Source organism: Saccharothrix luteola, assembly GCF_020859565.1.
GTDB lineage: Bacteria > Actinomycetota > Actinomycetes > Mycobacteriales > Pseudonocardiaceae > Actinosynnema > Actinosynnema luteola.
Genome location: NZ_JAJHUO010000049.1, coordinates 1 through 55664, shown reverse-complemented (window position 1 = coordinate 55664; position 55664 = coordinate 1). Strand labels below are relative to the sequence as shown.

Genomic DNA, 55664 nt, shown 5'->3' with positions numbered 1-55664 from the left:
CCGATGTGGGGATCACCGAGGACGACCAGCCGAAACGGGTCGTCTGGAACAACGTGCAGCCCGGTGACCCGAATGTGCCTCCAAGGCCACACCTGCTGCTGCGGGCGGTCGCGGAGCGGCGTCGATGGAAGGCCGAGTACACGGCGGCGTTGCTCGCCTCGGCCAGTCCGCCAAACCGTTCGGCAACTTCTCAAGCTGCGTAAACGGGGGTTCGGGGATGAGTGGCAAGGTGCGTGAGCTGGCTCAGTTGATGTCTGTTCCGGAGATGCTGGAAGCACTCGGCGGGGAGGTCTCGCGGGACACGTTCTACAAGTGGCGGCAGACGGGGAAGGGGCCTCGTTGCTTCGCGCTGCCCAACGGTGAGCTGCGGTGCAAGCGGTCCGACTTCTTGGACTGGCTGGACGGTCTCTACCGGGTGGCGGCATGACGACCACGTTCAAGGTTCGGTTCTGGGAGATCGCGGACTGGTCGAAGCGGAAGGGCAAGGGCGGTCGGAAGAAGACCCGGCCGTATGGCGTGCGGTGGGTGACCGACACCAAGTCGCACTCGGAGTGGTTCGGGACCAAAGCCCTGGCCAACAGCCGGCGGTCGGAGCTGATGCAGGCCGCTCGGAGGGGTGAGGAGTTCGACGTCGAGACGGGCCTTCCGGTCTCGGAGTTGAAGCGGCGCAACTCGATGTCCTTTGTGGAGTTTGCGCAGTCCTATATGGACATGAAATGGCCGGATTCTGCGGCCACCACACGGGGAAGCACGGTGGAGGCGTTGGCTACGGCTGGGGCGGTGTTCGTTCGGGATAGAGCTGGACGGCCGGAGGTGAACGACCTGCGGGGCGTGCTCACGCGCAACCTGCTGCCTCCGACTACCCGAGACGATGAGCTGTCGCGTGAGAGTCGGGAGGTCGTTGACTGGCTGGTTCGGAATTCGCGACCGCTCTTCGACCTGACGAACGCTGTGGCGGTTCGTGAGGTGCTGGACGCACTGGCGGCCAAGCTTGACGGCAAGGCGGCGGCTGCAACGGTCTACCAGCGGAAACGGGCGGTGTTGTTCAACCTGCTGTCCTACGCCGTGGAGCGGGGACTCATCCCGGATAACCCCCTGACCAGGGTGAAGCGCAAGGTTGCGAAGGTGGTGGAGCAGGTCGACCCGCGTGTCGTCGCCAACCCCGGCCAGGTGGAGCGGCTGTTGACCTCGGTGACGTACGTCGGTCGGCGGGACCAGGACCGGGGCGCGCACCTGGAGGCGTTCTTCGCGACCTGCTACTACGCCGCTGCTCGGCCTGCTGAGGGCCTGGGGCTCCGTGAGGATGACTGCACCCTGCCCGAGGAGGGGTGGGGACTGCTGATGCTCGGAGAGTCACGTCCGGCGGCTGGGAAGCGGTGGACGGACTCAGGGGAGGTCCACGACCGGCGGGGGCTGAAGCACCGTGGGGCGAAGGACGTGCGGCCGGTGCCGATCCCGCCGGTACACGTTCGAATTCTGCGGTCCCACCTCGACCGGTTCGGGACCGGGCCGGACGGGCGGCTGTTCCGCTCACCTGGTGGAGGGGTCGTCTCGTCGTCCACCTACTACCGAGTGTGGGAGGAGGCTCGCCGGTACGCCCTGACGCCTGCTCAGGCGGCCTCTCCGCTGGCTGGGCGGCCGTACGACCTTCGGCACGCCGCAGTCTCGCTCATGCTCAACGGCGGCGTCCCGGCCACCGAGGTGGCGGAGCGAGCGGGGCACTCGGTGGACGTGCTGCTCAAGGTGTACGCGAAGTGCATCGACGGGCAGCGCGAGAAGGTCAACAAGCTGGTTGAAGCGCTGTTCGGTGACGAGTAGCGCAGGTCTCACCGCGACCCCCTGGGAACCCGACCCAGGGGGTCGGGCCGTTTCGCAGTGGTTTCGCGAACCCCGGCAGACGGGGGCAGATTCCGGCTGACGGCGACTGACTTAAAAGATCAGGCCCCGAGCGCGTTGCCGCTGCTCAGGGCCTGATTCACCCGGCGAAAGGTGAGTGCCCCCGGCAGGATTCGAACCTGCGACACACGGTTTAGGAAACCGATGCTCTATCCCCTGAGCTACGAGGGCGCGGTGGTGAGCGTACCCGGTCGGGGATCCGGCTTCCGGTGGTGGGGTTGTCACTCGGTGGGCCTAGGAACGTGCACCTTGGGTTAGGGGGTGGGGCTCGCGGGGTCGGCTGTCCGGGGGATGTGGGCGACCGCACCTGTTCCGCATCGGTCCAGTGAGGTACAGAGGGGCCATATCCCCCTCCGACGAAAGCCATCCCATGAGCAGCCGACCCTGGCCTGACTTCCGTCCCGGCCCCCTGGGCTCCGTCGGCGCGTGGTGGCGCCGCCTCCGCGCCCGCCCCAACGCCGAGCAGTACACCTTCGTCCCGGCCTCGACCTCCCACCAACACCCGTTCGAGTCGCCGCTCCCCAGCGCCGTCTACGGGCTCGACTTCCACGCCAAGATGACGATCCACTGGCGCGTGGACCTGACGACGGGCGCGCGGCACAACGCGCCGCGCAGCGCCGCGGTCAACGACGTCATCCACCGGGCCAAGGCCCTCACCGAGCGTGCGATGCTCGTCCACCACGCCCCGCTCCAGCACCAGCTCGGCGCGGAACTGGCGGCTGAACGGCAGGTCGAGGGCACGCACGTGTGGGCCCGCGCGGACGCGGTCGAGCTGACCGTGGACGAGCACGACCTGGCGATGGCGCGCAAGCACATCGAGCTGCTCCAGACCACCACGATGCGCCAGGCCGAACGGGACGCCGAACGCGCCGAGATCAAGTACCTGCGCGACGAGGTGCTGACCGACCTGTCCAGCGCGACCATCTGGTGGCTCGTCCGCAACGGCTACGAGGTCGAGCAGGCGGTGGCGCTGAGCCGGCACCTGGCCGAACTCGTCGGCATCGCCACGCAGCGCCGCGACCAGCACTGGGCCGACACGCTCGTCACGTCCTTCGAGAGCGCCCTGCCCCGCCTGGACGACGGGCACCGCGCCGACGTCCGCCTCCACCTGGCCAAAGCGCTCGGCATCTACGGCGGCTCGACGGTCGCCGCGGAGTTCGCCGAGCAGGTCGGCCTGCCGGCCCAGCTGCAGCAGAACCAGAACGGCGCCAAGCCCCTAACTTGATTCCCTAATCTGGTGAGCGTGACCCACAACCTGACCGAGGTGCGCGGCGCGGCCGTGGCTGGCGCGTTGCGCGTCCTCGCCCGGCTCACGCCGTACGTCGAACCCGAGTTGATCGGCCTGCGCGAGGTGGTGCGGCCCGGAGACGTGTGCGTCGACATCGGCGCCGCGCTCGGCCTCTACACCGTCTCGCTGTCCCGCCTCGTCGGTCCACAAGGGACAGTCCACAGCATCGAGCCGCTGGTGTTCGCGCACCCCGCGCTGTCCTACCTGCTGCGCCCGCGCGAGGGTCGCAACATCGTCCGGCACTCCGTCGCGTTGGGAGTGACCGAGGGCCGTCAGGTCATGAGCGTCCCGGTCCGCCACGGCACGCCGGTCACCGGCCGCTCGTTCCTCACCGCGGGCGCGGACGGCCTCGGTTCCAACGCCGAGTTCGCCGAGCACCTCGAAGTGCTGGTCCGCACGGACACGCTGGACCGCTTCCGCGCGGCCAACGCCATCGACCGGGTGGACTTCGTCAAGGCCGACGTGGAAGGCGCGGAACTGCGCGTGCTGCAAGGCGGCGAGGAGACCATCGAGAGGTTTCGACCGAAACTTCTCCTGGAGATCGAGGAACGGCACGTGTCGCGATTCGGTTACCGCGCGCGCGACGTGCAGGACTGGCTGGCCGAACGCGGTTACCGCATGCACGCGTGGCACCGCGACACGTGGCGGCAGGTCGACCGGATCGACGATCGCGTGCGCAACTACCTGTTCGTCGCGCGCTAGGCGCCGGCCAGGCCCGGAACAGCGGAAGACCCCGGTCCCTGGGGGTGGACCGGGGTCTTCCTGTGGGCCGGTCTACGAGCCGTAGACCTCAAGTTCGTAAATCGAGTATCCGTATCCGGTGGCCCGTTGGATACCCGTCATTCGTACGAATCGTGCCGCATCAGGGGCGAACGACGCAAGATCCCGGCCACCATCTCCTGCGGAAGTCGTGTAAACGGTCCGCCACGTGCTGCCGTCGGTGGACAGTTCTATGCGATATGCCTTGGCATAAGCCGCTTCCCACGACAGCACGACCCGGCCGACGGTGCGCGTCGCGCCGAGGTCGACCCGCACCCACTGCTGGTCCGACCAGTCGCTGGCCCAGCGGGTGTCCGGCTTGCCGTCCACGACGTGCGACGGCGGCGAGTCGTACCAGCCGCGTTCGTGGCTGCTGGCGGTGGCCGCGGCGCCCGCGGCGAGGTTCGCCAGGTTCGTGCCGCGACGGGACGGGAACTGCACGACCTGCTGGTAGGTGGGCCGGTTCTGCCAGTGCACCTTGTCGTGCGTGATGCCGCCCATGGCGCGGTGGATGATGGTGTCGGCGCACCACTGGTCGCCTGCGGCGCACGAGTCGTCGCCGGGGTAGACGGTGGACGGTGGGGTCGCTGCGGCGGCGTTCAGCGTGTCGAGCAGCGTCTGGCGGCAGGCCGCCACGTTCCCGTTGCCGCAGTAGCGGGCGCCGAGAGCGCCGTCCACGCGATCGCCGAGCACGGCGCGCAGGTCCTTGTCCACGTAGCTCCACCAGCCGTTCTGGAACGACGAGCCCTTGTGCGGGGCCGAGCCGTGGGTGTCCGACGGCGGTTCGTCGATCTGGAGGGCACTGGTGAGCCGGCCGTAGAGCGCGTCGCCCAGGCCCGGCTTGAACTGCGCCTCGACGAGGCGGGGCCACCACGCGTCGAGCAACCGGATGGCGTCGGCGTGCGCGTAGGTCTTGCTGCCGCGTGAAGTCTCCTTGCGGAGCGAGCCGGACCGGTGCCAGTCGCGGAGCTTGGTCACGGCGGCGGCGAGGCCGGGATCGGTGATCGGGGTCGTGTCGATCACGCGGAGGAGGTCGGGCAGGACCTGTTCGGCGCGGAGGTCGGCGACGCCGGCTTCGGCCATGGCCTGGGTGAGGGAGGTCCGGGTGACCTTGCCGCGGGCGATGAGGGCGCGCACCCGGTCGTCGAGCAGGTCGCCGCGGTGCACCGAGCCCATGCCGTAGCCGGACGCGGAGTAGTCGAGCGCCTGCTTGTTGTTCCAGCTGGTGTAGTAGTCCTGGTTGACGGAGTTCGGGTGCTGCGCGAACGGCGTGTACGCGGCCGTGTTGCGGTCGGCGTTCCAGCCCTCCCACTCGTACGCGGGCTCGGCCTTCACCGGGAGGTGCGGGTCTACGGTCGCCTTGCGCACGGGGTTCGCGCCGGAGTTGAAGTACGCGGTGTCGCGGGAGTCCACGTAGAACCAGTTGAACGCGTAGCCGACGTGCTCGGCGGCGCGCTGGAAGTCCGCGGCCGACTTGATGGCGTCGGGGTCGTTGAACTCCTGGAAGCCGATGATCGAGTCGACCTCGTGCAGGTAGGTGGAGCGCAGCGACGTGTACGCGACGAACTTCCCGTCGACTTCGGCGCGACTCTGCACGAGGCCGTACTTGGTGCGGTACATGACGAGCGTGTACGAGCCGGCGGGCGTGGGGTCGGCGACGGTCGGCTTCCACGCGTTCTTGCGCTCCAGGCGTTCCATCGGCAGGCACTGGCCGTGGTAGCGGTAGTGCAGCGAGTTCGCGGTGGGCGTGCCGTTGGCGGGCTCGCACAGCTCGACGGCGTAGGTGTCGGTGATGTCCTGGCCGGCCGAGGTCGCGCTCCACGAGTAGTCGGTGCCGCGTCCGAGCTGCACGTACATCGACACGCCGGCGAACGACACGCCGCGTGCGCGCAGGCCGGGGCCGTGGAGTTCTTGCAGCATCAGGAGTTGCGGTGCGAAGTAGCCGGTCTGCGGGCCCCACACGGCGATCGGGTTGCCGGTGTCGGTGTGCCGGCCGGACACCGCCAGGGCGTTGGACATGCCGTGCTTCTTGGTGAGGAGGTCGGGCGGTAGGACGCCGTCGGAGAAGAGGCCTTGGAGGGGCGCGAGGCCGGCTGGGGTGTCCACTGTGGAGTGTGGTGAGGAGGTTTGGTCGACCACCATCGGCTCGGGGGTCACGGCGCCGTTGTCGGGGAGGGCGACGCCTTGGGGTGAGGCGGGTGTGGTGGCGTAGGGGAAGCGTTGGTCGTCGTGCAGGGTGAGCACGGCCTCGGGGTCGTTCTGCTCGCGGAACGACCGCCACACCCGGTCGTCGACGGTGGCGCCGTACTTGTTCTGGGCGGCCAGCTTGACCAGGGCGTTCTGCACCTCGCCGCCACCGCCCGCGCCGAACAGCCCGCCCACGACGGCGGCGATCGCGACCAGGTCGGTCGGCTGGAACGGCTTGATGTCGTTCCAGTTGGTGATCGCGTCGGCGTGCCCGGTCAGGACGTACTCGCCCGGGAACGTCCGGTTGGAGACGGACTTGGCGATGTACGCGTTGATGCCCGCGATGTAGTCCTTGACGTCCTGCAACGCCTGCGCGCCGCGCGGGCCTTGGGTGGCCACCTGGTCGATCTGCGCCTGGAGGTCGGCCTCGGTGTAGGGGATCTGGTTGTAGAAGCTCTGCTCCAACGCCCGGTTGCCCTCGGCGCCGCCCGCGAACCCGGACAACTGGCCGCGACCGAGGTGGCGGAACAGGTCCATCAGCCAGAGCCGGTCCTGTGCGGCGGCGTAGCCGGCGCCGAACTCCGTGCCGGAGCGGGTCGTCCCGTAGATGTGCGGCATGCCGAGGGTCTTGTCGCGGACGATCGTGACGTCCGCGCGCGGCTTGATCGTGCTCTCGACCTGGTCGGCCGCGACGCCGAAGGAGGCGTCGTTGAAGAACGCGCCCAGCTGCTCGTTGGTCAGGCCGCCGTAGCCGGAGACGAGGGAGTCGTAGCGGCCCAGCTGGTCGGCGGAGTGCGCCGGACGGGTGCCGAGCGCGCGGTGGGCCAGGATCTCGGCGAGGGTGGCGTTGCCGTTCTGGCCGGGCGGCAGCACGTCGTGGCACTGGCCCAGGCAGTGGTCGTCCGGGGTGAAGGCGCTGGTCCTGACCTCGGCGGCGGCGACGGCGGGAGTGGTGGGGACGGTGATGGCCGCGGCGGCGAGGAGTGCGACCACGGCTAGCGATCGGGCGGCTCTCCGCATGACGCGAAGCTCCTTCCAGGCAGGGATCGTGTGACGCACGTTACTGGCTGGTCGCTCATTCGCGAAAGACCTTCGCGTTTGGGTGGGTTGCCGGTGGTCTTCGCCCGTCCGGGTGTGGAGTCTTGACCTATTGGCTTGATATTGGGAAAAAGGTCAACATGATGCGACGTCGATCGCTGCTCGCCGGTCTCACCGGTCTCGCCGGCGCGGGGGTGCTCGTTGGTCTGGGGTCCTCGCCGGCCCTCGGTTCGCCCGTCCTGCCCATCCGCAGTTGCGCCGACTGGGGCGCGAGGCCGCCGGCGCAGCCGACGAGCGTTGTGAACGAGCGGCCGGTGCGGATCCTCGTCCACCACACCGCGTCGGCGAACGTGACCGACTACTCGCAGGCGGCGGCGTACGCCAACGCCAGGTGGATCCAGGACCTCCACATGGACACCAACGGCTGGATCGACTCCGGCCAGCACTTCACCAACAGCCGCGGCGGGTTCCTCATGGAGGGCAGGCACGGCAGCCTGGCGGCGTTGCGGGCCGGTGATCGGGTCGTGGTGGGCGCGCACTGCCCCGGCCAGAACACGGCGGCCATCGGGATCGAGAACGAAGGCCTCTACATGGACGTGGAGCCGCCGAAGTCGCAATGGGACTCGCTGGTGTCGTTCTGCGTGTACACGTGCGAGCAGTACGGCATCCCGCCGTCGTCGATCCAGGGCCACCGGGACTACCGCGACACCCTCTGCCCGGGCGACAAGCTCTACGCCCTGCTGCCGCGCCTGCGCCAGGAAGTTGCGCAGGTCCTGAGCTGACCTCGGTTATTTCCTGGCAACTGTGAACAGGCTGAACCCGCGTCTTTCCGTGGTGAGATAACGGGGACTTAACGTCAGCTTGCGTGTTCGTGCACGAGGCTGGACGGGCACGAACACGAAACGCCAACGCGGGGAGGCGTCGTGATCAAGGTGATGCTGGCCGATGACGAAGACCTCGTCCGGTCCGGCCTTCGCATGATCCTCAGCAGCGCAGGCGACATGGAGGTCGTGGCCGAGTGTGACGACGGGCACCTGGTGGCCGACCTGGCACGCCGGCACCGCCCGCACGTCGTGCTGCTGGACATCCGGATGCGGTCGTCCGACGGGTTGATGGCGCTGCGCAGGCTGCGCGCCATTCCCGACCCGCCGAAGATCGCCATGCTGACCACGTTCGACGTGGACGAGTACGTCTCGGAGGCGCTGCGGTTGGGCGCTTCGGGGTTCCTGCTCAAGGACACCGAGCCGGAGCAGCTGGTGCGGGCCGTGCGCGACCTCGCGCTGGGTGGCGCGGTGCTCGACCCCGGTGTGGCGGCGCGGGTGCTCGCGGCGGTGGCCGACGGTGAGCGGGCGGCCGAGCCCGCTCGGCGGTTGCTGGCCTCGTTGTCCGAACGGGAGCGCGAGGTGTTGGTCCTGATCGGACAGGGGATGTCCAACGCCGAGATCGGTGGGACGTTGCACCTGTCGGAGGCGACGGTCAAGGGGTACGTGTCGTCGGTGCTGGGCAAGATCGGTGCGGTGAACCGGGTGCAGGCGGCGTTGGTGGCGTTCCGGGGCGGTCTGATCGCCTGATCGTCCCGCGTGTCGAACGCTCAGGTCCCGCGTGTCGAACGTTCAGGTCCGGCGTGTCGAACGTTCAGGTCCGGGCACCCCAGGCAGGCCAAAGCCGGGCAGGCCTGGCGGGAAAGCGTCCGCCGGGCCTGCCCGGCTTGGACCAGCCTATGGCACCCGAACCCATGTCAAATCGGGCATAGGTGGGTTGGTCAGCGGTGGCCGTTGAGGGTTCGGCTGCCGGCGTATTCGGCTTGTGCGCCCAGTTCCTGTTCGATGCGGATCAGTTGGTTGTACTTGGCGGTGCGGTCGGAGCGGGACAGGGAGCCGGTTTTGATCTGGCCGCAGTTCAGCGCGACGGCGAGGTCGGCGATGGTGGAGTCCTCGGTTTCGCCGGAGCGGTGGGACATGACGACCGAGTAGCCGGCGCGGTAGGCCGTGTCGACGGTCAGCAGCGTTTCCGTCAGGGTGCCGATCTGGTTCACCTTGACCAGGATCGAGTTGGTGATGCCGAGGTCGATGCCCTTGCGCAGCAGGTTCACGTTGGTGCAGAAGACGTCGTCGCCGACCAGCTGGCAGCGGTCGCCGATGGTGTCCGTGATCTGCTTCCAGCCGTCGAAGTCGTCCTGTGCCATGGCGTCCTCGATCGAGACGATCGGGAACTTGTCGACCAGTTCGGCCAGGTAGGCGACGTGCTCCTCGACCGAACGCTTGCGACCCTCGCCCCGGTAGTCGTAGACGCCGTCGGTGTAGAACTCCGAGGCGGCGGGGTCGAGCAGGAGCGCGACGTCCTCGCCGGGGGTGTAGCCGGACTTCTCGATCGCGTCGACCACGAAGGTCAGCGCCTCGTCCGCCGAGCTCAGGTTCGGCGCGAAACCGCCTTCGTCGCCGACGTTGGTGTTGTGGCCGGCCTCGTGCAGGCTCTTGCGCAGGGTGTGGAAGACCTCCGAGCCGACCCGCACGGCCTCCTCGAAGTTCTCCGCGCCGATCGGCGCGATCATGAACTCCTGGAAGTCGATGGCGTTGTCGGCGTGCGCGCCACCGTTGATGATGTTCATCATCGGCATCGGCAGCACGTGCGCGAACACGCCGCCGACGTAGCGGTAGAGCGGCTGGCGGTGCGCCGCGGCGGCGGCCTTGGCCACGGCGAGCGAGACGCCGAGGGTGGCGTTGGCGCCGAGCCTCGCCTTGTTCGGGGTGCCGTCCAGCTCGATCATCGTCTGGTCGATGACGGCCTGCTCCTCGGCGGCCAGGCCCTTGACCGCGTCGGCGATCTCGCCGTTCACCGCGGCGACGGCCTTGCGCACGCCCTTGCCGTGGTACCTGGACGGGTCGCCGTCGCGCAGTTCGACCGCCTCGTTCGTGCCGGTCGACGCGCCCGAGGGCACCGCGGCGCGGCCGAGCGAGCCGTCCGCCAGTTCCACGTCGACCTCGACGGTCGGGTTGCCGCGGCTGTCCAGGACCTGTCGTCCGACGACGCGCACGATCGCGGTCATTTCGCTCCTCAAGCCAGGTGAATCGGTCAAGACACATAGTGCCTCGACCCGGCCCGGCGGGGCCACCCCGGGCTAGTTGCCGGAGACGGCTTCCGGGACGACCAGGCGGGGTTCGACCTCGACGCGGTTGCGGCCTTGGCGCTTGGCGCGGTACAGGGCCATGTCGGCGGCGGCGAAGAGCTGGTCCAGCTTGGCCGGGCCCGCGGCGACGCCGATGCTCACGGTGGGGTGGCAGGCGGAGCCGAGCACGACGGTCCAGTCGTGGCCGTCCACGGCCGCGCGGATCCGTTCGGCGACGGTGGGGCCCACTTCGAGGGTGTTGCCGTCGGCGTCGCCGAGCAGGACCACGAACTCGTCGCCCGCCCACCGGGCCACGAGGTCGGCGGCACGGCACTCGCGGCGCAGCAGTTGGGCGATCTCGCGCAGGGTGGCGTCGCCCGCGGCGTGGCCGGCGTCGTCGTTGACGCCTTTGAAGCGGTCGACGTCGACGAGGACGAGCCACGGCACCCGGCCGCGCGCCGCGGTGCTCTCCAACAGGCCGGCGGCGGCGCGCTCCAAGCCGAGGCGGTTGGCCAGGCCGGTGAGGGGGTCGCGGGCGGCGGCTTCCTGGGCGGCGACGGCCAGGCGTTGGGCCTGGACGGCGACGCGGCGTTGCTCCAGCGCTTGGCCGAGTCCTTCCTGGAGGGTCTCGGTGGCGGTGCGGCTCGCCGCCACGGAGCAGCGCAGCGCGGTGGCCTCGCCGACGTGGTCGCCCATCTCGGCGCAGATGTCGGCCAGGTCGAGGGAGAACCGCAGGAGCAGGGACGGGTCGTTGATGGACTCCGAGGCGGCGACCGCGCGGCTGGCGAGGGTGCGGGCGCTGACCAGGTCGCCCTGTTCGCGGCGGACCACCGCGAGGACCCAGCCGGCCACGGCCGACGCCCACTTGTCGCCGGCGTCCTGGGCCTGGCGCAGCGCCTCTTGCGCGTTCTCCTCGGCCTGGTCCAGCTCGCCGACGCCGGCCAACGAGCGGCTGTACGCGGCGAGCAGGGCGCGGCGCATCTGCTCCTCCTCAGCCAGGTCGAGGCCTTCTTTGAGGTAGCCGCGGGCCTCTTCGAAGATCGCGCGGGCGCGTTCGGGGGGTGAGGAGATCGCGCGGAAGTTCAACGTGCCGCCCAGCCCTTGCAGGCAGTGACCCAGGACCTCGACGGCGGACGGCGAGTGCTCGGCGGCGCGGCGGGCCACCTGGACGGACAGGCGCAGCATGTCCACCGCGGCACGGCGGTTGCCGATGCCCTCCAGCAGGTAGGCCAGGGCGTGCATCGCCTGGGCGGCGGCCGGGTTGTCGCTGTGCTCGCCGTCGAGGTCGGTCCAGCCCTCGGCGGCCAGTTCCAGCGCGAGCGGGATGCGGCCCAGGCGCCAGGCGAGCTTGGCTCGGTTGACCAGCACGGCGGAGCGCTGCCAGCGGTCGGCGCCCGGCGGGACGCGGCTCACCACCTGGTCGAACAGGGTGTTGGCCTCCGGCAGGCGGCCAGCGTTCAGCAACGCCTTGACCTCGAGGTCGAGTTGCGGAACCTGTCCGGCTACCGGCCGATCTCGCTGCTCCACTCGTGCTGACACTCCATTCCGACTCGGCGATGCGGTACGCGAGGACCGCTCGCCGCCGGCACGGCTACCACAGGCTACCGGCCCGAACGCCGGGTGTACCGCTCCTCGTGGAGCACTGCCTCCAGGGGCAGCCGGTTGCGCCAGCCGTGCCGCTCCAGGTCGGGGGTGTCCGGCAGGCACTCGACGGGCCCGACGCACAGCCAGGCCACCGGGCGCAGGGGCTGCGGGATGTCCAGCATCCGGCGGAGCACGTCCTCGCGGTAGAAGCTGACCCAGCCGACGCCGAGGCCCTCGGCGGTGGCGGCCAGCCACAGGTTCTGGATGGCCAGGCACACCGAGTACAGGCCGGCGTCGGCGATGGCGTGCCTGCCGAGCACGGCGGGCGAGCCGCGGTCGGGGTCGTAGGTGACGACGACGCCGACCGTGGACTCCAGGATGCCCTCGACCTTGATCCGGGCGAACAGCTCGGCCTGCCCGGCGTCCAGTTCGGAGGCGAAGACGCTGCGCTCGGCGTGGACGTGGTCGCGGAACGCGCGGCGGGTGTGCTCGTCGCGCACGACGATGAAGTCCCACGGCTGGGACAGGCCGACGCTGGGCGCGGCGTGCGCCGCGGTGAGCACCCGGCGCAGCACGTCGGGCGGGATCGGGGCGCCGGTGAACTCGCCCCTGGTGTCCCTCCGGCGGTGCAGGACGTCGTAGAAGCTCATTCGGACGATCGTGCCTCACGCGTTCCGGTGAACCTGACCGGGAGAGGGTGGCGTCCGTCTCAGCTCGGCGTTGAATGGCCGGTCATGGTCGGAACGGTGCACGGGTCCGCGCTGGGTTTCGCGGGCGGAGTGGTGGTGACCGCGCTGGCGGGCAGTTGGCCGGTGTTCGCCCTGCTCCTGCTGGTGGTGGTCGTGGTGGTCGTCTCGTGGTGGACGACGGTGTTCGGCGCGGCGCTGACCGCGGTGCAGTGCTGGGGCCTGTACGGGAGCTTCGTCATCGGTGACGAGGGGCGCCTGGTGGCGGACTGGCCGGCGTTGGCGGTGCTGGCGGTGGCGGGCACGGTGTCGCTGAGCGGACTGGTGCGGGACCGCTCCTCCGTCGTGGACCCCGCGGTCGGTTGACCTTCACCCTGGGTGAAGCCGCACGGTGGTCTCGCCGGGCCGCGCGGGTCCGGTCGGGGGAGGGGTCGTGGAGCTGCTGACGATCGGCGCGTTCGCGCGGGCCGCCCGCCTGTCGCCGAAGGCGTTGCGCCTCTACGACGAGCTGGGGCTGCTGGCGCCGGCCCGGGTGGACCCGCTGTCGGGCTACCGGCTGTACTCGCCGGACCAGCTCGACCGGGCCCGGCTGGTGGCGTGGTTGCGCCGGCTCGGGATGCCGCTGGCCCGCATCCGAGGGGTGTGCGAGCTGGCGCCGGCGGACGCCGCGGCCGAGGTGCGCGCCTACTGGGCGCAGGTCGAGGCCGACACCGCGGCACGGCGGAGCCTCGCCTCCTTCCTCGTGGCACAACTGTCCGGGAAGGACTCCACCATGACCGTCACGCTCAGGTACGCGGTTCGGACCGACCAAGGGCTGGTGCGGGACTCGAACCAGGACGTCGGCTACGCGGGCGAACGGCTGCTGGCCGTGGCCGACGGGTTCGGCGCCCGCGGCGAGCCGCTCAGCACGATGGCCATCGACGCGCTCACCCGGCTGGACACCGTCATCCCGGCGGGGGAGCTGCTCAACGCGCTGGCGGACGCCGTGCACCGGGCCGGCGCGGCTGTCGGCGAGTACCTGTCGGCCAACCCCGGCGACGAGTGCAGCGGCACGACGTTGACCGCGATGGTGCTGTCCGGCTCACGGCTCGGCCTGGTGCACGTCGGCGACGCGCGGGTGTACCTGCTGCGCGGCGGCCGGCTGTTCCGCATCACGCACGACCACACGGTCGTGCAGTCGCTGATCGCCGAAGGCCGGCTGACGGAGGAGGAGGCGGTCAGCCACCCGGAGCGGTCGATGCTGGTGCGCGCCCTGCACGGCAAGGCGGTGGAGCCGGACCTGGCGCTGCACGACGCCCTGCCCGGTGACCGGTACCTGCTGTGCTCGGACGGCCTGCACACCGTCGTGCCCGAAGCCGACCTGCGGGAGGTGCTGGCGTCGGAGGGCGAGCCGGAGGAGGCGACGCGGCGGCTGGTCGAGCTGGCCAACGCCGGTGGCGGGCCGGACAACGTGGTGTGCGTGGTCGCGGACGTGGTGCCGGGCTAGCCGATCGGTCCCTGGGTCTCGCCGTCCGGTGACTCCCGCCACTGGTCGAACGGCCGGTCGAGGCGCCACGCCTCGCCGTCGTGGGTGAGGACCCGGTCCTCGCACGTCTCCAGGTTCGACAGGGACTCGAACAGCTCGATGCTCCACCCGAACAGGCGGCGGCACAGCAGCCGGATGGTGAGGCCGTGGGAGACGACCAGGACCGTGCCCGGGTGCGCCGGGTCCCGCATCCGGGTCTCCAGGTCGGTCAGGAACGCGGCCAGGCGGTCGTCCACGTCCGCGCCGGACTCGCCGTTGGGCAGCCGGAAGAAGAAGTGCCCGAACGCGTGCCGCTGGTGCTTGAGCACCTCCTGCTGCACCGGGTCCTGGAGGTTGCCCCAGTCCTGTTCGCGCAACCTCGGCTCGGCGACCGTGCGCTCCAGCTGGTCGCCGAGGTCGAGGTTGCGCAGGGTGGTCCTGGTCCGCACGTACGGGCTGACGTAGCCGGCCGCCGGGCCGCCGTCGAGGAGCTCCTTGATCCGCGTCCCGGCGGCCCGGGCCTGTTGTTCGCCCAGCTCGGTCAGCGGCAGGGCGTGGTCGGGGATGCGGCAGTACGCCAGCTCGTCGACGTTGCCCAGGCTCTGGCCGTGCCGCAGCAGGATGATCCGCACCGGTCCATGGTGCCGGTGTTACATTCGCAGGCGAAACGGGACGGAAGGTGTCACATGGTCAAGTACGTCGCCCTGTACCGGAAACCCGCCGACGTCGAGGCGTTCGACGAGGCCTACTTCACGTCCCACCTGCCGTTGGTCGAGCGGACGCCGGGCCTGCTGCGCGCCGAGGTGGCGAAGGTCTCGCGGGTCTTCGTGCCCGGTTTCCTCGGCGAGCACGAGCCGCACGTCGTGGCCGAGATGTACTTCGAGTCCGCCGAGGCCATGAAGCAGGCGTTCCGGTCGCCCGAGTGGCAGGCCGCGGGCGCGAACCTGGCCGAGATCGGCGGCGTCGAGCTGGTGGCGATGTTCGCGGCGGAGGTCGTGGACCGGTGATCACGGTGGTGATCGGCGGCGGCACGATGGGCGCCGGTGTCGCCCACCTGTTCCTGGCCGGCGGGCACGAGGTCGTGCTGGTGGAGGCGGGCGCCGACCGGGCGTCGGCCGCGCGGCGGGCGGTGGAGGCGTCGCTGGCCAAGGCCGCCGACCGGGGCAAGTTGGACGCCGTGCCGCACGAGCTGCTCCAGCGCCTGACCGTGGTCGAACGGCTCGACACGCGGGTCGGACGGGGTGCGGCGCTCGTGGTCGAGGCCGTGCCGGAGGACCTCGGGTTGAAGCGGCAGGTGCTCGGCGACGCGGCGCTGGCCTGCCCGGACGCGGTGCTGGCGTCGAACACGTCGTCGTTGTCGATCTCGGCGCTGGCCGAGGGCCTGCCGGGCGAGCGGGTGCTGGGGATGCACTTCTTCAACCCGGTGCCCGTGCAGCAGCTGGTCGAGCTCGTGCACCACCCCGGGGTCGCCGCCGACGTGGTGGCGCGGGTCCGCGGGTGGGCCGAGGAGCTGGGCAAGACCGTGATCGAGGTGCGGGACGCGCCGGGGTTCGCCACGTCGCGGCTCGGGGTGGCGGTCGGCATGGAGGCGATCCGGATGCTCGAGGAGGGCGTCGCCTCCGCCGAGGACATCGACACCGGCATGCGGCTCGGGTACGGGTGGCCGATGGGTCCGCTGCGGCTGACCGACCTGGTCGGGCTGGACGTCCGGCTGGCCATCGCCGAGCACCTGGCGGCCGAGTTGGGGCCGCGCTTCGAGCCGCCGCCGTTGCTGCGGGAGAAGGTCGCGGCGGGTCAGCTCGGCCGCAAGACCGGCCAGGGCTTCTTCACCTGGTAGGGAGGACGGGTGCGGATCCGTGAGCTGACCCCCGACGACGTCGGCGAGGCCGACCGGCTGCGCCGGGTGGCGTTCGGCGGCATCGGCGAGCCGTCGTTGCGGCCCGGTCGGCGGGGGCTGCTCGCCGAGGTGGACGGGCACGTGGCGGGCCTGCTCACGATCAAGGACTTCCACCAGTTCTGGGGTGGCACGACGGTGCCGATGGGCGGTGTCGGCGGCGTGGCCGTCGAGTCCTGGGCACGGGGCCGCGGAGTGGCCGGCGCGCTGCTCGAAGCGGCGTTGCGGGACATGCGTGAACGCGGGCAGGTGCTGTCGGTGCTGTACGCGACCGTGCCTGCGGTGTACCGGTCGCGCGGGTGGGAGCGGTCCGGCGTGTTCGAGTGGCTGGAGTTCCCGCTGGACCGGATGCCCGCCGGCGCGCGGGCGGCCACCCGGCCCCTGGTCGAGGGCGACCTCGCGGCGGTGCAGGCGTGCTACCTGGACGTCGCGTCCACCGTGGACGGGCTCGTGGACCGCAGCCCGCCGACCATCGCGGCGGACGACCTGCTCGAGGAGTCCGTGGTGTCGGTGGTGCCCGGCCACGACGGCGAGGTGCGCGGGTACCTGGCGGCCGAGCGCGACGCCGACGGGCTGCGGGTGCACGACCTCGTCGGCCGGGACGTGGCGACCCAGCTGGGGCTGTTGCGCGAGCTGGGCGGCTGGGCCGGTGTGCTGGACAAGGCCCGGCTGCTGGTCACCGACCCGGCCGTGACCGGCCTGCTGACGAACCAGGCGATCGAGCACACCGTGACCACGTCGACGTGGCTGCTGCGGGTGGTCGACCTGCCGGCGGCGGTGGCGGCGCGCGGCTGGCCGTCGGCGGCGTGGCTGAAGCCAGCCGCGGTGGACCTCGACGTGGTCGACGAGCACGCGCCGTGGCACGCGGGGCGGTGTCGCCTGGTGGTCGAGGACGGCTCGGTGCGCGTCGAGGCGGGCGGCAGCGGCGCCGTGCGGCTGCACGCGCGTGCGCTGGGGCCGTGGTTCAGCGGGATGCAGAACAGCCACGCGCTGCGCCGCGCCGGGCTGCTCGACGGCGACGGCGCACTGCTCGACCGGCTGGTGGGCGCACCCGGCGTCCCGCGCCTGGCCGACTACTTCTAACGTGACCAGCCGTGCTGCTCGCCGCGCTGGAACTGGTCGGCATCGCCGCGTTCGCCGCCTCCGGGGCGGTCGCGGCGGTGCGGGCTCGGCTGGACGTGTTCGGGGTCATCGTGCTGGCGCTGACCACGGCGTTGGGCGGCGGGATCATCCGGGACGTGCTGCTGGGCGTGCACCCGCCGGCGGCGTTGGTGAGCTGGCCGTACCTGGCGGTGGCCGGGGTCACCGGACTGGTGGTCTTCTGGTTTCACCCGACCGTGGCGAAGCTGTGGCGGGCGGTCCTGCTGCTGGACGCGATCGGGCTCGGCCTGTTCGTCACGGCGGGCACCACGACGGCGCTCGGGCTCGGCGCCCCGCCGTACGCGGCGTGCCTGGTCGGGATGACCACGGGCATCGGCGGCGGCGCGCTGCGCGACGTGCTGCTGCGGGAGATCCCGCTGGTCCTGCGCCGGGAGATCTACGCGGTGGCGGCGTTGTGCGGGGCGGTGGTGGTGGCGTTCGGCGACTACCTCGGGCTGCCCGCCGTGCCGGTGACGCTGGTCGGGTCGGCCGTGATCGTGGGCCTGCGGCTGCTGGCCCTGTGGCGTCGCTGGAACGCCCCGGTGGCCCGCGACGGGGTCGGGGCGTGACGGGCGCGAAAACTTGACGGGTAGCTCACACCGGCTTCTCAGGCGGCTCTCAGGACCAGGGGCAAGACTGACCGCATGCGCATCCTCGTTGTCGACGACGACCGGGCCGTGCGTGAGTCGCTTCGTCGCTCACTGCAGTTCAACGGCTACCAGGTCGACCTTGCCGGCGACGGCCAGCAGGCCCTCGAGTCCGTCGTCTCCCAGCGCCCCGACGCCATGGTGCTGGACGTGATGATGCCCCGGCTCGACGGGCTGGAGGTGTGCCGCCGGCTGCGCAGCACCGGCGACGACCTGCCGATCCTCGTGCTCACCGCCCGTGACGCGGTGTCCGACCGGGTGTCCGGGCTGGACGCGGGCGCCGACGACTACCTGCCCAAGCCGTTCGCGCTGGAGGAGCTGCTGGCCCGGCTGCGCGCGCTGCTGCGGCGGGCGGCGTCGGACGCGGAGGAGCCCGCGGGCGCGGTGCTGCGGTTCGCGGACCTGGAGCTCGACCCGAGCACCCGGGACGTGCGGCGCGGCGAGCGCCCGATCAGCCTCACCCGGACCGAGTTCGCCCTGCTGGAGCTGTTCCTGGCGCACCCGAAGCAGGTGCTGACCCGCGGCCGGATCCTCGAGGACGTCTGGGGCTACGACTTCCCCACCTCGGGCAACGCGCTGGAGGTCTACGTCGGCTACCTGCGCCGCAAGACCGAGGCGGAGGGCGAGACCAGGCTGCTGCACACCGTGCGCGGTGTCGGCTACGTGCTGCGGGAGACCCCTCCGTGATCGGTGCCGCCAACGGGCGGCTCCAGCGGGTGTCGCTGCGGGCCCGGGTGACCCTGCTGGCCGCGTTCTGCGTGGCCGGAGCCGTGGCCGTCGTGTCGCTCGGCGCGTACATGACGGTGAGCCAGAACCTGCACGACCAGATGGACTCCAACCTGCGGCAACGCGCCCAGGCCGCGGTGAACGCGCCGAAGGTCAACAACGATGTCACCGAGATCCCCGGCGCGTTCCTGGCCGCGGGCGACATCCGGATCGGCGTGCTGGACGTGACCGGGCAGATCCTGTACCCGAAGGGCACGATCGCGCCGCCGACCCAGCCCGCGGACCTGGACGTGGCGCGGGGGTCGCGGCTGGAGAACATCTGGACCGACCTGCGCACCGACTTCCGGGTGATCGCGGTGCCGTACGGCGACGGCCAGGCGATGCTGATCGCGCAGTCCACCAAGCCGTTGAACGTCACGTTGGGCAAGCTGTCCGTGGTGCTGTTCGTGATCAGCGGGCTCGGCGTGCTGGTCGCGGCGGCGGCGGGGACGGCGGTGGCGCGGACCGGGCTGCGGCCCGTGCAGCGGTTGACGGAGGCCACCGAACGGGTGGCGTTGACCGGTGACCTGCGGCCGATCCCGGTGTCGGGTGACGACGAGCTGGCGTTGTTGTCGCAGCGGTTCAACGCGATGCTGGGCGCGGTGGCGGACTCGCAGGAGCGGCAGCGGCGGCTGGTCGCGGACGCGGGGCACGAGCTGCGGACGCCGTTGACGTCCATGCGCACGAACCTGGAGCTGCTGCTGGCCTCGGAGCGGCCGGACGCGCCGACGTTGTCCGACGAGGACAAGGCGGAGATCAACGCCGACGTGCGGGCGCAGCTGGACGAGCTGACCACGTTGATCGGGGACTTGGTGGAGCTGGCGCGTGAGGACGCGCCGCAGGTCGTGCACGAGCCGGTGGACCTGGTCGAGGTGGTGGAACGGGCTTTGGACCGGGCGAAGCGGCGTGCCACCGGCGTGGACTTCGTGGTCGAGCTGCAGCCGTGGTTCCTCCTGGGTGACTCCAGCGCGCTGGAACGCGCCGTGCTCAACCTCCTGGACAACGCGGTCAAGTTCAGCCCGACTGGTGGCGTGGTGCGGCTGTCGTTGAAGCAGTTGGGTGACGGCAGCGCGGTGGTCGAGGTCGCGGACTCGGGTCCCGGCATCGCCGACGCCGACCTCCCGCACGTCTTCGAGCGCTTCTACCGCTCCTCCGAAGCCCGCACCCTCCCCGGCTCGGGCCTCGGCCTGGCCATCGTCAAGCAGGTGGCCGAACGCCACGGCGGCATGGCCTACGTGGGCCGTGCCCCCGAGGGCGGCGCCATGTTCACCCTCCGCCTCCCGGGCCGCCCCACCCTCCCCTGACCCGAGAGTCCTACCTCCAGCCCTCGAGAGTCCTACGTTCGCGACCCCCGAGTTCAACGCTCACGGCTGACGGTGTGCGGGCTGAGCGTTGAACTCGGGGGTTCTGAACGTAGGACTCTCGGGGGTCAGGAGAGGGTGCGGAAGGTCATCGGGCGGGTCGAGGCGGGCTTGTACTGGGTGCTCACGTTCTCGTTCGGGCCCCACCAGTGGCCGGTCGGCACGTCGTCGGAGCCGGTGCTGATGAAGATCCAGCCGCGGCCGACGCCGGTGTACTCGGTGGCGCCCGACCGGCGCGTGTCCGGGAACAGGTGGACCGGCGACCCGGCCCACGTGCTGGGTACGCCGTGCGGCTCCTCGGTGCTGTCGATCACCGGCACGGCGTACTCACGGGTCGACGCGTCGCCGTCACGGTTGTACAGCTGCGGCGTGCCGGCGACGACCATCATGTGCCCGGTCGCGTCACCCGTGCCGCCCGCGGAGTCCAGGTACTTCACCGCGATCACGTCGCCCTGCACCAGGCTGGGCACCGTCGTCTTGGCCGTGAAGTGGTCGGCGCCCGCCTGGAACCCGTCGTAGTACTGCGCCGACGTGGGGCTGGTGCTGCCGAACTCGGTGGTCAGGTAGCTGTCGGTCGCCCACGCGAACGTGTGCCGCAGGGCGAGGGTGAGCAGCGGCGCGCACTTGGCCTTGCTCTCGTACGTCGTGGGGCTGCCCGGCGTGCCCCACACGACGGTCGACGCCCCGTCCGGGTAGTAGTTGTAGGTGGCCTGCCCCGGCCACGCCAGGGAGTTCAGCTCATCGGCGAGTTCGGCCACTTCGGCATACAGGGTGGCCGAACTCGCCTGCGCGGGGGTGGTCGCCGCCAGCGCGGCGGTCACCGCCACCGTGCAGGCGACCAGGGTGCGACGGATGAGCATCGAGGACGTCCTCTCAGCGGTGCGACGGGTCTTCCGCTCTGATGGATCACGCCCGCGCGCCGCTGATACCGGACCCTCGTATGAACGCCGTCACCCCCGAACGGCCTAACCCTTGGTGGAGCCCAGGGTCAGGCCGCCGATGAACTGGCGTTGCAGGGTGAAGAAGACGACCAGGGTGGGGAGGGCGACGAGCAGGGAGCCGGCGGCGACCAGGTTGTTGTCCACGAAAAAGGTGCCCCTCAGGTTCTGCAACGCCGACGTGATCGGCATCTTGTCGCCGGTCTGGATCAGGACGAGGGCCCAGAGGAAGTCGTTGTAGATCCAGGTGAACTCGAGGGTCGCCAGAGCCGCGAGGGCCGGCCGGCACAGGGGCAGGATCACCTGCCAGTACTGCCGGAACACGCCCGCACCGTCCACCCGTGCCGCCTCACCCAGCTCCGCCGGGATCGTCTTCATGTAGTTGCTCAGCACGAACACGCAGAACCCCGACTGGAACGCCACGTGGATCAGCACCAGCCCGAGCTGCGAGTCCAGCAGCAACCCGCTGTCGCTCAACCACGACGGCAACGGCGTCAGCAGGTACAGCCGGTACAGCGGCGTCACGATCACCTGCTGCGGCAACAGGTTCCCCGCCGTGAACAGCACCAGCAGCGCCAGGTTGAACCGGAAGCCGTACCGCGACACCCCGTACGCCACCATCGAGCTGAGCAGCAGCACGAGCACCACCGCCGGCAACGTCACGACCAGCGTGTTCAGGTAGTAGTGCGGCAGGTCCGCCTGCGTCCACGCCGACGCGAAGTTGTCGAACGTCAGGCTCTCCGCGATCGAGAAGTACCCGTTGCGCGCCGTGTCGTCGTACGTCCGCAGCGACGCGTACAGGGCCCACAGCAGCGGCGCGAGCGTGGCCAGGCACGTCAGGACCAGGAACACGTGCAGGGCGATCCGCCCGGGTCGAAGGGTCACGTCCGGTCCTCCTCGCGGAACACCTGGATCAGGTAGGTGACGATGAACCCGAGCGAGATCAGCAGCAGGACCACGGCCAGCGCCGAACCCCACCCGATCCGGCTCGACTCGCCGATGATGTTGTCGGTCACCAGCACGGACAGCAGCTCCAGCCCGTTGCGCCCCTTGTTGATCACGTACACGATGTCGAACGCCCGCAGGCCCTCGATCACGGTGACCACGAGCACGACCACGTTCACCGGCCTGAGCACCGGGAACGTCACCCGGAAGAACGTCTGCCACGCGTTCGCGCCGTCCAGCGCCGCGGCCTCCTTCAACGCCGGGTCGACCGACTTCAACCCCGCCAGGTACAGCAGCATGATGTACCCGGTGTGCCGCCACCCGGCCGCCACCAGCACCGCGTACAGGTTGATGTCCGGATCACCCAGCCAGTTCACCGGGTCCGTCGAGGCGGTGCCGAGCACGTTGTTCAGCAACCCCTGCTCGGGCTGGTAGATCAGCTGCCAGATGAACCCGACCAACGCCAGCGACAGCACCATCGGCAGGTACAGCGCGCTCTGGTAGATCCGCCCGAACCGCAGCTGACGGTCCAGCAGCACGGCCAGCAGCAGCCCCGCCACGGTCGGCACCACGAGCAGGAACAGCAGCCAGATGAGGTTGTGCTGCAACGCGGGCCAGAACCGGGGGTACCGGGTGAAGATGTCCACGTAGTTCTGGAAGCCGACCCACTCGATGTCGGCGAACCCGCCGATCCCGTCCCACGAGCTGAACGACAGCCCGACCGAGCCGAGCGCGGGCGCCCACACCAATGCGATGTGCACCAACGACGGGATGCCGAGCATCAGCCCGAGCACCAGCTTGTCGCGCGGGGCCAGCGCGGTGGCGCGGCGACGCCTGCCGCGCCGGGACGTCGGGGAGGGGGCCGACGTTCCGGCGGGCTCCGGTGGGGACTGCAAGGCGGTCACGGCGTCACCCCGTGAAGATCGTCTCGGCCTGGTCGGCCATGCCCTTGAGGATCGAGTCGAGGTCGTCGGGGTTCTGGATGAACGCGTTGAGCCCGTTGGTCGCCGCGTCGCTGGCGAAGCGCGGGTCGGTGTCCCGGTCGAGGAACTGCGTGATGTGCGCGGCGTCCTTGATCACCTGCGCCGACTTCTTCTGCAACGCGTTGTAGCCGGTGGTCTCGGCCTTGTTCGACGCGGCGACCTGGCTCGGGTCGGCCTTGACGTAGGCCAACTGCGCGGCGGGCGTCGACAGGTGCTCCAGCAGCTTGCGCGCGCCCTCGGGGTTGGCGGGCTTGCGGGACATCATGAAGCCGTCGATCGGCGCCTCCACGGTGTCCTGGCCGTGCTCGGGGTTGATCTCCGGGTAGGGGAAGAAGTCCAGGTCGTCCACCTCGGCGCCCTTGAACTGCTGCGCCACGAACGAGCCGAGCAGGTACATGCCCGCCTTGCCCTGCTGCAACGCCTGCGCGGCCTCCTGCCACTCCCGGCCCAGCGCGTTCTCCTGGTGGAACGGCAGCAGCCGCTTCCAGGTGTCGAACACCTCCCGCACCTTCGGCCCCTGCCAGTCCTCCTTGCCCGCCATGAGGTCGACGTGGAACCGGTAGCCGTTGAGCCGGAAGTTCAGCTGGTCGAACGTGCCCATGGCGGGCCAGCCCTGCTTCTGCGCGAACGCGATCGGCACGAGCCCGTCGGCCTGCATCCTGGTGGACAGCGCGACGAGCTCGTCCAACGTCTTCGGCTGCTCGTACCCGCGCTGCTGCCAGACGCTCTTGCGGTAGAACACGCCCCAGGGGTACTGCACGAACGGGATCAGGTACTGCTTGCCGTCCGAGGCGGTGGACGCCTCCTTCAACGCGGGCTCGTAACCGGCGGAGACCTTCGACCACACCTCGCTCAGGTCGCCGGTCAGGCCCTTCTCGGCGAAGAACCGCATCCGGTAGCCCGCGAACCACGACAGCACGTCGTCCGGCTTGCCCTGGAGGTAGTTGTTGATCTGCTCCTGGTACTGCTCGTGCTGCTTGGTGTTGATCGCGACCTTGAGGCCCGACTCGCCCTCGAACGCCTTCAGCACGGCGGTGATCGCGTCCTTCGGCACCTGGTCGGACTGGTTGTTGCCGAACGACACCGTGTCGGTGGCGGCGGCTCCGCTGTCGGAGCCGCACGCGGCCAGGCCGGGCACGGCCGCGATGCCCGCGCCCGCGACGATCGCCCGCAACAGCGCGCGGCGGCCCAGCAGGGGGTGAGGGCTGGCGGAGAACCTCGTCATCGTCGCTCCTCCGGGTGACACTCAGCCGTAGCCAAGTGAACAAAGAGTCAACAAGAGGCCTCACAATGTGGGCTTCGCCACACGTAATGTCAAGCTATCCGACGGTTGTTGTTGGACTGTGTTGACGTTTTCGCGGCAAATCGACCACTCTTGTGCCATGACGATTTGGCCCACCCGTGTGCGCGGCCTGGCCTGGGGCGCCGACTACAACCCCGAGCAGTGGCCGGAGGACGTCTGGGACGACGACGTCGCGCTGATGCGCCGGGCCGGGGTGAACCTGGTGAGCGTGGCGATCTTCTCCTGGGCGTTGCTGGAAGTGGAAGAGGGCCGCTACGAGTTCGGCTGGTTGGACCGCGTGCTCGACCGTTTGCACGCGGGCGGCATCCGGGTCGACCTGGCCACCGCGACCGCCGCGCCGCCGCCGTGGCTGACCACCGCGCACCCCGAGATGCTGCCGGAGACCGCCGACGGCGTCCGGCTCGCGCACGGCTCGCGCCAGTCCTACTGCCCGAGCTCGCCGGTCTACCGGACCAAGGCCGTCGCGCTGGCCCGCGCGCTGGCCGAGCGGTACCGCGACCACCCGGCGCTGTCCGCGTGGCACGTCAACAACGAGTACGGCTGCCACGTCTCCCGCTGCTACTGCGACCGGTGCGCGGTGGCGTTCCGGGCCTGGCTGCGCGCCCGCCACGGGACGCTGGACGTGCTGAACGAGGCGTGGGGCACGGCGTTCTGGAGCCAGCGCTACACCTCGTGGGACCAGGTGCTGCCGCCGCGGGCCACGCCGGCGACGCACAACCCGGGCCAGCTGCTCGACTTCGACCGGTTCTCCTCCGACGCGCTGCTGGAGCTGTACAAGGCCGAGCGGGACGTGCTGCGCGAGGTCACCCCGGACGTGCCGGTGACCACGAACTTCATGGCCGCCGCGTTCTCCGGGCTCGACTACTGGAAGTGGGCCGCCGAGGTCGACTTCGTCTCCAACGACCACTACACGTTCGGCGAGGACCCCGACCGGCACGTGCACCTGGCGTACTCCGCAGACCTGGTGCGCGGCCTCGCGGGCGGGCGGCCGTGGCTGCTCATGGAGCACTCCACCTCCGCGGTGAACTGGCAGCCGCGCAACATCGCCAAGCTGCCCGGCGAGCTGCGCCGCAACTCCTACGCGCACATGGCCCGCGGCGCGGACGGCACGCTGTTCTTCCAGTGGCGGCAGTCGCGGGCGGGCGCGGAGCGCTACCACTCGGCGATGGTGCCCCACGCCGGGCCGGACACGAAGGTGTACCGCGAGGTCGAGCAGGTGGGGGCCGAGTACCAGCGGATCGCCGAGGTCGTCGGCTCCACCGTGGACGCGCCGGTCGCCGTCGTCTTCGACTGGGAGTCGTGGTGGGCGCTCGGCCAGTCCGGCCACCCCACCAGTGACTTCTCCTACTCCGAGCACGTGTTCGGGTACTACCGGGCGTTGTGGCGGGCGGGGGTGACGGTCGACTTCGTGCCGCCGGGCGCGGACCTGGCCCCCTACCGGCTGGTCGTGCTGCCGGCGTTGTACGCGGTGGACGACGCGACGCCGTACGAGGAGCACGTCGCGGCGGGCGGCCACGTGCTGGTCACGTACCTGTCCGGCGTCACGGACACGCGCGGCCACGTGCACCTCGGCGGCTACCCCGGCGCGTTCCGCGAGCTGCTCGGCGTGCGGACCGAGGAGTTCCACCCGCTGCGCGCGGGGCAGACGGCGGCCCTGGACGACGGCTCGTCCGCCGTGGTCTGGACCGAGCACCTGCACGTCGACGGCGCGGAGGTCGTCGCCTCCTACGCCGACGGCCCGCTGCCCGGCGTGCCCGCCGTGACCCGCAACGAGCACGGTGCCGGCGTCGCCTGGTACGCGGCGTGCGGCCTGGTCGGCGACGGGCTGGAGCGGCTGGTGCGGACCGCGCTCGACGGGGCGGGCGTCCCGGTCGGGCCGGGCGGTGGCGTCGAGGTGGTGCGTCGGCGCGGTGAGGTGGCCGGCTCCGCCGTATCGTGGCTGGTCGCGGTCAACCACTCGGACAGCGACGCCGAGCTGCCTGCGGTGGGCGTGGAGCTGCTGTCCGGCGCGCGTGCGTCGGGCAGCGTGGTCGTGCCCGCCGGCGGCGTGGTCGTGCTCAGGGAAGAAGAGGTGTGACGTGCTGGCACGCCAGCGACAAGCGGTGATCCTGGAAGAGGTCCGCCGCACCGGCGCGGTGCGGGTGAGCGACCTGGTCGTCCGGCTGGGCGTCTCGGACATGACCGTGCGCCGCGACCTGGACGTGCTGGCCGCCCGCGGCCTGGTGGAGAAGGTGTACGGCGGCGCCACGTCCGTGGTCGGCCGCAGCACCGACGAGCCCGGTTTCGAGGCGAAGTCGGTGCGCCAGCTGCCGGAGAAGGAGGCCATCGCCGCCTTCGCCGCCGGGCTGGTGCGGCCCGGCACCGCGATCGGCCTGTCGGCGGGCACCACCACGTGGACGCTGGCGCGGTTCCTGGACGACATCCCGGACCTGACCGTGGTGACGAACTCGATCCGGATCGCCGACGTGCTGCAGCAGAGCGGGCGCACGGACCGCACGGTGGTGCTCACCGGCGGCGTGCGCACGCCGTCGGACGCGCTGGTCGGGCCGGTGGCCGTGCAGGCGCTGCGGTCGCTGCACCTGGACGTGGTGTTCCTCGGCGTGCACGGCATGGCCGAGCGCTCCGGGTTCACCACGCCCAACCTGAACGAGAGCGAGACCGACCGCGCGCTGGTCGACGCGGCCGGGCGGGTCGTCGTGGTCGCCGACCACACCAAGTGGGGCACCGTCGGCATCTCCACCATCGCCGCGCTGGACGAGGCGGACGTGCTGGTGACCGACGAGGGATTGGCCGAACCCGCGCGGACGGTGCTCGGCGAGCAGGTCGGCGAACTGGTCCTGGCGCACGTGCCGGGCCGCGGAGAGGAACTGGCGTGAGGCGCACGGCGGGGAAGCTTGCCGATGGTCGCGAGATCATCTACTTCGACGACACCCCGGACGCGCCGCCGCGCGACGCGGTCGACACCCGCGACCTGCCGCGCGCGCAGCCGCTGTCGGAGGTGCGGCGCGACCCGTTGACCGGCGAGTGGGTGGCGATGGCCGCGCACCGGCAGACCCGCACGTACAAGCCGCCCGCCGACCTGTGCCCGCTGTGCCCGTCGACGCCCGGCAAGCCGACCGAGGTGCCCGAGTCGTCGTACGACGTCGTCGTGTTCGAGAACCGGTTCCCGTCGTTCGCGCAGGGCGTGCCGGAGCTGCCGTCCACTGTGGACGGTATGCCGATGGTGCCGCGGGCGGCGGGGCTGGGCCGGTGCGAGGTCATGTGCTTCACGTCCGACCACGACACGTCGTTCGGCTCGCTGCCCGCCTCGCGGGTGCGCACGGTCGTGGACGCGTGGGCGGACCGCACGGCGGCGTTGAACGCGACACCGGGCGTCGAGCAGGTCTTCCCGTTCGAGAACCGGGGCGAAGAGATCGGCGTGACGCTGTCCCACCCGCACGGCCAGATCTACGGCTACCCCTTCGTGACCCCGAAGACGGAACGGATGCTCGCCGTCGCGGCGGACTACCAGGCGTCACACGGGCGTCCACTGATGGGTGACATCCTGGCCGCTGAACGCGCGGCCGGCACCCGTGTCATCGCCGAGAGTGAGCACTGGACGGCCTTCGTGCCCGCCGCGGCCCGGTGGCCGGTCGAGGTGCACCTCGTCCCACACCGCCAAGTGCCGGACCTGCCCGCGCTCTCGGACGCCGAGCGGGACGACTTCGCGGACCTCTACCTGACCGTGCTGCACCGCCTCGACGCCCTCTACGACCGGCCGCTGCCCTACATCGCGGCGTGGCACCAGGCGCCCGTCCGCACCGGCCGTGACCTGGCCTGGCTGCACCTGGAGGTGTTCTCGGTGCTGCGCGCCGCGGACAAGCTCAAGTACCTGGCCGGCTCCGAGTCGGGCATGGGCGTGTGGGTGAACGACGCCACGCCGGAGCAGATCGCCGAGAGGCTGCGCGGCTGAACCACGGGCCGGAAACCCGCACCGACTCACAAGGGATGCCCAGTTTCGTTTAAGGCTGCTCTCAGGCGGGCACCGCAGAGTAGTGGACATGACCGAAGACGAGCAGCCGAAGCAGCCACCGCAGTCTCAGCCGGCTCAGCCGCGGAGCCCGTGGGCGCGCGGGGGCGCCGGGCTCGGTCATGAGGACGCCGGCTCCCAGCAGCAGGGTGCTGGTCGGCCGGACAGCGGCGACACCGGTGCCGTGCAGGGCGGCGCCGGTGCTTCGCCGGAGTCCACCGGTGCGGGAGGTGCCTGGCAGGGAGCCTCGGCGCGGCCGGAGGACGCGACCGACGGGCCGGCGGTAGGGGCCGACCCGTCGGAGGCGGGGTCGGCGGGTGTTCCGCGGGGGAACACCGGCCACCCGGCCGACCTGTACCCGGACAGCGTGACGACGACCGCTGCCACCTCGAACGCCGGCTCGCCGGCCGCTCCGCACGCGAGCGCCGCCGAGCCCGTGCCCGGGTCGCCGGACGCGTGGTCGCGTCCCGGCCGCCCGGACGACTTCGGCTCGCCGGCCGCCTCGCAGGGTGCCGCCGGCCAGTCGGGAACCGGTCAGGCGGGCGCTGTGCAGGGCGGCGTCGGCTCGACCGGAGCAGGTGTGGCCGGCGCTGTGCAGGGCGGCGCAGGCCATCCCGGAACCGGTGGTCCCGGCGCCGTGCAGGGCGGCGCCGGGCTGCCGGGATCCGGGCCGGAAGCCTGGCAGGGGGGCTTCCGCCGCCCGGAGCACACCGGTCCGCACGGCGCTCCGCAGACCGGCGCCCCGGATCACCAGGGCCCGCCGGCCCACTCCCCTTCGGGGCCGGCGCAGCCCGGTGTGCCGGGCCCCTACTACGCGCCGCCCGGCTCGGTCACCTCCGTGCCCCGCCCGCAGCGGGGCCGCGGCAAGGTCGTGGCGGGGATCGCCGCGCTCGTGCTCGCCGTCGGCGGCGTCGCGGGCGGTGTCGGCGGGTACGTCGGCTTCCAGGCCGCCGACGAGGCCAGGCCCGTGACCAACGCGCTCAACCAGGCCCCGCCCGCCCAGCAGAGCTCCGACGCCCCGGAGGGCTCGATCGAGCAGGTGGCGCAGAAGGTGCTGCCGACCGTGGTGCAGGTGCAGGTCAACGGCGGCGCCGGGTCCGGCTTCACGCTCAGCTCCGACGGCTTGGTGCTGACCAACAACCACGTGGTCGAGAGCGCCGCGAACGGCGGCCCGATCGCGGTCCAGCTGCAGGACGGCCGCTCGTTCGACGCGAAGATCGTCGGCCGCGACCCGACGTCCGACCTGGCCGTGCTGAAGATGGAGGACGTCTCCGGCCTGCCCACGGCCGAGCTCGGCAACTCCGGCGACCTGCGGATCGGCCAGGACGTCGTGGCCGTCGGCTCGCCGTTCGACCTCAACGGCACGGTCACCTCCGGCATCGTCAGCTCGCTGAACCGCCCGGTGCGCGCCGGCGGCCAGCAGGGCGGCGTGGACACCGTGCTCAACGCCATCCAGACCGACGCCGCGATCAACCCCGGCAACTCGGGCGGCCCGCTGGTGAACATGCGCGGCCAGGTCGTCGGCATCAACTCGGCCATCTACAGCCCCAACTCCAGCCAGTCCGCGCAGGGCGGCTCGGTCGGCATCGGCTTCGCCATCCCGATCGACCAGGCCCGCCGCACGGCCAAGGAGCTGTCGGAGACCGGCAAGGCGACCCAGACCGTGCTCGGCGTCCAGGTGGGCGACTCGCCGCAGGGCGGCGCGGTGGTCCGCGACGTGACCGCCGGCGGCGCGGCCGAGGCGGCGGGCATCAAGTCCGGCGACGTGATCACCAAGTTCGGCGACCGGCCCATCGAGGCCTCCGACTCCCTGGTCGCGGCCGTCCGGTCCCGCGCGCCGGGCGAGAAGGTGCAGCTCACCATCGGCGAGGACCGCACGGTCGAGGTGACGCTCGGCAGCCAGCCCGTCGAGGTCCGCTAGCACTCGCAAGCCACCGGCTCCCGTGCCCCGAGCCGGTCGTGGAGGCCGCATGCCGACCCGGGTGACCGCCCCTCACCTGTCGGCGTGCGGCCTCTTGTTCCGTCGCACGAGGGTGGCCGCCAGGACGCCCAGCCAGGTCACGCCGACCGCCACCAGCAACCCGACGGGGTAATCCCGGTCGACCAGGCCCGGGTTGGGCCCGCCCGCGAACGGGCGCCAGAGCAGCGGGACGGCCAGCAGCACCAGCACGCCGGTGAACGTGCCGCCGACCAGCACCGCCGCCCGCCACGGCTTCGGCACCCACCGGGCGATCAACAGGCCGAAGCCGGCGAAGAGGGGCGCGAGCAGGACGTCGTGCACGAGCGGGCCCGCGACGAACCACAGCGCCAGGTCCACCGAGACCAGCGGCAGCACGAGGACCGCGCCCCACAGGCCCATGGCGACACCCAGCGCGCCGATCACCCACCTCATCGGACGACCTCCAGCCGGGTGACCCACTTGGTCTGCGTCACGCCCGGTCGGCTCGGTGCGATCAGCCGGCACGGGTAGCCGTGGTCCAGGGGCAGGGTCTCGCCGTCGAGCCGCAGCGCGAGCAGCGTCAACGGGTCGCGGGCGTGGGCGGCGGGCAGCGTGCTCGCGCGGTAGAGGCCGTCGCGCTCCAGCGACTCCACCCGGACGTCACCGGGTTCGAGGCCCGCCAGCGCCAGCAGGTCGCGCACCGGCACGCCGGTCCACCGCGCCGACGCGCTCCAGCCCTCGACGCACGCGATCGGCAGCTCGGCCGTGGTCTGGGGCAGGGCTTCGAGCTCCCGGCGGGAGAACCGGCGCCCGCCGACGGTCAGCCGCCAGCCGTCGTCCACGGTGGCCACCCCGGCGGCGGTGGCCGTGCGGTTGACGGGCAGCGCCGCCGACCGCGTGCCCAGGACGGAGGCGGTCCGCAGCCACGGCACCGTGCCGCCCGCCGTGGCCAGCACCGCGACCGCCGCCGCACCGCCCGTGGTCAGCAGGAACCCGCGTCGGCTGAGCGTGCCTCGGCGGACCTCCTCGGCGGGCGTGCGCACCAGCGGCAGCTTGACCGCGACGTGCACGAGCAGCGCGCCGACCGCGATCCAGGCCACGGCGTGGTGCGCGGTCGGGAAGAAGAACTGCCACGGGTAGTTCTGCGCGGCGTTGAACAGGCCGGTGACCAGCTCGAAGAACGACGCGCCGAGCAGCACGAAGAGCGAAGCGCGTTCCAGCGCGTGCGGCAGGGACTTCACCACCGGCCGCTCGAACAGCTTCGGGTAGACCGTCCACAGCTTCGCCAGGAGCAACGGGATCGCGGCCACGCCCGAGGTGACGTGCACGCCCTGCGTGAACCGGTAGAGCCACACCGGGCGGGTGGGCCAGGCGAACCACCCCGGCGGGTGCTGGAGGTAGTGGCTGAGCAGCCCGGTGACGAAGCACAGGCCGAACGCGACGCCCAGCCCCAGGCCGATCCGGGTGGCGGTGTGCGGGCTGGACGTGCGCCTCACGGCCGCACCAACTCGGCGAACCAGCGCCCGTCGCGCTCGACCACCCACCGCGACACCAGACCGGCCCGTGCGGCGGTCGGCGCCACGGCCCGCGCGTCGACCCGCGCCCAGTCGAACCACGCGCCACCGGCGACCCGGGCGCGTTCGCGGCGCAGCCCGCAACCGGGCGGCTCGACCTCGACCAGCGCGCTGCCGTGCCGGCGCAGGAGCCGGCGGGCGCGGCGGAGGAGCGCGACGGGGTCGCCGCCGATGCCGATGTTGCCGTCGGCGAGCAGCACGTGCGCCCACCGGTTCGCGCCGGGCAGCCGGCCGAACAGGTCGCGGTGCAGCGCCGGCCCGCCTCTCGCCCTGGTGAGGGCGACGGCGAGCGGCGAGTGGTCCACGCCCAACGCCACCACCCCGCGCCGGACGAGCGCGGCCACCATCCGCCCTGGGCCGCAGCCGAGGTCGACGGTCGGGCCGTGGCAGGCGTCGAGGAGGACGTGGTCGGCCCCGTCGGCGTCCTCGTGCCACCGGTCGACGGGCAGCGGCAGGTGGTCGCCACCGGCCAGTTCGAGCCGGCACTCCGCGCCGCTGAGGCCGACGTCGAACGCGGTCATCGCAGCGCTCCCAGACGTGCGAGAGCGGCGGCGAAGCGGGTGTTCGGCACGGCGGCGGCCACCTCGCGCGCGGTGGCCATGTCGTCCACATCGGACAGCACGGGCAGCAGGCCGACGTCCCGGCCGCCCAACGCCCGCAGCGTCGACGCGCCGGTGTCCGATCGGGACATCGGCACGGCGCGCAGGTTCGCGGCCACCGCCGGGTCGTCCAGCCCGAGCGCCCACCAACCGCCGTCGGCCGCCGGGCCCAGCACGGCGTCGTGCCCGGCCAGCCGGTCGACCGACTCGGCCAGCAGCGCGGGCGTGAGCTGGGGAGTGTCCATGCCGATCTGGAACACCGGCAGGCCGTGCGCGCGGTGCGCGTCGGCGTGCGCGTTGGCCAGGCGGTCGGCGAACGACCCACCCCGCTGCGGCAGCACGGTGAAGTGCCGCAGCACCGCCCGGACCTCGGCCGACCGCCGCGCGTCGCCGAGCGACCCGGTCAACGCCACCACCGGCCGGACGCCCGGCGTGCCGAGCACGGCGTCGAGGGTGTCCAGCAGCGCGGCGGCGGCGATGTCGGCCGCCTCCTCCGGCGTCGCGGGAGGGCAGAGCCGGGTCTTCGCCAGGCCCGGCGCCGGCGCCTTGGCCACCACCAGCAGGCTCGCCGGGAACGCCCTCACCGCGCGCTCCCGCGGACGACCGCCGTCATGTCCCGCACCGCCCGCGCGGTCCCGCGCACCGAGCCGGACACCTTCGACCTCGTGCCCGCCGCGCGCGGCCCGTACCGCACGTCCCGCTCGACCACCCGCCACCCGGCCGCCGCCGCGCGCAGCAGCAGCTCCAACGGGTAGCCGAACGCCCGGTCCTCGACCCCCAGGCCCAGCAGGTCCCGCCGGCGGAACGCGCGCATCGGCGCGATGTCCCGCACCGGCAACCCCTTGCGCCGCAGCAACCCGGCCAGCACCGCGTTGCCCGCCCGCGCGTGCCACGGCCAACTGCCCGCCCCCGGCACCCGCCGCCCCACGGCCAGCTCCGCCCGCGCGAGCAACGCCACCAGCTCCGGCAGCTCGCCCGGGTCGAGCGAGCCGTCCGCGTCGAGCACGCACACCACTTCGGAGCGCGCGCGTTCGATGCCCGTGTGCACGGCCGCGCCGTACCCCGGCCGCGGCTCGTGCACCACCTCCGCGCCCAACGAGCGGGCGATCTCCGGTGAGCCGTCACGCGATCCGTTGTCCACCACCAGAGGCCGGTAGCCGGCGGGCATGGCCCGCAGCACGCCCGGCAACGCCGCCGCCTCGTCCAGGCAGGGGAGCACCACGTCGATTTCGTCCACGCACCACAGCATGGGCCGTCGCGGACGACCGGAAACCGTTGTGGCGCTTACCGAATCATGACGTGTGCGCCAGTTCTTACGGACCGCTGACGGATCCCGCCGCCGGCCCTCCACCGGCCTTACGGTGGGCGTGTGCTCCGTGTCCTGGCCGCCGCGGCCCTGGTCGCCTCGGCCGTCGTGGTCGGCGCGCTCCTGCCTGACGACCGCGTTCACGCGCCCGCACCGCCGCTGTTCGCCCACTGGCTGCCGCACGTCGGCATCGGCACGCCGCTGGCCGTGCTGGTGGCGTTGGCGGTCGTCGTGTGGGGTCCGACGCCGGCCAGCCGGCTGCCGTGGCGCCGCGCGCTCGGCGCGGGTTACGCGACCGCCGTGGCGTGGACGTTCTCCCTGGCCCTGGTGGACGGCTGGGAGCGCGGTTTCGCCGGTCGGCTGACCACGGAGCACGAGTACCTGCACGAAGTCCCGGGCGTGACGGACGTGGGCGCGATGCTGCGGGGGTTCTCCTCCCGCATCCTGGACTTCCAGCCCGACTCGTGGACCACGCACGTCTCCGGGCACCCGCCGGGTGCGTTCCTGGTGTTCATCGGGCTCGACCGGATCGGGCTGTCCGGCGGCGCGTGGGCCTCGGCGTTCGTGGTGCTGGTCGGCGCGCTGACGGCGGTCGCGGTGCCGGTGGCGGTGCGCGCGTTCGTCTCCGAGGAGCACGCGCGGGCCGTGCTGCCGTTCGTGGCGCTGTTCCCCGGCGCGGTGTGGATCGGCGTGTCGGCGGACGGGCTGTTCGCGGGCGTCACGGCGTGCGGCATCGCGTTGCTGGCCACCCGACGTGCGCTGGCCGGCGGTGTGGTGCTGGGCTTCGGCGTGTTCCTGTCGTACGGCCTGGTGCTGATGGGCGTGCTCGCGCTTGCCGTGCTGTTGTTCGACCCTCGCGGGCGGGACTGGCGGCGGGTGGGCGTGGCCGTGCTGGGCGCGTCCGCCGTGGTGGCGGTGTTCGCGGCGCTCGGGTTCTGGTGGCTGGACGGCTACCACCTGGTCGTCGAGCGGTACTACCAGGGCATCGCGACACCCCGCTCCTACGCGTACTGGGTGTGGGCGGACCTGGCCGCCGCCGTGTTCGCCTGCGGTTTCGCGCCGTTCGCCGCCAGGTGGCGCGGCACGTCCACAATTGCCGGGGGTGCGGTCACACTGGCCGCGGCGGCGGCGGCAGCCATCCTGGTCGCCACCGCGTCGGGCTTGAGCAAGGCCGAGGTGGAACGGATCTGGCTGCCGTTCACCGTCTGGCTGGTCGTGCTCGTGCCGGACCGGCGGCGGCTGTGGCTGACGGCCCAAGCGGTGACCGCGCTCGCGGTCAACCACCTCCTGCTGACCAACTGGTGAGGCGCGGACATGGGTGAGACGACCGGGCGGGTGCTCGTCGTGGACGACGACGTGACCGTGCGCGACGTGGTGCGCCGGTACCTGGAGCTGGCCGGCCACGAGGTCGAGCTGGTCGGTGACGGTGAGAGCGCGCTGCGCCGCTTCGCCGAACGCGAGCCGGACCTGGTGGTGCTCGACCTGATGCTGCCGGGCGTCGACGGGCTGGAGGTCTGCCGCCGGCTTCGGGTGCGCAGCGCCGTGCCGGTGGTGATGCTGACCGCGCTGGGCGAGGAGGAGGACCGGATCGCCGGGCTCCAGCTCGGCGCGGACGACTACGTGACCAAGCCGTTCAGCCCGCGTGAGCTGGCGTTGCGGGTGACGTCGGTGCTGCGCCGGTCGCGGGTGGCGGCGTCGCGGGCGGCGTCGGTGCTGACCGACGGCGGGCTGCGGGTGGACGTCGGCGCGCGGTCGGCGTCGCTGGACGGGCGCGAGCTGTCGCTGACCACGCGCGAGTTCGACCTGCTGGTGTTCTTCCTGACGAACCGGGGCGCCGCGTTCAGCCGCGGCGAGCTGCTGTCGCGGGTGTGGGGCTGGGAGTTCGGCGACCAGTCCACCGTGACCGTCCACGTGCGACGGTTGCGGGAGAAGGTGGAGGTCGACTCGGCCCGGCCGGTGCGGATCGCCACCGTGTGGGGCGTGGGCTACCGGTACGACGGCGGTGCGTGATGCTGGTCGAGATCTACCACATCCTCCCCTACGCGGTGCTGTTCTCGCTGCCGTTGGCGCTGCTCGGCGCGGTGCTGCTGCGGCGGTTGCAGAACGGGTCGCTGGCCACGGCGCTGACCGTGCTGGCGATCGTGCCGGTGGTGGCGACCATCGGCGGCGTGCTGGCGGTGAGCGGGTTCATGTTCACCCCGATCCTCACCACGACCGTGCTGGTGTGCCTGCTGGTGGCGTTGGTGACGGTGCCGACGGCCGTGCTGCTGGGTCGGGCGCTTGCGCGGCGCAGCGTGTGGGAGAGCGAGGCGCGGGAGCGGGAACGCGCGGCCGAGGCGTCCCGGCGTGAGCTGGTGGCGTGGATCAGCCACGACCTGCGCACGCCGTTGGCCGGGATCCGGGCGATGGCCGAGGCGCTGGCCGACGGCGTGGTGTCGCGGCGCGACGAGGTCGCCGAGTACGCCGGGCGGATCTCGAGCGAGGCGGAGGCGTTGTCCGGGATGGTGGACGACCTGTTCGAGCTGTCCCGCATCACGGCGGGTGCGCTGCGGCTGACGTTGTCCGAGGTGCCGCTGGCCGACGTGGTCAGCGAGGTGGTGGCGGCGGAGAGCCCGGTGGCGTCGCGCAAGGGCGTGCGGCTGCGCGCGGACGCGGCGACGTGGCCGGTGGTGCTGGGCAGCGACCCCGAGCTGGCCCGGGTGGTGCGCAACCTGCTGTCCAACGCGATCCGCCACACCCCGCCGGACGGCACGGTGGCCGTTCAGGTGGACGTGGACGGCCCGTCGGCGTTGCTGCGCGTGGACGACGGCTGCGGCGGCATCCCGGAGGCGGACCTGCCCAGGGTGTTCGACGTGGCGTTCCGCGGCGCGCCGCACCGGCAGCCCGTCGGCGGCGGGTTGGGGCTCGCGATCGCGCGCGGCCTGGTGGAGGCGCACCAGGGCACGATCGACGCCCGCAACCACGGTCGCGGCTGCCGGTTCGAGGTGCGGTTGCCGCTCAGCGCAGGCGGTCCGTTGCGAACTGCCTGACCCCGGCCGCGAAGGTCGTCGCCGCGCGGAAGCCGAGGAGGTCGCGGGCTCGGGCGGGGTCGGCGACGACGTGCCGGACGTCCGCCGGGCGCGCGCCGCCGACGACGCGCGGCCGAGGCCCGCCGCACGCCTCGGCCAGGTGGGTGGCGAGGTCGCCGACGGTGCGCGGCTCGCCGGAGCAGATGTTGAGCGGGGTGAACGTGCCTGGCTCGCCCGGTCGGCGCAGGGCCAGGGCGTTGGCCCGCGCCACGTCCGTGACGTGCACGAAATCGCGGCGCTGGCGGCCGTCTTCGAGGACGGTGGGCGCCTCGCCGCGTTCGAGCGCGCTGCGGAACAGGCTCGCCACGCCCGCGTACGGGGTGTCCTTGGGCATCATCGGGCCGTACACGTTGTGGTAGCGCAGCGCCCACACCGCGCCGCCCGTCTGCCGTGCCCACGCCGCCGCGTAGTGCTCCTGGGCGAGCTTGCTGGCGGCGTAGGTGCTGCGGGGGTCCAGCGGGGCGTCCTCGGGGACCAGGCGCGGCTCCAGGGGGCTGCCGCAGTGCGGGCACGGCGGTTCGTAGCGGCCCCGGTCGAGGTCGGCCTGGCGGCGTGGGGCGGCCTGGACGACGCCGTGCTCGGCGCACTCGTACCGGCCCTCGCCGTACACGACCATCGACGAGGCCAGGACCAGGTGCTCCACGCCCCGCTCGTGCATCGCGGCGAGCAGCACGGCGGTGCCGAGGTCGTTGTTGCGGGCGTAGAGCGGCGCGTCGGACGGGTCGAGGCCGTGGCCGACGACGGCGGCCTGGTGGCAGACCGCGTTCACTCCGTCGAGGAGCTTTTTCACCGTGTCGAGATCGGTGACGTCCTCGGCCGTTGCCGGCCGGTCGCGGTGGGCCTGGGGCAGGTAGGCGTCGAGCACGACGACGTCGTGGTCCTGGGCGGTCAGGAGGTCGGCGACGTGCGAGCCGATGAACCCGGCCCCGCCGGTGAGGAGAACGCGCACGTCACCGAAGTTAGGGGTCCTCCGGCGGGAGCGGGCGGTGCGACAGCGTGACGTCACGGAACCGTCAGATCCTCCGATTGGCTACGGTGGCGCTCATGGAACGCAGCGCGCAGCGACTGGGACGCGCCCTTGTCGTGATCGTGGACGACCGGGTGGCGCACGGTGAGCACGACGACAGCACAGGACCGCTGGTCACCGAGTTGCTGGAGGAAGCAGGGTTCATCGTCGACGGGACGGTCGCGGTGGAGGGTGAGGTCGTGGGCATCCGCGCCGCACTGAACACCGCGGTGATCGGCGGTGTCGACCTCGTCGTCACCGTCGGCGGCACAGGTGTGTCGCCGCGCGACGTGACGCCGGACGCCACACAGGGCGTGCTCGACCGGCCGATCAGCGGCATCGCCGAGGCGCTCCGGGCTTCGGGGCTGGCGGCGGGAGCCGTCGACGCGGGCATCTCGCGAGGGCTGGTCGGCGTGTCCGGCAGCACCCTCGTGGTGAACCTGGCCGGGTCGCGGTCGGCGGTGCGCGACGGCATGGCGACGTTGTCGGCGCTGGTGCCGTACGTGATCGAGCAGCTCTCGGGGTTGGACGAGGCATGACCGAGCCCGCTGACGACGCCGACGCCGCTGCCGCCGCCGCTTCGGCCGCGGCAGAGGCGGCGCGGCGTCGTCGGCTGGCCGAGGTGTTCGGCGACGTGCTGCCGGAGGGTTCGTCGGACGAACCGCGCCCGACCGGGCGTGACGACCGGTGGTACGAGGAGAACCGGCCGCCGCACCACGGCGGGTAACAGCCTTCACGGGACCGCGGCCGACCGACGGGACCGCAGCTGACCGGGCGATGCCAGGCACGCCCGGTCAGGTCTCGCCGGCCGCTTCCACCGCCGGCCGTTGGCGACCCGCCGGCCGGTGCCGCGGCACCGCGGCACGGGTCGCGCCGGTCCTGTCACCAGTCGGCCCTGGCGCGCCGTCCGTTGGGCCGTCTGTTGGCGCTGTCCACTCGGGCTGTCCATTCGGGCTGTCCGCTAGGGCCGTCCGTTCGCGATGTTCACTTGGTCGTTCGTGTCCGTCAGCCTTGGCGCTCAGTCCTGGCGCTGGCGCTGCGAGGCGAGGAGGTCGCGGATCTCCTTGAGCAGTTCGACGTCGGTCGGCTCCGAGGGGCCGGGCTCCTGGCCGCGCTTGCGCCGCTCCTTCAACTTGTTCATCGGCAGCACGAAGATGAAGTAGACGATCGCGGCCACGATCAGGAAGTTGATCATCGCGGTGATGATCGCGCCGAAGTCGATGATCGTCTTGTCGCTCGCGCCCAGCTGCACGGCCAGGCCGTTGACGTTGTTGCCGCCGAACAACGCGATGATCGGGTTGATCAGGTTCGTGGTGAACGCGGTGACGATCGCGGTGAACGCGGCGCCGATGACCACCGCCACGGCGAGGTCGATCACGTTGCCGCGCATGAGGAAGTCCTTGAAGCCCTTGATCACGGTTGGCTCCTCCGTTCGGGGGTACGGGTGGGGTCAGCGGAGGGTAACGGGTCAAGGCCTCGTCGGTGACGCTCCGGGTACGTGTGTCGCGGGCAGGCCGAGCCGCTCGAACGTCGACGGCCCGAATGTCGTGATCTCGGCGATGCGGTCGTCCTCGACGCGCAGGACGTCCAACTTGGACGCCCGGAACACCGTGTCGCCGTGTCGGCGCAGGTAGCTCGCGGCGGTCGGCATCCGGTTGGCCCAGGTAGGCACGAGCAGCCAGTCGCCCTCGCGGTCGGGGCCGAGCGCGCGGTGCATCAACGTCGCGACCTGGTCGAGGCCGTCGAAGCACAGCGGCGCGGGCGGCATCGTGACCCGCAGGTCCTCGGCGGCGATCGCCACGGCCGCCACCGCGTCACACCGCTGGTGGGCGTCGATGAACCGGCTCAGCAGCTCCCGTTCCCGCGGGTTCGGCTCCCGGGCCGCCCAGTCGTTGCGGTGGGACGGCAGGTGCTGCCGCATCGTGGCGCGGGCGCGCTGGAGCGCGCTGTTGGCGGCGGCCACGCTGATGTCGAGCAGCCCGGCCGTCTCCTGCGCCGTCATGCCCAACACCTCGCGCGCCAGCAACGCCGCCCGCTGCCGTGCGGGGAGGAGTTGCAGGGCGGCCAGGAAGGCGAGCTCGACGGTCTCGCGCGCGACGGCGACCACGTCCGGCTCGTCGTCGGTCGGGGCCACCTGGTCGAGCAGGCGGTCCGGGTAGGGCGTGAGCCAGCTGACCTCCGGCTGGGTCCTGGGCGTGCGCGCCTTGGCCCGGATCAGGTCGACGCACGTGTTGGTGGCGATCTTGTAGAGCCAGGCGCGGACGTTGCCGCCGTCGAAGGTGTCCCACGCCCGCCAGGCGCGCAGGAACACCTCCTGCACGGCGTCCTCGGCTTCTTCGTAGGAGGCGAGCATCCGGTAGCAGTGGACGTGCAGCTCGCGGCGGTGCTGCCGGGTGGCCTGCTCGAACATCAGCGGAGGGACTTCCCGACCTGCTGGACGGCCCAGGTGTTGCCGTCGGGGTCGTCGAAGAAGATGAAGGAGTTGTAGTCCGCGCCGGCCGGGTCCGGTCCGGGCACCATCGCGCCGTTCTCGAAGTGCTGGGGTCCGGAGTTCGCCACGCCTTTGGCTTCGAGGTGCGCGTGCGCCTCCTGGATGTCGGAGACGATCAGCTGGCAGCCCTTGAGCGAGCCGGGCGCGCCGCTGTCGCCGAGGCCCTTGCCGAAGACGAGGGAGCACGCCGAGCCGGGCGGGGTGACCTGGACGACGCGGAAGGCGTCGCCGGAGCGGTGGTCGGTGTCGAGCGTGAAGCCCAACGTGTCGGCGTAGAACGTCTTGGCGCGATCGACGTCGGACACGGGGACGATGACGACTTCCAGCTTCCAGTCCACGGTGCTCTCTCCTCGGTAAACGGGGCCGAAGCCCACCCTGCAATGCCGTGCACCGGGTGGAACGACAGGCGCGCCGAAAACTCATCGGTCACCCGATGAGAACTCCATCCACCCAGCCCACCCCAACCCCACCCCTCCGCCACTCGAACCCACCCCACCTGACCGGCCGGCCACCCCGCCACGGGGCACCAGACGAGACCGGCGTGGAGCCGCAGAGCAGGTCCGGAGCGCCCGGCGGTTGTCGAAGCCCAGGTGGGTCGGTTTGGCCGACAGGAAATGTGCGCGGCGGTCGGGTGCGGCGGTGACGGTCGTGGGTGTCGGCAGCAGTCGGCGGTTGGCGGGCGGTGGTCGGCGGGATGGCGAGGCGGTTGGCGGCGTGGATAGGTGCGTGGCGGGTCGGCGGGTGGCGCGGGCACGCGCACTCCCAGTTCCAGGGCGGTGCGGGTGGGAGCCCGGGCCGTGGGTTGGTGTTGGGGCGGGCCTCGGCAAGATCACTCTCGGCGACCGGTTGGCCAGGGGCGCGGTCGGGGTCGGGCAGGCGCGGGGTCGGTTTGCGGTCGGCGGGGCGGCGGTTGGTGGGGGGTGTGGATAGGGCGGTTGGTGGAGGCGCGGCGGGTGGTGGTCGGCGAGGTCGGCAGGTGGCGTGGGCAGTGGGTTGGTGGGTGGGGGGGCTGGTTCGGTGGGGACCGTGGGAGCGGGTCGTTGGGTGTGCGGTGGTTGGTCGGTGGTTTGCGGTCGGGGCGGTTGGCGGCGTGGGTAGGGAGGCGTCGGTGGTGGGGTGTCCAGTGGGTGGCGGGGGCGGCACCGGTGACGGGGGTGGTGCCGGTAGGGCTTGTGGTGGTGGGTGGGGTGTTGTCGGTGGGTTAGCGCAAGATCACGGCGACTGGGCCGGCCAGGGTCGCGGTGGCCAGGCGGTGGGCCGTGGCACGGTCCGCGGAGATCACGACCACCTCGCCCTCGCGCACCGCGACCACCGAGGCATCTGCGGCCAGCACGTCCGACTCGGCACCGACGACGTCCACCCGGCTACCCGGCCGCAGCAGCCCGACCACCCCGGGGTCGGCCAGGCGCACGGCCACCGACGACACACCCGGGTCGGCCGTCGTCAGGCGCGCATCGGTCAGCGGTTCACCGGATCGGGCCGCGCTCACCAGGCTGCGGCCTAACGCGTCGCCCGCCGAGATCGCACCGGCCGGCGCCAAGGACGGTGGGATGGCGACCACACGCACGTCGTCGGCACCGAGCGGCACGCCGGGGGCGAGATCGCGAGCCGTCACCAGGACGTCGACCGTCGAGCCGTCCGGCAGGACGGCCACACCCACGGCTACCAGGGCCAACAGGCCCGCCAGGATCCTTCTGAGGTGGAGGAGCACGGTTCCGACGTTAGGGACGGAACAGGGCTCAGGACAGCGTCAACCCCCGAGCTGTGGACAACTCGGGGGCCTGTGGACAACTCCGGCTCAGGACGCGGCGGCGGCCGAAGCGGAAGTCGAGGAAGAGGAAGACGCAGAAGACGAAGAAGAAGAAGAAGTCGACTCGGACTTCGCGGCAGCCGGAGCGGGCGAGGCCGCGGGAGCCGCGGAAGACGACGAGCGGCTGTCGGTCCGGTAGAAACCGCTGCCCTTGAACACGACGCCGACCGCGCCGTAGAGCTTGCGCAGCCTGCCGGAGCACTGGGGGCACTCGGTCAACGCGGAGTCCGAGAAGGACTGCACCGCGTCGAACCGGTGGTCGCACTCGGTGCAGGCGTACTGGTAGGTCGGCACGGTGAGCCCTCCACGAGTCCGGTGTTGGCACTCCTCCGTCACGAGTGCCAACACCGATGATGCGCCACCCGGCATATGTGGCGCAAACATCACAGGTCAACGTCACAGACCAAGGCCGACGTCACAGACCGAGGCCGACGCCACAGGGCCAAGTCACCGCAACGGCAGCCGGACCACACCCCGACCCGGCGTGAGCACGGCGTCCACCCGCACGTCGTGCGGTTCCGCCGGCAACGACGGCACGAACTCCTCGTCCCGCACCACCGCCACCACCGGCCCGGCGGCCAACCCCAGCGCCCGGTCGTAGTACCCGCCGCCCTTGCCCAACCGCACCCCGGAGTGATCCACCGCCAACGCCGGCACCAGCACCAACGCCGCCGAACCCACCGCCTCCGCACCCAACAAGGGCCCCACCGGCTCCCGCAGCCCGAACGCCCCCACGCGCAACCGCCCGTCGAACCCGGCCCAGTCCAACCCGTCTCCGACCACCACCGGCAGCAACACCCGCAACCCGTGCGACCGCAACGCCTCCACCATCGCCAACGACCCCGGCTCCGCCACCGAAGCGACATAAGCGCACACAGTCTCACCAGCGGAAACACCGAAATTCACAACGGCGGACAGCACCTCGTCCACCATCTGGGGCATCACCGCGCCGCGCCGCCCGGCCCGCAGCCGTGTGCGCAGAGTCGCCTTCCGATCACGTTCACCGGACGTCATGGCAGGTCACCCTAAGCGCGCCGTTACGCTCGCAGCTCATGAGCGCCTTCCAGACAGCAATCGTGCCGGCGGCAGGCCTGGGCACGCGCTTCCTCCCCACCACCAAAGCGGTGCCCAAGGAGCTGCTGCCGGTCGTCGACACCCCTGGCATCGAACTCGTCGCCACCGAGGCCGCCGAGGCCGGCGCGACGAAGCTCGTCATCGTGACCTCGCCCGGCAAGGACGCCGTCGCGGAGTACTTCCGCCCGCAACCGGAGCTGGAGGCGACGCTCGAGGAACGCGGCAAGACCGACCTGCTCGCCAAGGTCCGCCGCGCGTCGAACCTGCTCGCCGTCGAGACCGCGATCCAGGACAAGGCACTCGGCCTCGGCCACGCGGTCGCCTGCGCCGAGGGCAACCTGACCGGCGCGGACGAGGCCGTCGCCGTCCTGCTGCCGGACGACCTCGTGCTGCCCACGGGCGTGCTGACGAAGATGGCCGCGGTCCGCGAGAAGCTCGGCGGCAGCGTGCTGTGCGCGTTCGACATCCCCAAGGAGCAGATCTCCGCCTATGGCGTCTTCGACGTCAGGGACACCGGTGACGACGACGTCAAGCAGGTCGTCGGCATGGTCGAGAAGCCCAAGGCCGAGGACGCGCCGTCCACGTTCGCGGCGGCCGGCCGCTACCTGCTCGACCGGGCGATCTTCGACGCCCTCAAGCGCATCACGCCGGGCGCCGGCGGCGAGCTCCAGCTCACCGACGCCATCGCGCTGCTGATCAACGAGGGCCACCCGGTGCACGTCGTGGTCCACCGCGGTGGGCGACACGACCTGGGCAATCCGGGGGGATTCCTCAGAGCTGCGGTTGACTTCGCACTGGAGCACCCCGACTACGGGCCCGAGCTGGGGGAGTGGTTGCGGGCACGCCTCGCCAACTCCTAGATCGAGGTCAACTTATGAGGTCAGTGGACGAGCAGCTCGCCAGGGTGGTCGCCGCCGCCGTGCGGCCCGCCCCTGTGCGGGTGGCGATCTCCGAGTCGCAGGGTCTGCTCTGCGCCGAGGAGGTCGTCGCCGAGCGCGCGTTGCCCGGTTTCGACCAGTCGGCGGTCGACGGCTACGCCGTGCGCAGCGTCGACGTGCAGGCCGCCAACGACGAACCGGTCACGCTCCCGGTGGTCGGCGAGATCCCCGCCGGGTCCCGCCAGCCCAGACGGCTGCAACCCGGCCAGGCGGTCCGGGTCGCGACCGGCGCGCCGCTGCCGACCCTGGCCGACGCCGTGGTGCCCGTCGGCTACACCGACGGGCACGCGGCGAAGGTCACCGTGCACCGGTCGGTGCCGTCCGCGGCGTTCGTCCGGCGCACCGGCGAGGACGTGCAGACCGGTGACGTCGCGGTGCGCCGCGGCGCGTCCATCGGCGCCGCCCAGGTCGGCCTGCTCGCCGCGGTCGGCCGCAACAAGGTGCTGGTCCACCCCCGGCCGCGGGTGTCGGTGATCTCGATCGGCGAGGAGCTGGTCGACGTCGACCGAACCCCCGGCCAGGGCCAGGTCTACGACGTCAACTCCTACGCGCTGGCCGCCGCCGCGCGGGACGCGGGCGCCGAGGTCAGCCGGGTCGGCATCCAGTCGCCCGACCCGCGTCGGCTGCGCGAGGTCGTCGAGGGCAGGTTGCTGCTGTCGGAGATCGTGGTCGTCGCGGGTGGCGTCGGGGGCGTCATCGGCGACGAGGTGCGCGCCGCGCTGGCCGACCTCGGCGACGTGGACGTGACCCGGGTGGCCATGCACCCCGGCTCGGTGCAGGGCTTCGGCCGGCTCGGACCGGACGCGGTGCCGACGTTCCTGCTGCCCGCGAACCCGATGAGCGCCTTGGTCGTTTTCGAAGTGCTGGTGCGTCCGCTGATCCGGGCCGCGCTGGGCAAGCGCAACCCGTACCGGCGGGCGGTCAGCGCGCGGCTGCTGTCGCCGCTGACGTCCACGAAGGGCCGGCGCGGCTACCTGCGGGGCCAGCTGCTGCGCGACGCGGACAACGGCGAGTACCTGGTGCAGCCGCTGGGTACCTCCGGGTCGCACCTGCTGGCGTCGTTGGCCGAGGCGAACTGCCTGATCATGGTCGACGAGGACGTCACGGACGTGGCGGTCGGCGAAGAGGTCGTGGTCAGCTTCCTCGCCCAGCGGGGATGAGACCCCGACGGGGCACGAGACACAGTGGGGATGGATGAGTTTCGCGGGTGACGGCGGTCGGCACCCCGGCTGGCCCGCGCGGCTCGGACCGCTGAGGGTTCCCGCGGGCCTGGTGGAGCTGCGCCCGCCGAAGCTGTTCGACGCCTCGGCGTGGTCGCGGGCCAGGCTCCGCGACCGGGCGTACCTGGAGGACTGGGAACCCACCGCGGCCGAGGGGTGGCACGAGCGCAACGCGCCGCTGGCGTGGCCGCCGCAGTGGTCGTCGCTGAAGGCGCTGGCCCGGCGCGGCCAGGCGCTGCCGTTCGTGATCACCGTGGACGGCGCGCTCGCCGGGCAGATCACCGTCGGCAACATCGTGCGCGGCTCGCTGCGCTCGGCGTGGGTCGGCTACTGGGTGGCGGCCGACCGGGCGCGCGGCGGCGTGGCCACGGCGGCGCTGGCGCTCGTGGTCGACCACTGCTTCGGCGAGGGCGGCCTGCACCGGCTGGAGGCGACCGTCCGGCCGGAGAACCGGGCCAGCCTCCGGGTGCTCGCCAAGGCGGGGTTCCGGGAGGAGGGCCTGTTCCTGCGGTACCTCGACGTGGCGGGCGACTGGCGTGACCACCTGTGCTTCGCGATGACCGCCGAAGAGGCGTCGCCCGAGGGTCTCGTACGCCGATTGGTCGCACAGGGATACGCCCGAACCGCCTGATCTGCAGGCCATGCGGCTTATTCGGATCACCCGAAAGTGGGTGATACACCACACTTTGGTACGTACGCCGGTCGGCGTGCCTCCGACACAGGTGTGACTGTTGTGACTAGCGTGGCAAGCGCACCACCGAGCGCGCCGCGGGGTAGGGGGAGGTGACGGGGATGCCGAGCTCGCTGATCGTCGTGGGTCTGGTCGTGGCCTGGTTGGTCGTCCTCGTGCCGATGGTCGCGCGCAAGCGCGCCGACGCGTCGCGCGGCAGCGTGGAGGAGGAGTACGACGCCATGCCCGAGGCAGACACCGACTTCGACGAGTACGACGACTACGACGAGCCGGACGCCGACTTCGGCGGGCACCGGCCGTTCCGCCCGGGCCGAGGGGGCTACGACCCGGAGACGGCGGCGATCGTGGCGCAGGCCAAGTACGCCTTCCGCCGCCGCGTCGTCGGCACGTTGCTGCTGCTCGCCCTGGTCACGGGCGTCGTCGCGGGCGTGCTCTACCCGCTCGTGTGGTGGGGCCACGCGGCCGGCGACGTGACGCTGGTCTCCTACCTCGGTTACCTGCGCCGGCAGGTGCGGATCGAGGAGGAGATCCGCGCGCGCCGCCTGGCCAGGCACTCCCAGCCCCGCCGCCGCACCACCGCGCGGCAGGCCCCGGACGCCCGGCCGCACGCCGCCGCCACGCCGTCGGCCGCGCCCTCCGCCGAGGTCGAGACGTCCCGTGACCAGCAGGGTCTGACCCCGCAGCCGAGGTTCCAGCACCAGCCCCGCCCCGGCACCGTCGTGGTGGACCTGGACGACGAGGACCCGCTGTTCGTCGAGCTGGACGGCCCCGAGGCCCTCCCGTACCGACGGGCGTCGGGCGAGTAGTCGGGGGGTGGCAAAACCACCCCTCGACTACTGATATGCTTCCTCCGCACGACAACAGAACACGGGGCTGTAGCGCAGTTGGTAGCGCGACTCGTTCGCATCGAGTAGGTCAGGGGTTCGATTCCCCTCAGCTCCACCAGAGACCAAGGTGCATGAACACCTTCAGAGGCGGGAACCGGTAAGCCGGTTCCCGCCTCTTCTGTGCGTGGCCGCGTCGGGCATGGTGGGCTCGTTCTCCAGTTCTTCGAGGAGATCGGCTTCCCGTTCGCGGATTCGGCCTTGTCGGGTCCGGTGCTTGAGCAGTCGGGCCTTGACGGTGTCGTCGTCGAGGGCGTCGGCTCCGACCGCGTCCCGGATCAAGCTGTGCTGGTTGCCGTAGGACGAGGCCACCGCGGTTGCCCGTCGCACTGGTGCCCGACATCGCGGTGCCGTGGAGCGCGGATCACGTCGGGCCGGGTGATCGTGCCCGGCTTGGAACCCTGAACCGCAAACGTCCGGGCCGGTGCGCGGACCCAGCAGCGCACCGGCCAAGTACGGCGCGTCAGGAGGTGCTTGTCCGCGGCGCCTGGTGGCTGTTGTCCACGGACACCGTCGCGACCCACCAGTCGGCAGCGCCGGGGGTGTGGACCAGGGCCGTGGTCAGGACCCCACCACCAGGGATCAGGTGTACTTCGAGCTGCGAGGGGAACGCGTTGGCTGGCGGCATCGTGTTGTCGTAGGACTCCAGCGTCACCGTCCGTCCCGCGGTGAGTTGCTCGTTGGCCGCGTTGCTGTCGCTCACCACGCCCGTGGCGCGCAGGAAGGTCGCCTTGGTGGCTTTGCGCGGCGTGATCTGGTGGACGGTGATGGCGAACCGCTCGGTGGCGGACTCCGGGTCGAAGCCGCGCAGCCGCGACGTCCGGATGATCCCGGAGATCGTGGTCCACGCCCACACCACCGTGACGAGCAGGAGGACAGCGAGGAGCACCCAGGTCATCGTGTCGACCGTCGGCCTCTCCAGGGCCACGTCCTCGTCGTTGACGTAGACGGGGAAGGTGTCGCCGACGCCGCGCTGGTCGGCCACCACCGTCTCCCGGCGCTGCTGCCCGCTGTGCTCGAACTCGATCCGCAGGGCGCGAACTTGGTCGATGCTCCTATTCCGTCGCGCCCCGGTGGTCTGCGAGGTGGTCGTCTCCTCGACGGCGGTGGCGGTCACCTCGGTGTAGTCACTGGTCAACGTGCCCGCGGCGGAGCTGCCGAGGTACACGGTGAAGCCGGCGACGACTGCCCACAACAGCAGCGACACGACCGACCGGCGTAGCTTCCTGGCGAAGTACTTCTTGGAGAACGGCGAGACAGACATTCTTCCTCTGACGGCTTCGAGTGGCACGCGACTGCCTTCGACGGCGACGCACGCAGGCGAACCGGGACCAGGGAGCATTTCCTGGGCACCCCGGTAGTCCTGCGCCGCATGTTAGGGAGAAACACCGGGCAATGGTGTGGTCCGAACAGACCACAACCACCGCGGGCGGTGTTCCCGGGCTCGGTGGCAACCGCGACGAGCCAGAAGGCGCCTGCTGTCCGGGCACGGCGGTGCGGGCCGCACAATCGATCCGGCACGGACGTGGAGTTCTGGTTGACCCGGCCGGGCACGGGAGCGGCGCACGAATTCTGACCTGGTCGAGCTGAACCGCCACTTCTCGCGCGGGAACGTGCGCTGCGAGTCGGCATGGCGCTTCAGCCGCTCGATCCGCCGGCACGACATGCCGGCGATGTGACAAGCGGAAAGCTCCATTGCTTGTGGACGCCTTTCAGCCGGGAGGCCCAATGAGATTCGTGCGGCGTCTGTCCAGACGACTGAGGATCCCGTCCTCGGAAGTGATCGGACGAGTCTCGCAGCTCGCTCCTCCGTCCTCGATCGGCTGAAAGGCCTGCGGCGGAACACCGTCCGTGGATGTCACTTTCCTCATGCCGCAGATTTGCGGGGTCGATGGGCGCGCGAGTGGTGTGAGAATTTCTGGTCGAGGAACGCTGGAGCGGGTTCCTCGGCGCGATCCGTGATCAGGCCGACCGAACGGAACGGCACCCGAAGCGTTGCGTCGCGTCGAGGTCGGCCGATGTGGTCGGCGCGCCCCCGGAGTGCTTACGCGGCACGACTGGAGCTTCACTCGAATGTGTTGTCTGCGCCGATCAGCACATGAACGATTCGCCTGGCGGTACCCAGGGGCCTCCCGAACAACGTCCCCCGGAGGAGACGACATGGACACCGCGAAGCGGCTCCTGGCTGTACTCGTTCTCGGCACGGCACTCGCCGGAGTCCCTGCCGCCTCGGCGCTCGCCGACGAAGCCACGCCGCGCGCCGCGACGGCTGTGACGGCTCAGGACGACAACGACAACGACAACAGCAGCGGCAACTGGGGCTTGCTGGGTCTCCTCGGTCTGCTGGGCTTGGCAGGCCTGGCGGGACGGAAGCGGAACCAGGTCACCGATCGCACCGTGGGCCGGTGACGGGAGCGGGCCACGCGCTTCAGCAAAACCCGGATCGAAGTTCCTGGGTTGCCGCACGGGGTGCCTGACGATGCTGGTGATCTCCGTGGTGCTGTCGGTGCGGTTGACGCGGAAGCCCACGGGCGGGATCAGCAGGTCAAGTCGTTGAGCAGCCACAACAGAGTTCTCATACTGTGTGCTCAGCTCCACGATCTCGGCCGACCTCGGTTCGCGGGAGCGCGAACCGGGTCGGCCGTAGAGGTCTTGGTGGAACAAGTGCCTGACCAGGGCGAAGTAGGACCGCGAGGCTTGACCGCGAAAGGCCACCCGCATCGTGGGTGGCCTTTCGCTGGTGGCCGTGGGTCGATCATCGCCGCGCCCGGGAACTCAGCCATCTGCGCCCGTCTTCGAGGCGGCCTCCGCGGTGGGTGCGGGTTGGCCCAGTGGCTTTGCGTGGCGGAGCAGGACGATCGTCGCGACGGTCAGCGCCGCCACGATCACCGCGCTGGTGGTTGCCGCGAGCGTCACACCGCCGGTGAACGCTTCGCGAGCTTGCGACAACAAGCCCGCGGCCACGTCCGGCGGCAGGCCCTCGGCCGCGGTCAGGGCGCCTGGCAACGTGTCGCGGGCGTCGACGACGGCCGAGGTCGCCATGTCGGTCCGGTAGACCGCGACCGCGATCGTGCCGAAACCGGCGATGCCCAGCGCGGTGCCCAACTCGGTCCCCGTCTGCACCAGCGAGGAAGCGGAACCCGCCGCCTCCGCCGGCGCCGTCCCGACGACCAGGTCGGTGCCCAACGAACCGCTGGCCCCGATGCCGAACTGCACCATGATCGACCCGGCCACGAGCAGCGCCACGCCGCTGGTCGTGGTCATCTGCGTCAGCACGGCGAAACCGGCGGTGGCGATCGCCAGGCCGACCGCCATCACGTAGCCGGGCCGCGAGCGTCGTGCGGCGATCGGCGACAGCAGCGACGCCGTCACCAGCCCGATCGCCGGCACCACGAGCCAGAACCCGGCCCGCACCGCCGAGAACCCCAGCACCTGCTGCAGGTACTGGCTGGCCAGCAGCATCGAGCCGGAGATGTTCGCCGACGCCAGCAGCATGATCCCGATACCGCCCGCGAACGTGCGGTTGCCGAACAGCTTCAGGTCCAGCAGCGGGTTGGGCAGCTTGTGCTGCCGCACCACGAACACCGCGCCGAAGCCGAGGCCGACCAGCAGCGCGACCGCGTTCACGGAGGTGACGCCGTCGCGGGCGAAACCCTTGAGCCCGTGCACCACGGGCAGGATCGCGGCCAGCGACAGCACCACGCTCGGCAGGTCGATCCGCCCGGCCCCCGGGTTGCGGAACTCCGGCAGCGTCAGCGGACCGAGCACCAGCAGGGCCACCATGACCGGCACGCCGACCAGGAACACCGCGCCCCACCAGAACGCGTCCAGCACCAGCCCGCCGATCACCGGGCCGACCGCGATGCCCGCCATGAAGCAGCTGATCCACACGCCGATCGCGAGGCTGCGCTGCTTGGGGTTGGCGAACATGACCACCACCAGCGCCAACGTGTTCGGCAGCATGATCGCGCCGGACACGCCGAGCAGCGCACGGGCCGCGATGAGCATGCCGGGGCTGCCGGAGTAGGCGGTCAGGACCGACGCCAGCCCGAACAGCGCGCCGCCGACGAGCAGCAGCTTCTTGCGGCCGACCCGGTCGCCGAGGGTGCCCGCGGTGACGAGGAAACCGGCGATCATGAACGGGTAGATGTCGCCGATCCACAGCAGTTCGGCGCTGTCGGGCCGCAGGTCGGCGCTCAGCTCCGGCAGCGCCAGGAACAGCACGCTGACGTCGAGCGAGAGCAGGACCGGGACCAGCGCCAGGACGGCGAAGCCCAGCCAGTCGCGGCCACTGGCCCGCGGTTCCGCGCCCACGTCACACCTGCCCCGTCGACCGGATCACGCCGTGCGCCCGCGCCGCGCCGCGTCCTCCAGCCTCGCGACGAGGTCGTGCGGGCTGGGCATCGCCATCAGTTCCGAGTAGACCCGCTCGACGCCGGCGCGGACGTCCGACTCCTCGAGCACCATCTTGAGCCGCGTCCTGGCCTCTTCCGGGGCGGCGTGCACGTCCACGGTGAAACCCGCGCCCCGGTCGGGCACGTAGCGCGCGGCGTTCTTGGAGGTCATGGTCCGGAAGGCGGCGGCCCACTCGTCGCCGAACGCGGGGATCAGGTGCTGCGCGTGGGAGTCGATGATCAGCTGCGGCAACTTGAAGGTCGCCGCCGCGCCGAACGTCCCGATCCCGCCGTGGTGGACGATCGCGTCGCACGTGGGCAGCAGCACGTTCAGCGGCAGGTAGTCGATCAGGCGCACGTTGTCCGGCACCGCCCGCACGCGCGCCAGCTGGGTCGCGTTGAGCGTCGCCACGACTTCGACGTCCAGCCGGCCGACCACCTCCAGCACGTTCGCCACCGGGTCCCAGCCGTCCTCCATCATGACCAGCCGGCGGGACTGCCCGAGGGACAGCGCGACCCGCGGCCGGGAACGCTTGGCGTCCAGCCAGTCCGGGACGGTGGTGGTGCCGGTGAACGGCACCCAGCGCATCGGCATCGTCGTCGTGGCGTCCGGCAGGCGCATCGCGGTGGGCATCGCGTCCACGGTGAACTGCCCGAGCAGCAGCTCCTCGTCCACCTCCAGGCCGTGCCGCTCGGCGGCCGGGCGCACGGTCTCCGTGAACGGGTCCCAGCCGCCGGGCGCGCGCTCCATCGCGCGCACCGCGAACGGGTAGTAGTCCTGGGTCCACATGAGCCGGGCGTCCGCGACACCGTTCACCTTGGCCGCGATGGAGGCGGCGATGGCCGTCGGGTCCCACAGGATCATGTCCGGCCGCCACACGCGGGTGTACTCGACGAGGTCGTCGACCTCGGGGTGCGGGTCGGACGCCGACGCGCCGAAGGGGTGGAAGTCCCACATCGGCGGCAGCATGAAGTAGCGGAAGACGTCCCAGGTGGCGCGTTCGTCCTCGGACAGCCCGAGCCGGGCGGCGAGGTCGTCGAAGCGCGCCGCGAGCTCCGGTGACACGATCTTGCCCGGCCCGGTGACCGTGCCCGAGCCGTCGCCGAGGGGCACCGCGGTGAGGCCGCAGGCGCGGATCGCGCCGGCCAGGGAGGGCGTGGACGCGACGCGCACCTCGTGGCCCGCGCCGATGAGCGCGTTGGCCAGCGGAACGAGCGGGAACAGGTGCGAAGGCGTGGGCCATGCGGTGAACAGAAAACGCATAAAACGCCTTTCCCGACCATTCGGCGAACGGCGCGCGGGCTGCCGTCCGGGTAAACGTCCCCATGTTTCTTTTCGTCACATGCTGTCAACCGGCGAGCGCGCCCGTCCAGGGTCTTCTTCGAAAATGCGGATTTTCCGGGACGGTGTACCGGGCGCGCGCGGCGATGTGGCACGCTGCCGGTTCGCGAGCGGAGGAAGGCGTTATGCATGCGGTGGTGGTAGGCGCGCGCGGGTTCCTCGGGTCGGCGCTCGCCGCCGGGCTGGAACGGGCATCCGCGCAGGTCTCGCCGATCACCAGGGGTGAACCCGCGCTCGTGGACGACGTGCTGTCGCCGGCGCTCCGCACCGCTGAGGTGGTCTTCTGCGTCGCCACCAGCGTCACGCCCGGAACGGCCGAGCGCTTCCCCGAAAGGGCCGACCGCGATCTCGCCGACTTCACCCGGCTCGTCGCGGCCCTCGGCGCTCTCGGCACCAATCCGACCGTCGTTCTGGCCGGCAGCGCGGACTGCTACGACCGGGCCGCGGAACCACCATTCACGGAGCGCACGCCGTTGCGGCCGGGCACCGCGTACAGCCGGTGCAAGCTGGAGATGGAAAAGGTGCTGCGCGCCGCGCCGGGGGTGCGTCCGGTGGTGGCGCGGCTGGCCAGCCTCTACGGGCCCGGCCACCGGACCGACCCCGGGCACGGCGTGATCGCGCACTGGCTGACCGCGGTCGCCCAGGGGGAACGCCTGCGCCAGATCGGCGACGACGACATCACCCGGGACTTCGTGTACGTGGACGACGTCGTGGACGCCCTGCTCCGCATCTCCCGGCACACCGGTGACCTGCCGTTCGCCCTGAACATCGGCTCCGGAGACCCCGTCTCCCTCGGCCGGCTGCGGCGCGAGGTCGAGGACGTGACCGGCGTGCGGTCGGCGGTGGACCGGTCACCGTCGCGCGAGTTCGACCGGCGGACGATCCTGCTGGACGTCGGGCTGGCCGAGGACGTGCTGGGCTGGCGGCCGGTCACCACGTTCACCGAGGGCCTGCGCCGCACCTGGAAAGCCGTGCAGGAGGGCTAGACCACCGGCACACCGCGTCGCGCCCCGCGCAACAGCCTGGTCATCGGCACCTCGACGAACCGGTACACCAACCAGGCCACGAAGACGGTGACGGCGAGCTGCACCACGAGCACGACCAGCGCGCCCCACACCGGCAGGGCGGGCCCGCTGATCACCCCCAGGTCGGCGAGCCAGGTCTGCACGCGGCCGCCCATGGTGTGCATGATGATCAGCACGTGCACCGCGTAGAAGGCGAACGAGACCTTCCCGAGGAACACCAGCGGCCCGCTGCGCAACGGGGACCAGGCGCGCCGCGAGTCCGCCCGCGCCGCCGCCGCGATGAGCAGCGCGAACGGGATCAGCATCCCAGCCGACCGCTGCCACGGCGGCGGCAGCTCGCGGTTGACGAAGAACGCGGCCAGGCACAGGCCGATCGCCACCGGCAGCGGCGGGCCGACCCACGCGCCGCGCCGCACCAGCAGCGCGACGACGATGCCGAGCGCGAACTCCGTGACGCGCATCAACGGGAAGACGTAGGTGAACCAGTAGGTGAACTGGTTCTCGAACCCGTCCAGCGGCACCAGCGCCGGCGGTGCGGGCTCGCGCAGGGTGAACACCTCGCCCGCGAGCACCGGCACCGCGAACGTGGCGACCACGAACAGCGCGCCGGCGACCCGCAGGCCGCGCGCCGACAGCCGGTCCAGCACCAGCAGCAGCGCCGGGAACGACAGGTAGAAGAACGCCTCGCAGCTCAGCGACCACATCACGGGGTTGAGGCCGAAGACGAACGCCTGGTCCGGCGTCCACGCCTGGAGCAGGAACACGTGGCCGAGCACCACGTCCCAGCCCGGCCGGACGCCGGTGACGACCAGTTGCAGCACGACCGCGACCAGCGCCGTCACCGCGAACACGGGGTAGATCTTGGCGAAGCGCCGCCGCCAGAACTCGCGCGACGCCAGGTCGTCGGGCGTCGACCAGGTCAGCACGAACCCGCTGAGCACGAAGAAGAACGACACCCCGATGAACCCGGTGCGGCCCAGGTCGTTGACCGCCTGGTCGAACCCGCTCAGCCCGGTCGACCCCGGCGGCGTGGTCAGCGCCATCCCGGTGAAGTGGATGCCGAACACGAGCAGCGCCGCGAACCAGCGCAGCCCGGTGAGCGACGGCAGGTCCTGGCGCCCGTGCTCCGCCACGCGCGGCCGTTGTCCCGTCAGCGTCATCGGTCCTCCTCGACGAGGTGAGTGGGTGTGCTCGACGGGATTGAGCGGAAAGCCGTCGTCAGATGACGTGCACGCGGGGCACGTAGAGGATCCACTTGCCACCGGACTCGCGGAACGCGCGTTCTTTCGCCATGATCTCGTCGGCGTGGTTCCAGGCGAACAGCAGCGCGTAATCCGGGTAGGACTGCGAGAACCGCTCCGGCGGGACGATCGGGATGTGCGAGCCCGGCGTCACGCGGCCCTGCTTCACCGGTGTCGTGTCGGAGATGTACGGCACGAGGTCCGGCCCGATGCCGCAGTAGTTGGTGACCGTCGCGCTCTTCGACGTGGCGCCGTACCCGACGACGGTCTTGCCCTGATCGCGCAAATCGGTCAGGAGGGCCGTCAGTTCCGATCGGATCGACTTGATCTCGTCGCGGAAGCGCGCGTACACCGGGAGCCGGTCCAGGCCGATCTTCGCTTCCCCGGCGGCCAGGTCGAGCACCGCCTGGCTGACCGCGCGGCGGCCCGCCCGCGCTATCGTGTAGCGCATCGCGCCGCCGTGCACCGGGATGCGCTCGGCGTCGACGAGGTCGAACCCGAACCTGGCCACCATCGCGCCGACCGACTTGATCGCGAACAGGTAGAAGTGCTCGTCGTAGATCTGGTCGAAGTAGTTGTGCTCGACCACGTCGCCGAGGTAGCGGTCCTCCACGACGAACACGCCGTCGTCCGCGAGCAGCGCGTGGACACCGCGCAGGATCGAGTCCATGTAGGCGATGTGGCTGATCGTGTTGGCGGAGAAGATCACGTCCGCCGGGCCGTCCTCGGCGCGGATCGCCCGCGCCGACGACTCCTCGAAGTAGTCGACCCGGACGCGGATGCCCTTGTCCCTGGCGACCTCGGCCGGGGGGGGGCGGCGGGGGGGGGGGGGCGGGGGGGGGGCCGCCCCCCCCCGCCCCGGGGGGGGGGGGGGCGCGGGCGCGGGGGGGGGGGGGGGGGGGGGCCTGGTTCGGTGGGGACCGTGGGAGCGGGTCGTTGGGTGTGCGGTGGTTGGTCGGTGGTTTGCGGTCGGGGCGGTTGGCGGCGTGGGTAGGGAGGCGTCGGTGGTGGGGTGTCCAGTGGGTGGCG

56 protein-coding genes, 2 tRNA genes and 1 pseudogene (1 of these 59 running past the window's edge) are annotated in these 55664 nt (G+C 71.7%); 31 read left to right on the top strand and 28 right to left on the bottom strand.

Translation table 11 applies throughout. From position 1 onward, the window contains the following. The 3 genes in view from LNK82_RS44235 to LNK82_RS44225 are tightly spaced (at most 14 nt apart) and all read left to right on the top strand, a layout consistent with a single transcriptional unit that may run on beyond the window. Positions 1–203: the 3' portion of a replication initiator gene (locus tag LNK82_RS44235; RefSeq protein ID WP_230572804.1), read on the top strand. It extends 1372 nt beyond the left edge of the window; 203 of the gene's 1575 nt are visible here — the last part of the coding sequence; its start codon lies beyond the left edge, outside the window; its stop codon occupies positions 201–203. A gap of 14 nt (positions 204–217) precedes the next feature. Then, a complete protein-coding gene (locus tag LNK82_RS44230) occupies positions 218–427 on the top strand; it encodes a helix-turn-helix transcriptional regulator (RefSeq protein WP_230572799.1) in 210 nt (69 codons plus the stop codon). Then, positions 424–1818 carry a tyrosine-type recombinase/integrase gene (locus LNK82_RS44225; RefSeq protein ID WP_230572798.1) on the top strand — a complete coding sequence of 465 codons (1395 nt, stop codon included), beginning with the start codon at positions 424–426 and terminating at the stop codon, positions 1816–1818. Before LNK82_RS44230 ends, LNK82_RS44225 begins: the two co-directional genes overlap by 4 nt. A gap of 176 nt (positions 1819–1994) precedes the next feature. On the opposite strand, the gene LNK82_RS44220 is transcribed toward LNK82_RS44225, so the two are convergent. Further along, a tRNA-Arg gene (locus LNK82_RS44220) sits at positions 1995–2067 on the bottom strand. Between the two features lie 199 nt (positions 2068–2266). Here LNK82_RS44220 and LNK82_RS44215 point away from each other — a divergent pair. Both LNK82_RS44215 and LNK82_RS44210 read left to right on the top strand, forming a co-directional pair. Beyond that, positions 2267–3121 (top strand): hypothetical protein, encoded by an 855-nt coding sequence (locus LNK82_RS44215; protein ID WP_230572797.1) that lies wholly within the window; start codon positions 2267–2269, stop codon positions 3119–3121. 18 nt (positions 3122–3139) lie between these two features. Further along, positions 3140–3886, top strand: a complete 747-nt coding sequence (locus LNK82_RS44210) for an FkbM family methyltransferase (RefSeq protein WP_230572796.1) — start codon at positions 3140–3142, stop codon at positions 3884–3886. A 72-nt stretch (positions 3887–3958) separates the two neighbouring features. Here the strand turns inward: LNK82_RS44210 and LNK82_RS44205 are convergent, their stop codons facing one another. Next, complete coding sequence (locus tag LNK82_RS44205) at positions 3959–7150, bottom strand: penicillin acylase family protein (protein ID WP_230572795.1); 3192 nt, start codon at positions 7148–7150, stop codon at positions 3959–3961. Positions 7151–7482: 332 nt separating this feature from the next. On the opposite strand from LNK82_RS44205, the gene LNK82_RS44200 reads away from it, so the two are divergent. Continuing rightward, on the top strand, positions 7483–7950 hold the full coding sequence (locus LNK82_RS44200) for a peptidoglycan recognition protein family protein (protein WP_230572794.1): 468 nt from the start codon (positions 7483–7485) through the stop codon (positions 7948–7950). 141 nt (positions 7951–8091) lie between these two features. Continuing rightward, entirely contained in the window at positions 8092–8739 is a 648-nt protein-coding gene (locus LNK82_RS44195) for a response regulator (protein ID WP_230572793.1), read from the top strand. A gap of 191 nt (positions 8740–8930) precedes the next feature. Here the strand turns inward: LNK82_RS44195 and eno are convergent, their stop codons facing one another. The 3 genes from eno to bluB form a co-directional block, all read right to left on the bottom strand. Continuing rightward, entirely contained in the window at positions 8931–10214 is a 1284-nt protein-coding gene (eno, locus tag LNK82_RS44190; protein WP_230572792.1) for a phosphopyruvate hydratase, read from the bottom strand. A gap of 72 nt (positions 10215–10286) precedes the next feature. After that, positions 10287–11801, bottom strand: coding sequence for a GGDEF domain-containing protein (locus tag LNK82_RS44185; RefSeq protein WP_230572791.1), 1515 nt, complete (start codon positions 11799–11801; stop codon positions 10287–10289). Positions 11802–11875: 74 nt separating this feature from the next. Continuing rightward, positions 11876–12508 carry a 5,6-dimethylbenzimidazole synthase gene (gene bluB, locus LNK82_RS44180; RefSeq protein ID WP_230572790.1) on the bottom strand — a complete coding sequence of 211 codons (633 nt, stop codon included), beginning with the start codon at positions 12506–12508 and terminating at the stop codon, positions 11876–11878. 84 nt (positions 12509–12592) lie between these two features. On the opposite strand from bluB, the gene LNK82_RS44175 reads away from it, so the two are divergent. Together LNK82_RS44175 and LNK82_RS44170 are read left to right on the top strand one after the other, a co-directional pair. Beyond that, positions 12593–12910 (top strand): hypothetical protein, encoded by a 318-nt coding sequence (locus LNK82_RS44175; RefSeq protein WP_230572789.1) that lies wholly within the window; start codon positions 12593–12595, stop codon positions 12908–12910. Positions 12911–12977: 67 nt separating this feature from the next. Continuing rightward, complete coding sequence (locus tag LNK82_RS44170) at positions 12978–14030, top strand: MerR family transcriptional regulator (RefSeq protein WP_230572788.1); 1053 nt, start codon at positions 12978–12980, stop codon at positions 14028–14030. On the opposite strand, the gene LNK82_RS44165 is transcribed toward LNK82_RS44170, so the two are convergent. Continuing rightward, positions 14027–14680, bottom strand: coding sequence for a histidine phosphatase family protein (locus LNK82_RS44165; protein ID WP_230572787.1), 654 nt, complete (start codon positions 14678–14680; stop codon positions 14027–14029). The genes LNK82_RS44170 and LNK82_RS44165 overlap by 4 nt on opposite strands. A 54-nt stretch (positions 14681–14734) precedes the next feature. On the opposite strand from LNK82_RS44165, the gene LNK82_RS44160 reads away from it, so the two are divergent. The 6 genes from LNK82_RS44160 (at position 14735) to LNK82_RS44135 (ending at position 19798) form a co-directional block, all read left to right on the top strand. Next, positions 14735–15055 (top strand): EthD family reductase, encoded by a 321-nt coding sequence (locus LNK82_RS44160; protein WP_230572786.1) that lies wholly within the window; start codon positions 14735–14737, stop codon positions 15053–15055. Then, the gene (locus LNK82_RS44155; protein WP_230572785.1) at positions 15052–15885 is read left to right on the top strand and encodes a 3-hydroxyacyl-CoA dehydrogenase family protein; all 834 of its coding nucleotides are present in this window, start codon (positions 15052–15054) and stop codon (positions 15883–15885) included. Before LNK82_RS44160 ends, LNK82_RS44155 begins: the two co-directional genes overlap by 4 nt. A gap of 9 nt (positions 15886–15894) precedes the next feature. Then, the gene (locus LNK82_RS44150) at positions 15895–17025 is read left to right on the top strand and encodes a GNAT family N-acetyltransferase (protein WP_230572784.1); all 1131 of its coding nucleotides are present in this window, start codon (positions 15895–15897) and stop codon (positions 17023–17025) included. 11 nt (positions 17026–17036) lie between these two features. Then, a complete protein-coding gene (locus LNK82_RS44145) occupies positions 17037–17651 on the top strand; it encodes a trimeric intracellular cation channel family protein (protein ID WP_230572783.1) in 615 nt (204 codons plus the stop codon). A gap of 75 nt (positions 17652–17726) precedes the next feature. Beyond that, entirely contained in the window at positions 17727–18416 is a 690-nt protein-coding gene (locus tag LNK82_RS44140; protein WP_230572782.1) for a response regulator transcription factor, read from the top strand. Next, the gene (locus LNK82_RS44135) at positions 18413–19798 is read left to right on the top strand and encodes a sensor histidine kinase (RefSeq protein ID WP_230572781.1); all 1386 of its coding nucleotides are present in this window, start codon (positions 18413–18415) and stop codon (positions 19796–19798) included. Before LNK82_RS44140 ends, LNK82_RS44135 begins: the two co-directional genes overlap by 4 nt. Before the next feature lie 125 nt (positions 19799–19923). On the opposite strand, the gene LNK82_RS44130 is transcribed toward LNK82_RS44135, so the two are convergent. The 4 genes from LNK82_RS44130 to LNK82_RS44115 form a co-directional block, all read right to left on the bottom strand. Beyond that, entirely contained in the window at positions 19924–20715 is a 792-nt protein-coding gene (locus LNK82_RS44130; protein WP_230572780.1) for a hypothetical protein, read from the bottom strand. Between the two features lie 105 nt (positions 20716–20820). Continuing rightward, positions 20821–21678: a carbohydrate ABC transporter permease gene (locus LNK82_RS44125; RefSeq protein ID WP_230572779.1), complete on the bottom strand. Its 858-nt coding sequence runs from the start codon at positions 21676–21678 to the stop codon at positions 20821–20823. Continuing rightward, a complete protein-coding gene (locus LNK82_RS44120) occupies positions 21675–22643 on the bottom strand; it encodes a carbohydrate ABC transporter permease (protein WP_230572778.1) in 969 nt (322 codons plus the stop codon). The genes LNK82_RS44125 and LNK82_RS44120 overlap by 4 nt, the downstream gene beginning before the upstream one ends. A gap of 4 nt (positions 22644–22647) precedes the next feature. Beyond that, positions 22648–23946: an ABC transporter substrate-binding protein gene (locus LNK82_RS44115; RefSeq protein WP_230572777.1), complete on the bottom strand. Its 1299-nt coding sequence runs from the start codon at positions 23944–23946 to the stop codon at positions 22648–22650. Between the two features lie 157 nt (positions 23947–24103). Here LNK82_RS44115 and LNK82_RS44110 point away from each other — a divergent pair, with 157 nt between their 5' ends. From LNK82_RS44110 to LNK82_RS48095, 4 genes are all read left to right on the top strand, one after another. Continuing rightward, positions 24104–26101 carry a beta-galactosidase gene (locus tag LNK82_RS44110; RefSeq protein ID WP_230572776.1) on the top strand — a complete coding sequence of 666 codons (1998 nt, stop codon included), beginning with the start codon at positions 24104–24106 and terminating at the stop codon, positions 26099–26101. A gap of 1 nt (position 26102) precedes the next feature. Beyond that, entirely contained in the window at positions 26103–26900 is a 798-nt protein-coding gene (locus LNK82_RS44105; protein ID WP_053719283.1) for a DeoR/GlpR family DNA-binding transcription regulator, read from the top strand. Next, a complete protein-coding gene (gene galT / locus LNK82_RS44100) occupies positions 26897–27976 on the top strand; it encodes a galactose-1-phosphate uridylyltransferase (protein ID WP_230572775.1) in 1080 nt (359 codons plus the stop codon). The genes LNK82_RS44105 and galT overlap by 4 nt, the downstream gene beginning before the upstream one ends. A gap of 88 nt (positions 27977–28064) precedes the next feature. Further along, entirely contained in the window at positions 28065–29954 is a 1890-nt protein-coding gene (locus LNK82_RS48095) for a trypsin-like peptidase domain-containing protein (protein WP_308257538.1), read from the top strand. A 72-nt stretch (positions 29955–30026) separates the two neighbouring features. Here LNK82_RS48095 and LNK82_RS44090 read toward each other — a convergent pair whose 3' ends face one another. The 5 genes from LNK82_RS44090 to LNK82_RS44070 are packed head-to-tail and all read right to left on the bottom strand — an operon-like array spanning position 30027 to position 33394. Further along, positions 30027–30425: a hypothetical protein gene (locus tag LNK82_RS44090; RefSeq protein ID WP_230572774.1), complete on the bottom strand. Its 399-nt coding sequence runs from the start codon at positions 30423–30425 to the stop codon at positions 30027–30029. After that, the gene (locus LNK82_RS44085) at positions 30422–31468 is read right to left on the bottom strand and encodes a molybdopterin-dependent oxidoreductase (RefSeq protein WP_230572773.1); all 1047 of its coding nucleotides are present in this window, start codon (positions 31466–31468) and stop codon (positions 30422–30424) included. The genes LNK82_RS44090 and LNK82_RS44085 overlap by 4 nt, the downstream gene beginning before the upstream one ends. Continuing rightward, positions 31465–32067, bottom strand: coding sequence for a methyltransferase domain-containing protein (locus LNK82_RS44080; protein ID WP_230572772.1), 603 nt, complete (start codon positions 32065–32067; stop codon positions 31465–31467). The genes LNK82_RS44085 and LNK82_RS44080 overlap by 4 nt, the downstream gene beginning before the upstream one ends. Further along, on the bottom strand, positions 32064–32729 hold the full coding sequence (locus tag LNK82_RS44075) for a TIGR04282 family arsenosugar biosynthesis glycosyltransferase (RefSeq protein WP_230572771.1): 666 nt from the start codon (positions 32727–32729) through the stop codon (positions 32064–32066). The genes LNK82_RS44080 and LNK82_RS44075 overlap by 4 nt, the downstream gene beginning before the upstream one ends. Then, positions 32726–33394 (bottom strand): glycosyltransferase family 2 protein, encoded by a 669-nt coding sequence (locus LNK82_RS44070; protein ID WP_372470813.1) that lies wholly within the window; start codon positions 33392–33394, stop codon positions 32726–32728. Before LNK82_RS44070 ends, LNK82_RS44075 begins: the two co-directional genes overlap by 4 nt. Positions 33395–33514: 120 nt before the next feature. Between LNK82_RS44070 and LNK82_RS44065 the strand changes: the two genes are divergently transcribed. From LNK82_RS44065 to LNK82_RS44055, 3 genes are read left to right on the top strand one after another with little or no spacing between them, the layout of a single operon-like run. Continuing rightward, the gene (locus tag LNK82_RS44065) at positions 33515–34756 is read left to right on the top strand and encodes a hypothetical protein (protein WP_372470812.1); all 1242 of its coding nucleotides are present in this window, start codon (positions 33515–33517) and stop codon (positions 34754–34756) included. A 9-nt stretch (positions 34757–34765) separates the two neighbouring features. After that, positions 34766–35461 carry a response regulator transcription factor gene (locus tag LNK82_RS44060; RefSeq protein ID WP_230572770.1) on the top strand — a complete coding sequence of 232 codons (696 nt, stop codon included), beginning with the start codon at positions 34766–34768 and terminating at the stop codon, positions 35459–35461. Further along, the gene (locus LNK82_RS44055) at positions 35461–36480 is read left to right on the top strand and encodes a sensor histidine kinase (protein WP_230572769.1); all 1020 of its coding nucleotides are present in this window, start codon (positions 35461–35463) and stop codon (positions 36478–36480) included. Before LNK82_RS44060 ends, LNK82_RS44055 begins: the two co-directional genes overlap by 1 nt. Here LNK82_RS44055 and LNK82_RS44050 read toward each other — a convergent pair. Then, entirely contained in the window at positions 36449–37468 is a 1020-nt protein-coding gene (locus LNK82_RS44050) for an NAD-dependent epimerase/dehydratase family protein (RefSeq protein WP_230572768.1), read from the bottom strand. The two genes, LNK82_RS44055 and LNK82_RS44050, sit on opposite strands and share 32 nt — an antisense overlap. Before the next feature lie 95 nt (positions 37469–37563). Here LNK82_RS44050 and LNK82_RS44045 point away from each other — a divergent pair, with 95 nt between their 5' ends. Further along, positions 37564–38064: a MogA/MoaB family molybdenum cofactor biosynthesis protein gene (locus LNK82_RS44045; protein WP_123748144.1), complete on the top strand. Its 501-nt coding sequence runs from the start codon at positions 37564–37566 to the stop codon at positions 38062–38064. Further along, positions 38061–38252: a hypothetical protein gene (locus LNK82_RS44040; protein ID WP_230572767.1), complete on the top strand. Its 192-nt coding sequence runs from the start codon at positions 38061–38063 to the stop codon at positions 38250–38252. The genes LNK82_RS44045 and LNK82_RS44040 overlap by 4 nt, the downstream gene beginning before the upstream one ends. 291 nt (positions 38253–38543) lie before the next feature. Here the strand turns inward: LNK82_RS44040 and mscL are convergent, their stop codons facing one another. The 6 genes from mscL to LNK82_RS44010 form a co-directional block, all read right to left on the bottom strand. Beyond that, the gene (mscL, locus tag LNK82_RS44035) at positions 38544–38942 is read right to left on the bottom strand and encodes a large-conductance mechanosensitive channel protein MscL (RefSeq protein ID WP_230572766.1); all 399 of its coding nucleotides are present in this window, start codon (positions 38940–38942) and stop codon (positions 38544–38546) included. Between the two features lie 51 nt (positions 38943–38993). Next, positions 38994–39935 carry an RNA polymerase subunit sigma-70 gene (locus LNK82_RS44030; RefSeq protein ID WP_230572765.1) on the bottom strand — a complete coding sequence of 314 codons (942 nt, stop codon included), beginning with the start codon at positions 39933–39935 and terminating at the stop codon, positions 38994–38996. Further along, complete coding sequence (locus LNK82_RS44025; protein ID WP_230572764.1) at positions 39935–40354, bottom strand: glyoxalase superfamily protein; 420 nt, start codon at positions 40352–40354, stop codon at positions 39935–39937. The genes LNK82_RS44030 and LNK82_RS44025 overlap by 1 nt, the downstream gene beginning before the upstream one ends. Before the next feature lie 863 nt (positions 40355–41217). Beyond that, the gene (locus LNK82_RS44020) at positions 41218–41727 is read right to left on the bottom strand and encodes an SAF domain-containing protein (protein WP_230572763.1); all 510 of its coding nucleotides are present in this window, start codon (positions 41725–41727) and stop codon (positions 41218–41220) included. Positions 41728–41814: 87 nt separating this feature from the next. Continuing rightward, positions 41815–42120 carry an FmdB family zinc ribbon protein gene (locus LNK82_RS44015; RefSeq protein ID WP_230572762.1) on the bottom strand — a complete coding sequence of 102 codons (306 nt, stop codon included), beginning with the start codon at positions 42118–42120 and terminating at the stop codon, positions 41815–41817. A 153-nt stretch (positions 42121–42273) separates the two neighbouring features. After that, positions 42274–42840, bottom strand: a complete 567-nt coding sequence (locus LNK82_RS44010) for a 5-formyltetrahydrofolate cyclo-ligase (RefSeq protein WP_230572761.1) — start codon at positions 42838–42840, stop codon at positions 42274–42276. Positions 42841–42878: 38 nt separating this feature from the next. Here LNK82_RS44010 and LNK82_RS44005 point away from each other — a divergent pair, with 38 nt between their 5' ends. The 5 genes from LNK82_RS44005 to LNK82_RS43985 all read left to right on the top strand — a co-directional run bounded on the left by LNK82_RS44005 (position 42879) and on the right by LNK82_RS43985 (position 46694). Continuing rightward, the gene (locus LNK82_RS44005) at positions 42879–43760 is read left to right on the top strand and encodes a UTP--glucose-1-phosphate uridylyltransferase (protein WP_230572760.1); all 882 of its coding nucleotides are present in this window, start codon (positions 42879–42881) and stop codon (positions 43758–43760) included. Between the two features lie 14 nt (positions 43761–43774). After that, on the top strand, positions 43775–44998 hold the full coding sequence (glp, locus tag LNK82_RS44000; RefSeq protein WP_230572759.1) for a molybdotransferase-like divisome protein Glp: 1224 nt from the start codon (positions 43775–43777) through the stop codon (positions 44996–44998). Between the two features lie 34 nt (positions 44999–45032). Next, positions 45033–45689 (top strand): GNAT family N-acetyltransferase, encoded by a 657-nt coding sequence (locus LNK82_RS43995; protein ID WP_230572758.1) that lies wholly within the window; start codon positions 45033–45035, stop codon positions 45687–45689. Between the two features lie 161 nt (positions 45690–45850). Continuing rightward, the gene (gene sepX, locus LNK82_RS43990; RefSeq protein WP_230572757.1) at positions 45851–46555 is read left to right on the top strand and encodes a divisome protein SepX/GlpR; all 705 of its coding nucleotides are present in this window, start codon (positions 45851–45853) and stop codon (positions 46553–46555) included. 63 nt (positions 46556–46618) lie between these two features. Further along, positions 46619–46694 (top strand) — tRNA-Ala (locus LNK82_RS43985). Positions 46695–46717: 23 nt separating this feature from the next. Here the strand turns inward: LNK82_RS43985 and LNK82_RS43980 are convergent. Both LNK82_RS43980 and LNK82_RS43975 read right to left on the bottom strand, forming a co-directional pair. Next, positions 46718–46963, bottom strand: coding sequence for a hypothetical protein (locus LNK82_RS43980; RefSeq protein ID WP_230572756.1), 246 nt, complete (start codon positions 46961–46963; stop codon positions 46718–46720). A 133-nt stretch (positions 46964–47096) separates the two neighbouring features. Next, positions 47097–47897, bottom strand: coding sequence for a hypothetical protein (locus LNK82_RS43975; RefSeq protein ID WP_230572755.1), 801 nt, complete (start codon positions 47895–47897; stop codon positions 47097–47099). Positions 47898–48793: 896 nt separating this feature from the next. On the opposite strand from LNK82_RS43975, the gene LNK82_RS43970 reads away from it, so the two are divergent. Further along, the gene (locus LNK82_RS43970; protein WP_230572754.1) at positions 48794–49042 is read left to right on the top strand and encodes a WGxxGxxG family protein; all 249 of its coding nucleotides are present in this window, start codon (positions 48794–48796) and stop codon (positions 49040–49042) included. A 366-nt stretch (positions 49043–49408) separates the two neighbouring features. Here LNK82_RS43970 and LNK82_RS43965 read toward each other — a convergent pair whose 3' ends face one another. Beyond that, positions 49409–50947: an MFS transporter gene (locus tag LNK82_RS43965; RefSeq protein ID WP_230572753.1), complete on the bottom strand. Its 1539-nt coding sequence runs from the start codon at positions 50945–50947 to the stop codon at positions 49409–49411. A gap of 24 nt (positions 50948–50971) precedes the next feature. After that, positions 50972–52291: a nucleotide disphospho-sugar-binding domain-containing protein gene (locus tag LNK82_RS48090; RefSeq protein WP_308257536.1), complete on the bottom strand. Its 1320-nt coding sequence runs from the start codon at positions 52289–52291 to the stop codon at positions 50972–50974. A 203-nt stretch (positions 52292–52494) separates the two neighbouring features. Here LNK82_RS48090 and LNK82_RS43955 point away from each other — a divergent pair, with 203 nt between their 5' ends. Continuing rightward, on the top strand, positions 52495–53355 hold the full coding sequence (locus LNK82_RS43955) for an NAD-dependent epimerase/dehydratase family protein (protein ID WP_230572752.1): 861 nt from the start codon (positions 52495–52497) through the stop codon (positions 53353–53355). Here the strand turns inward: LNK82_RS43955 and LNK82_RS43950 are convergent. Continuing rightward, entirely contained in the window at positions 53352–54554 is a 1203-nt protein-coding gene (locus tag LNK82_RS43950; RefSeq protein ID WP_230572751.1) for an acyltransferase family protein, read from the bottom strand. The two genes, LNK82_RS43955 and LNK82_RS43950, sit on opposite strands and share 4 nt — an antisense overlap. A 58-nt stretch (positions 54555–54612) precedes the next feature. Further along, positions 54613–55440 (bottom strand): annotated as a pseudogene (locus LNK82_RS43945) (methyltransferase domain-containing protein); the annotation flags it as partial. Between the last annotated feature and the right edge of the window lie 224 nt (positions 55441–55664).

Coding starts and splice junctions, on each gene's coding strand:
- LNK82_RS43950 (WP_230572751.1), bottom strand. CDS start 54,554: ATGACGCTGACGGGACAACGGCCGCGCGTGGCGGAGCACGGGCGCCAG.
- LNK82_RS43995 (WP_230572758.1), top strand. CDS start 45,033: ATGAGTTTCGCGGGTGACGGCGGTCGGCACCCCGGCTGGCCCGCGCGG.
- LNK82_RS44045 (WP_123748144.1), top strand. CDS start 37,564: ATGGAACGCAGCGCGCAGCGACTGGGACGCGCCCTTGTCGTGATCGTG.
- LNK82_RS44175 (WP_230572789.1), top strand. CDS start 12,593: ATGGTCGGAACGGTGCACGGGTCCGCGCTGGGTTTCGCGGGCGGAGTG.
- LNK82_RS44030 (WP_230572765.1), bottom strand. CDS start 39,935: ATGTTCGAGCAGGCCACCCGGCAGCACCGCCGCGAGCTGCACGTCCAC.
- LNK82_RS43970 (WP_230572754.1), top strand. CDS start 48,794: ATGGACACCGCGAAGCGGCTCCTGGCTGTACTCGTTCTCGGCACGGCA.
- LNK82_RS44115 (WP_230572777.1), bottom strand. CDS start 23,946: ATGACGAGGTTCTCCGCCAGCCCTCACCCCCTGCTGGGCCGCCGCGCG.
- LNK82_RS44090 (WP_230572774.1), bottom strand. CDS start 30,425: ATGAGGTGGGTGATCGGCGCGCTGGGTGTCGCCATGGGCCTGTGGGGC.
- bluB (WP_230572790.1), bottom strand. CDS start 12,508: ATGAGCTTCTACGACGTCCTGCACCGCCGGAGGGACACCAGGGGCGAG.
- LNK82_RS44010 (WP_230572761.1), bottom strand. CDS start 42,840: ATGACGTCCGGTGAACGTGATCGGAAGGCGACTCTGCGCACACGGCTG.
- eno (WP_230572792.1), bottom strand. CDS start 10,214: ATGACCGCGATCGTGCGCGTCGTCGGACGACAGGTCCTGGACAGCCGC.
- LNK82_RS44205 (WP_230572795.1), bottom strand. CDS start 7,150: ATGCGGAGAGCCGCCCGATCGCTAGCCGTGGTCGCACTCCTCGCCGCC.
- LNK82_RS43955 (WP_230572752.1), top strand. CDS start 52,495: ATGCATGCGGTGGTGGTAGGCGCGCGCGGGTTCCTCGGGTCGGCGCTC.
- LNK82_RS44160 (WP_230572786.1), top strand. CDS start 14,735: ATGGTCAAGTACGTCGCCCTGTACCGGAAACCCGCCGACGTCGAGGCG.
- LNK82_RS43975 (WP_230572755.1), bottom strand. CDS start 47,897: ATGTCTGTCTCGCCGTTCTCCAAGAAGTACTTCGCCAGGAAGCTACGC.
- LNK82_RS44055 (WP_230572769.1), top strand. CDS start 35,461: ATGCTGGTCGAGATCTACCACATCCTCCCCTACGCGGTGCTGTTCTCG.
- LNK82_RS44080 (WP_230572772.1), bottom strand. CDS start 32,067: ATGACCGCGTTCGACGTCGGCCTCAGCGGCGCGGAGTGCCGGCTCGAA.
- LNK82_RS44005 (WP_230572760.1), top strand. CDS start 42,879: ATGAGCGCCTTCCAGACAGCAATCGTGCCGGCGGCAGGCCTGGGCACG.
- LNK82_RS44225 (WP_230572798.1), top strand. CDS start 424: ATGACGACCACGTTCAAGGTTCGGTTCTGGGAGATCGCGGACTGGTCG.
- LNK82_RS48095 (WP_308257538.1), top strand. CDS start 28,065: ATGACCGAAGACGAGCAGCCGAAGCAGCCACCGCAGTCTCAGCCGGCT.
- LNK82_RS44110 (WP_230572776.1), top strand. CDS start 24,104: ATGACGATTTGGCCCACCCGTGTGCGCGGCCTGGCCTGGGGCGCCGAC.
- sepX (WP_230572757.1), top strand. CDS start 45,851: ATGCCGAGCTCGCTGATCGTCGTGGGTCTGGTCGTGGCCTGGTTGGTC.
- LNK82_RS44040 (WP_230572767.1), top strand. CDS start 38,061: ATGACCGAGCCCGCTGACGACGCCGACGCCGCTGCCGCCGCCGCTTCG.
- LNK82_RS44215 (WP_230572797.1), top strand. CDS start 2,267: ATGAGCAGCCGACCCTGGCCTGACTTCCGTCCCGGCCCCCTGGGCTCC.
- LNK82_RS44060 (WP_230572770.1), top strand. CDS start 34,766: ATGGGTGAGACGACCGGGCGGGTGCTCGTCGTGGACGACGACGTGACC.
- LNK82_RS48090 (WP_308257536.1), bottom strand. CDS start 52,291: ATGCGTTTTCTGTTCACCGCATGGCCCACGCCTTCGCACCTGTTCCCG.
- glp (WP_230572759.1), top strand. CDS start 43,775: ATGAGGTCAGTGGACGAGCAGCTCGCCAGGGTGGTCGCCGCCGCCGTG.
- LNK82_RS44130 (WP_230572780.1), bottom strand. CDS start 20,715: ATGCTCATCCGTCGCACCCTGGTCGCCTGCACGGTGGCGGTGACCGCC.
- LNK82_RS44140 (WP_230572782.1), top strand. CDS start 17,727: ATGCGCATCCTCGTTGTCGACGACGACCGGGCCGTGCGTGAGTCGCTT.
- LNK82_RS44070 (WP_372470813.1), bottom strand. CDS start 33,394: ATGCTGTGGTGCGTGGACGAAATCGACGTGGTGCTCCCCTGCCTGGAC.
- LNK82_RS44230 (WP_230572799.1), top strand. CDS start 218: ATGAGTGGCAAGGTGCGTGAGCTGGCTCAGTTGATGTCTGTTCCGGAG.